52 protein-coding genes, 6 tRNA genes, 2 pseudogenes and 2 riboswitches (1 of these 62 cut by a window edge) are annotated in these 57,208 nt (G+C 41.4%); of the genes and pseudogenes, 33 read left to right on the plus strand and 27 right to left on the minus strand.

Annotated features, from left to right (window positions below):
• Positions 1-150: 150 nt before the first annotated feature.
• Together ACERCG_RS02495 and hutX are read left to right on the plus strand one after the other, a co-directional pair.
• Positions 151-2,187: pseudogene (locus ACERCG_RS02495) on the plus strand (TonB-dependent hemoglobin/transferrin/lactoferrin family receptor); the annotation flags it as partial.
• A gap of 44 nt (positions 2,188-2,231) precedes the next feature.
• Positions 2,232-2,738 (plus strand): heme utilization cystosolic carrier protein HutX, encoded by a 507-nt coding sequence (gene hutX / locus ACERCG_RS02500; protein ID WP_373610507.1) that lies wholly within the window; start codon positions 2,232-2,234, stop codon positions 2,736-2,738.
• Positions 2,739-2,808: 70 nt separating this feature from the next.
• On the opposite strand, the gene ACERCG_RS02505 is transcribed toward hutX, so the two are convergent.
• Positions 2,809-4,026 (minus strand): aromatic amino acid transport family protein, encoded by a 1,218-nt coding sequence (locus ACERCG_RS02505; RefSeq protein ID WP_373610508.1) that lies wholly within the window; start codon positions 4,024-4,026, stop codon positions 2,809-2,811.
• Between the two features lie 159 nt (positions 4,027-4,185).
• Here ACERCG_RS02505 and mfd point away from each other — a divergent pair, with 159 nt between their 5' ends.
• The 8 genes from mfd (at position 4,186) to ACERCG_RS02545 (ending at position 9,800) form a co-directional block, all read left to right on the plus strand.
• A complete protein-coding gene (mfd, locus tag ACERCG_RS02510; protein WP_373610509.1) occupies positions 4,186-7,719 on the plus strand; it encodes a transcription-repair coupling factor in 3,534 nt (1,177 codons plus the stop codon).
• 69 nt (positions 7,720-7,788) lie between these two features.
• The gene (gene pepT, locus ACERCG_RS02515; protein WP_373610510.1) at positions 7,789-9,027 is read left to right on the plus strand and encodes a peptidase T; all 1,239 of its coding nucleotides are present in this window, start codon (positions 7,789-7,791) and stop codon (positions 9,025-9,027) included.
• 164 nt (positions 9,028-9,191) lie between these two features.
• Positions 9,192-9,267 (plus strand) — tRNA-Gly (locus ACERCG_RS02520).
• 18 nt (positions 9,268-9,285) lie between these two features.
• Positions 9,286-9,372 (plus strand) — tRNA-Leu (locus tag ACERCG_RS02525).
• A gap of 25 nt (positions 9,373-9,397) precedes the next feature.
• Positions 9,398-9,473: transfer RNA gene (locus ACERCG_RS02530), tRNA-Gly, on the plus strand.
• Between the two features lie 18 nt (positions 9,474-9,491).
• A tRNA-Leu gene (locus ACERCG_RS02535) sits at positions 9,492-9,578 on the plus strand.
• A 41-nt stretch (positions 9,579-9,619) separates the two neighbouring features.
• Positions 9,620-9,706 (plus strand) — tRNA-Leu (locus tag ACERCG_RS02540).
• Between the two features lie 18 nt (positions 9,707-9,724).
• Positions 9,725-9,800 (plus strand) — tRNA-Gly (locus ACERCG_RS02545).
• Between the two features lie 111 nt (positions 9,801-9,911).
• Here ACERCG_RS02545 and ACERCG_RS02550 read toward each other — a convergent pair.
• Complete coding sequence (locus ACERCG_RS02550) at positions 9,912-10,202, minus strand: hypothetical protein (RefSeq protein ID WP_373610511.1); 291 nt, start codon at positions 10,200-10,202, stop codon at positions 9,912-9,914.
• A 185-nt stretch (positions 10,203-10,387) separates the two neighbouring features.
• On the opposite strand from ACERCG_RS02550, the gene ACERCG_RS02555 reads away from it, so the two are divergent.
• The 3 genes from ACERCG_RS02555 to ACERCG_RS02565 all read left to right on the plus strand — a co-directional run bounded on the left by ACERCG_RS02555 (position 10,388) and on the right by ACERCG_RS02565 (position 12,931).
• The gene (locus ACERCG_RS02555) at positions 10,388-11,170 is read left to right on the plus strand and encodes a GDP-L-fucose synthase (RefSeq protein ID WP_373610512.1); all 783 of its coding nucleotides are present in this window, start codon (positions 10,388-10,390) and stop codon (positions 11,168-11,170) included.
• Positions 11,171-11,253: 83 nt separating this feature from the next.
• Positions 11,254-12,129: a metal ABC transporter permease gene (locus ACERCG_RS02560; RefSeq protein ID WP_373610513.1), complete on the plus strand. Its 876-nt coding sequence runs from the start codon at positions 11,254-11,256 to the stop codon at positions 12,127-12,129.
• The gene (locus ACERCG_RS02565) at positions 12,122-12,931 is read left to right on the plus strand and encodes a metal ABC transporter permease (protein ID WP_373610514.1); all 810 of its coding nucleotides are present in this window, start codon (positions 12,122-12,124) and stop codon (positions 12,929-12,931) included. Before ACERCG_RS02560 ends, ACERCG_RS02565 begins: the two co-directional genes overlap by 8 nt.
• A 46-nt stretch (positions 12,932-12,977) precedes the next feature.
• Here ACERCG_RS02565 and ACERCG_RS02570 read toward each other — a convergent pair whose 3' ends face one another.
• A complete protein-coding gene (locus ACERCG_RS02570) occupies positions 12,978-13,721 on the minus strand; it encodes a metal ABC transporter ATP-binding protein (RefSeq protein WP_373610515.1) in 744 nt (247 codons plus the stop codon).
• Between the two features lie 11 nt (positions 13,722-13,732).
• Entirely contained in the window at positions 13,733-14,572 is an 840-nt protein-coding gene (locus ACERCG_RS02575; RefSeq protein ID WP_373610724.1) for a metal ABC transporter substrate-binding protein, read from the minus strand.
• 288 nt (positions 14,573-14,860) lie between these two features.
• On the opposite strand from ACERCG_RS02575, the gene ACERCG_RS02580 reads away from it, so the two are divergent.
• Entirely contained in the window at positions 14,861-16,021 is a 1,161-nt protein-coding gene (locus ACERCG_RS02580) for a bifunctional tRNA (adenosine(37)-C2)-methyltransferase TrmG/ribosomal RNA large subunit methyltransferase RlmN (protein WP_373610516.1), read from the plus strand.
• Positions 16,022-16,062: 41 nt separating this feature from the next.
• Here ACERCG_RS02580 and ACERCG_RS02585 read toward each other — a convergent pair whose 3' ends face one another.
• Together ACERCG_RS02585 and ACERCG_RS02590 are read right to left on the minus strand one after the other, a co-directional pair.
• A complete protein-coding gene (locus ACERCG_RS02585; RefSeq protein ID WP_373610517.1) occupies positions 16,063-16,410 on the minus strand; it encodes a helix-turn-helix domain-containing protein in 348 nt (115 codons plus the stop codon).
• The gene (locus ACERCG_RS02590) at positions 16,394-16,645 is read right to left on the minus strand and encodes a type II toxin-antitoxin system RelE/ParE family toxin (RefSeq protein WP_373610518.1); all 252 of its coding nucleotides are present in this window, start codon (positions 16,643-16,645) and stop codon (positions 16,394-16,396) included. Before ACERCG_RS02590 ends, ACERCG_RS02585 begins: the two co-directional genes overlap by 17 nt.
• Before the next feature lie 217 nt (positions 16,646-16,862).
• Here ACERCG_RS02590 and pilW point away from each other — a divergent pair, with 217 nt between their 5' ends.
• Positions 16,863-17,417 carry a type IV pilus biogenesis/stability protein PilW gene (pilW, locus tag ACERCG_RS02595; RefSeq protein WP_373610519.1) on the plus strand — a complete coding sequence of 185 codons (555 nt, stop codon included), beginning with the start codon at positions 16,863-16,865 and terminating at the stop codon, positions 17,415-17,417.
• Positions 17,414-19,750 carry a Tex family protein gene (locus tag ACERCG_RS02600; RefSeq protein ID WP_373610520.1) on the plus strand — a complete coding sequence of 779 codons (2,337 nt, stop codon included), beginning with the start codon at positions 17,414-17,416 and terminating at the stop codon, positions 19,748-19,750. The genes pilW and ACERCG_RS02600 overlap by 4 nt, the downstream gene beginning before the upstream one ends.
• A gap of 60 nt (positions 19,751-19,810) precedes the next feature.
• On the opposite strand, the gene ACERCG_RS02605 is transcribed toward ACERCG_RS02600, so the two are convergent.
• Positions 19,811-20,632, minus strand: a complete 822-nt coding sequence (locus ACERCG_RS02605; protein WP_373610521.1) for an SDR family NAD(P)-dependent oxidoreductase — start codon at positions 20,630-20,632, stop codon at positions 19,811-19,813.
• Position 20,633: 1 nt separating this feature from the next.
• Positions 20,634-21,197 carry a nitroreductase family protein gene (locus ACERCG_RS02610; RefSeq protein WP_373610522.1) on the minus strand — a complete coding sequence of 188 codons (564 nt, stop codon included), beginning with the start codon at positions 21,195-21,197 and terminating at the stop codon, positions 20,634-20,636.
• Between the two features lie 101 nt (positions 21,198-21,298).
• On the opposite strand from ACERCG_RS02610, the gene sppA reads away from it, so the two are divergent.
• Together sppA and thiE are read left to right on the plus strand one after the other, a co-directional pair.
• A complete protein-coding gene (gene sppA / locus ACERCG_RS02615; protein WP_373610523.1) occupies positions 21,299-23,155 on the plus strand; it encodes a signal peptide peptidase SppA in 1,857 nt (618 codons plus the stop codon).
• 79 nt (positions 23,156-23,234) lie between these two features.
• A riboswitch (TPP riboswitch) is annotated at positions 23,235-23,331 on the plus strand.
• 74 nt (positions 23,332-23,405) lie between these two features.
• Complete coding sequence (gene thiE, locus ACERCG_RS02620; protein WP_373610524.1) at positions 23,406-24,923, plus strand: thiamine phosphate synthase; 1,518 nt, start codon at positions 23,406-23,408, stop codon at positions 24,921-24,923.
• Between the two features lie 46 nt (positions 24,924-24,969).
• Here the strand turns inward: thiE and ACERCG_RS02625 are convergent, their stop codons facing one another.
• From ACERCG_RS02625 to ilvG, 6 genes are all read right to left on the minus strand, one after another.
• Entirely contained in the window at positions 24,970-26,286 is a 1,317-nt protein-coding gene (locus ACERCG_RS02625; RefSeq protein WP_373610525.1) for an MFS transporter, read from the minus strand.
• A complete protein-coding gene (gene thiM, locus ACERCG_RS02630) occupies positions 26,279-27,097 on the minus strand; it encodes a hydroxyethylthiazole kinase (protein WP_373610526.1) in 819 nt (272 codons plus the stop codon). Before thiM ends, ACERCG_RS02625 begins: the two co-directional genes overlap by 8 nt.
• A 57-nt stretch (positions 27,098-27,154) precedes the next feature.
• Positions 27,155-27,260: riboswitch (TPP riboswitch) on the minus strand.
• A gap of 37 nt (positions 27,261-27,297) precedes the next feature.
• Entirely contained in the window at positions 27,298-29,079 is a 1,782-nt protein-coding gene (gene nrdD, locus ACERCG_RS02635; protein WP_373610527.1) for an anaerobic ribonucleoside-triphosphate reductase, read from the minus strand.
• Positions 29,076-29,549: an anaerobic ribonucleoside-triphosphate reductase activating protein gene (nrdG, locus tag ACERCG_RS02640; protein WP_373610528.1), complete on the minus strand. Its 474-nt coding sequence runs from the start codon at positions 29,547-29,549 to the stop codon at positions 29,076-29,078. Before nrdG ends, nrdD begins: the two co-directional genes overlap by 4 nt.
• Before the next feature lie 212 nt (positions 29,550-29,761).
• Positions 29,762-29,980 (minus strand): acetolactate synthase 2 small subunit, encoded by a 219-nt coding sequence (gene ilvM / locus ACERCG_RS02645; RefSeq protein WP_373610529.1) that lies wholly within the window; start codon positions 29,978-29,980, stop codon positions 29,762-29,764.
• A 10-nt stretch (positions 29,981-29,990) separates the two neighbouring features.
• Positions 29,991-31,643, minus strand: coding sequence for an acetolactate synthase 2 catalytic subunit (ilvG, locus tag ACERCG_RS02650; protein WP_373610530.1), 1,653 nt, complete (start codon positions 31,641-31,643; stop codon positions 29,991-29,993).
• Between the two features lie 308 nt (positions 31,644-31,951).
• Between ilvG and nrfA the strand changes: the two genes are divergently transcribed.
• The 8 genes from nrfA to ACERCG_RS02690 all read left to right on the plus strand — a co-directional run bounded on the left by nrfA (position 31,952) and on the right by ACERCG_RS02690 (position 39,658).
• Entirely contained in the window at positions 31,952-33,436 is a 1,485-nt protein-coding gene (gene nrfA, locus ACERCG_RS02655; protein ID WP_373610531.1) for an ammonia-forming nitrite reductase cytochrome c552 subunit, read from the plus strand.
• 18 nt (positions 33,437-33,454) lie between these two features.
• Positions 33,455-34,111, plus strand: coding sequence for a cytochrome c nitrite reductase pentaheme subunit (nrfB, locus tag ACERCG_RS02660; protein ID WP_373610532.1), 657 nt, complete (start codon positions 33,455-33,457; stop codon positions 34,109-34,111).
• Entirely contained in the window at positions 34,111-34,788 is a 678-nt protein-coding gene (gene nrfC, locus ACERCG_RS02665; RefSeq protein ID WP_373610533.1) for a cytochrome c nitrite reductase Fe-S protein, read from the plus strand. Before nrfB ends, nrfC begins: the two co-directional genes overlap by 1 nt.
• Positions 34,788-35,756 (plus strand): cytochrome c nitrite reductase subunit NrfD, encoded by a 969-nt coding sequence (gene nrfD, locus ACERCG_RS02670; protein WP_373610534.1) that lies wholly within the window; start codon positions 34,788-34,790, stop codon positions 35,754-35,756. Before nrfC ends, nrfD begins: the two co-directional genes overlap by 1 nt.
• A 119-nt stretch (positions 35,757-35,875) precedes the next feature.
• Positions 35,876-37,780 carry a heme lyase NrfEFG subunit NrfE gene (nrfE, locus tag ACERCG_RS02675; protein WP_373610535.1) on the plus strand — a complete coding sequence of 635 codons (1,905 nt, stop codon included), beginning with the start codon at positions 35,876-35,878 and terminating at the stop codon, positions 37,778-37,780.
• Positions 37,777-38,310 carry a redoxin family protein gene (locus tag ACERCG_RS02680; protein ID WP_373610536.1) on the plus strand — a complete coding sequence of 178 codons (534 nt, stop codon included), beginning with the start codon at positions 37,777-37,779 and terminating at the stop codon, positions 38,308-38,310. The genes nrfE and ACERCG_RS02680 overlap by 4 nt, the downstream gene beginning before the upstream one ends.
• Before the next feature lie 3 nt (positions 38,311-38,313).
• Positions 38,314-38,739 carry a heme lyase NrfEFG subunit NrfF gene (nrfF, locus tag ACERCG_RS02685; protein WP_373610537.1) on the plus strand — a complete coding sequence of 142 codons (426 nt, stop codon included), beginning with the start codon at positions 38,314-38,316 and terminating at the stop codon, positions 38,737-38,739.
• A gap of 151 nt (positions 38,740-38,890) precedes the next feature.
• Positions 38,891-39,658 (plus strand): cytochrome C biogenesis protein, encoded by a 768-nt coding sequence (locus ACERCG_RS02690; protein WP_373610538.1) that lies wholly within the window; start codon positions 38,891-38,893, stop codon positions 39,656-39,658.
• A 167-nt stretch (positions 39,659-39,825) separates the two neighbouring features.
• Here the strand turns inward: ACERCG_RS02690 and ACERCG_RS02695 are convergent, their stop codons facing one another.
• From ACERCG_RS02695 to ACERCG_RS02710, 4 genes and pseudogenes are all read right to left on the minus strand, one after another.
• Positions 39,826-40,266: a MarR family winged helix-turn-helix transcriptional regulator gene (locus tag ACERCG_RS02695; RefSeq protein WP_373610539.1), complete on the minus strand. Its 441-nt coding sequence runs from the start codon at positions 40,264-40,266 to the stop codon at positions 39,826-39,828.
• A gap of 13 nt (positions 40,267-40,279) precedes the next feature.
• The gene (locus ACERCG_RS02700; RefSeq protein ID WP_373610540.1) at positions 40,280-40,708 is read right to left on the minus strand and encodes a PACE efflux transporter; all 429 of its coding nucleotides are present in this window, start codon (positions 40,706-40,708) and stop codon (positions 40,280-40,282) included.
• A 197-nt stretch (positions 40,709-40,905) separates the two neighbouring features.
• Positions 40,906-42,429, minus strand: coding sequence for a SulP family inorganic anion transporter (locus ACERCG_RS02705; RefSeq protein ID WP_373610541.1), 1,524 nt, complete (start codon positions 42,427-42,429; stop codon positions 40,906-40,908).
• Positions 42,430-42,544: 115 nt separating this feature from the next.
• Positions 42,545-43,822, minus strand: a pseudogene (locus ACERCG_RS02710) (NtaA/DmoA family FMN-dependent monooxygenase).
• 287 nt (positions 43,823-44,109) lie between these two features.
• On the opposite strand from ACERCG_RS02710, the gene aspS reads away from it, so the two are divergent.
• Entirely contained in the window at positions 44,110-45,876 is a 1,767-nt protein-coding gene (aspS, locus tag ACERCG_RS02715; protein ID WP_373610542.1) for an aspartate--tRNA ligase, read from the plus strand.
• A gap of 104 nt (positions 45,877-45,980) precedes the next feature.
• Here aspS and ACERCG_RS02720 read toward each other — a convergent pair whose 3' ends face one another.
• Positions 45,981-46,817 carry a DUF72 domain-containing protein gene (locus ACERCG_RS02720; RefSeq protein ID WP_373610543.1) on the minus strand — a complete coding sequence of 279 codons (837 nt, stop codon included), beginning with the start codon at positions 46,815-46,817 and terminating at the stop codon, positions 45,981-45,983.
• A gap of 108 nt (positions 46,818-46,925) precedes the next feature.
• On the opposite strand from ACERCG_RS02720, the gene ACERCG_RS02725 reads away from it, so the two are divergent.
• From ACERCG_RS02725 to ruvC, 5 genes are all read left to right on the plus strand, one after another.
• Positions 46,926-47,801, plus strand: coding sequence for a multidrug transporter (locus ACERCG_RS02725; protein ID WP_373610544.1), 876 nt, complete (start codon positions 46,926-46,928; stop codon positions 47,799-47,801).
• Between the two features lie 44 nt (positions 47,802-47,845).
• Positions 47,846-48,304, plus strand: coding sequence for a dihydroneopterin triphosphate diphosphatase (gene nudB, locus ACERCG_RS02730; protein ID WP_373610545.1), 459 nt, complete (start codon positions 47,846-47,848; stop codon positions 48,302-48,304).
• A 12-nt stretch (positions 48,305-48,316) separates the two neighbouring features.
• On the plus strand, positions 48,317-49,057 hold the full coding sequence (locus ACERCG_RS02735) for a YebC/PmpR family DNA-binding transcriptional regulator (RefSeq protein ID WP_025247335.1): 741 nt from the start codon (positions 48,317-48,319) through the stop codon (positions 49,055-49,057).
• Positions 49,058-49,184: 127 nt separating this feature from the next.
• Complete coding sequence (locus tag ACERCG_RS02740; protein WP_373610546.1) at positions 49,185-49,712, plus strand: hypothetical protein; 528 nt, start codon at positions 49,185-49,187, stop codon at positions 49,710-49,712.
• A 64-nt stretch (positions 49,713-49,776) separates the two neighbouring features.
• Positions 49,777-50,355, plus strand: coding sequence for a crossover junction endodeoxyribonuclease RuvC (ruvC, locus tag ACERCG_RS02745; RefSeq protein WP_373610547.1), 579 nt, complete (start codon positions 49,777-49,779; stop codon positions 50,353-50,355).
• Positions 50,356-50,413: 58 nt separating this feature from the next.
• On the opposite strand, the gene murA is transcribed toward ruvC, so the two are convergent.
• The 7 genes from murA to mlaF all read right to left on the minus strand — a co-directional run bounded on the left by murA (position 50,414) and on the right by mlaF (position 55,189).
• Entirely contained in the window at positions 50,414-51,694 is a 1,281-nt protein-coding gene (murA, locus tag ACERCG_RS02750) for a UDP-N-acetylglucosamine 1-carboxyvinyltransferase (protein WP_373610548.1), read from the minus strand.
• Between the two features lie 74 nt (positions 51,695-51,768).
• On the minus strand, positions 51,769-52,029 hold the full coding sequence (locus ACERCG_RS02755; RefSeq protein ID WP_373610549.1) for a BolA family protein: 261 nt from the start codon (positions 52,027-52,029) through the stop codon (positions 51,769-51,771).
• A gap of 28 nt (positions 52,030-52,057) precedes the next feature.
• Positions 52,058-52,381, minus strand: a complete 324-nt coding sequence (locus ACERCG_RS02760; protein WP_373610550.1) for a lipid asymmetry maintenance protein MlaB — start codon at positions 52,379-52,381, stop codon at positions 52,058-52,060.
• Positions 52,382-52,392: 11 nt separating this feature from the next.
• Positions 52,393-53,028, minus strand: coding sequence for a phospholipid-binding protein MlaC (gene mlaC, locus ACERCG_RS02765; RefSeq protein ID WP_373610551.1), 636 nt, complete (start codon positions 53,026-53,028; stop codon positions 52,393-52,395).
• A gap of 48 nt (positions 53,029-53,076) precedes the next feature.
• A complete protein-coding gene (gene mlaD, locus ACERCG_RS02770; protein ID WP_373610552.1) occupies positions 53,077-53,598 on the minus strand; it encodes an outer membrane lipid asymmetry maintenance protein MlaD in 522 nt (173 codons plus the stop codon).
• Between the two features lie 21 nt (positions 53,599-53,619).
• Complete coding sequence (gene mlaE, locus ACERCG_RS02775) at positions 53,620-54,396, minus strand: lipid asymmetry maintenance ABC transporter permease subunit MlaE (RefSeq protein WP_373610553.1); 777 nt, start codon at positions 54,394-54,396, stop codon at positions 53,620-53,622.
• Positions 54,389-55,189, minus strand: a complete 801-nt coding sequence (gene mlaF, locus ACERCG_RS02780; RefSeq protein ID WP_373610554.1) for a phospholipid ABC transporter ATP-binding protein MlaF — start codon at positions 55,187-55,189, stop codon at positions 54,389-54,391. The genes mlaE and mlaF overlap by 8 nt, the downstream gene beginning before the upstream one ends.
• Positions 55,190-55,412: 223 nt before the next feature.
• Here mlaF and ACERCG_RS02785 point away from each other — a divergent pair, with 223 nt between their 5' ends.
• Positions 55,413-56,807 carry a Do family serine endopeptidase gene (locus ACERCG_RS02785; RefSeq protein WP_373610555.1) on the plus strand — a complete coding sequence of 465 codons (1,395 nt, stop codon included), beginning with the start codon at positions 55,413-55,415 and terminating at the stop codon, positions 56,805-56,807.
• Between the two features lie 41 nt (positions 56,808-56,848).
• Here ACERCG_RS02785 and ACERCG_RS02790 read toward each other — a convergent pair whose 3' ends face one another.
• A protein-coding gene (locus ACERCG_RS02790) for a LysR family transcriptional regulator (protein WP_373610556.1) crosses the window boundary here: on the minus strand, positions 56,849-57,208 show its final stretch. The gene runs 501 nt beyond the window's last position; 360 of the gene's 861 nt are visible here — the last part of the coding sequence; its start codon lies beyond the right edge, outside the window; its stop codon occupies positions 56,849-56,851.

The raw sequence follows: 57,208 nt of genomic DNA on the forward strand, positions 1-57,208 counted from the left end.
CAATGGACGGCGGACGTAAAGGTATTACATATAACTTTGATGAAAATTCAATGATACAGCCAATTGATGAAAATAAATAAATCCTTATAAATCAATAACTTACATCATTAATTTTCGCATAATAAACGTTATGGTAATTTAAATACATCTCGTCAATCTATTGATCCTGAATTAGCTCGAACCATTGAAGTATCAAAAGGGGCTGATTCTTTCAATCAAGGTAGTGGGCATTTAGGCGGTGGTGTTAATTATCGAACACTTGAGGCTTATGATATTGTTCGTGATAGCAATAAATTCGGTGCTTTTTATCGCACAGGTTATGCTACACGCAATAATGAATGGGTAAATACACTCGGTATTGGCTATTTAGGGGAACAAGCAGAAGCCGTATTAGTTTACTCAAATCGTTATGGACACGAAATGGAAAGTGCAGGTGGTTATACAATTCCCGAAGATGCGTTACACACCCGAACTATTGGCAGCAGTAAACAAACACCAGATGATTCTACGCATAAACATCACAGTTACTTAGCAAAATTTGCTTACCGTTTTAATGATAAGCATCGCATTGGTATATCATACAGCGGCCAAAATAACAAAAATTACATTATTGAGGATTCCGCTGTTTATTTAAGCTCATATTGGCGTGAGGCAGAAGATCGTAGTAAGCGTGATACAGTGAATGCCTTTTATGAGTTTTTCCCAGAGTCTAAATGGATTGCTTTAGTAAAAACGGATCTTGATTACCAAAAGACAGAAACATCAGCTTATAACTATGAAGGAAGGCGTGCAGAGGCAGCAACTGAATGGAGTCCTGCTCAACAAAGAACATCTAGTGATACTGATATTCGTATTTTTAGTACAGAATTAAAACGCTTAAACCTTCGTTTAGATAGCCAACTTTTAGCATTAGGTAAATCAACGCATCAATTTTCCCTCAAGGCTTCAGCAGCACAAAGAAATTTTGATGTTCTACATAAAGATTCAGTTTATGTATCTGGTGCTTGGACTCATTTACCGAATTCAACAATGATGCACCCAATTAAAAGTAAGCTACATTATTTATCATTACAAGATAGTATAGACCTTACAAATAACTGGAACGCAAAAATAGGCATTCGTTATGATTGGGTGAAATATAAACAAAGAGATCTTACGGGCTTAGAATGTCGAAATTGTGTAAAAACCGAGAATGCTAAATTTAACCAAATGACTTGGGTTGCAGGTTTAGAAAAGCAAGTTACTGATATTTGGAAAGTTGCTTATAACATCGGAACAGGCTTTCGCATACCAAACGCATCAGAAATGTATTTCGATTATCGAGATAATGCCGCAGGGGCGTGGATGTCAAATCCCAACTTAAAAGCAGAACGTAGCTTAACTCAAAATTTAAGTTTGCAGGGGCAAGGCAATGCGGGGCAATTTTCTGTAAATTTACACCATACAAAATATAAAGATTTTCTATGGGAGCAAGAAACTTGGGATGTCTATCGTGCTTATGGCAAAGAATTTTGGCGGCCTGTTCAACAAATGCAAAATATTGACTCTGCGAAAATCTATGGGGTAGAGGTAACAGGAAAATGGAATTTAAATTCTGCTATATCTATTTCTGAAGGTTGGAAGCTATTTGGTTCATTAGGTTATAGCAAGGGGAATATGTCAAATGGAGCAGATTTACTTTCTATTCAGCCAATTAAAGCTGTTATTGGTTTAGATTATGAGCAACCAGAAGGCAAATGGGGAATATTTTCTCGTTTAACATTCTTAGGTGCGAAAAAGGCTAAAGAGGCAAAATATTTGAAAACGTTACCTGAAAAATGTGTGAAAGAGCAGAAAACCCTAAATCCTTATTATCCATACTGGGGAAGTGAATATGAGACTCGCTGCGCTGAATATTCTCACGAAACAGGTTTAGATGAATGGAAGCACTTAAATGCTAAAGCTTTTATTGTAGATTTATACGGTTTTTATAAGCCAACAGAAAATATCACTTTGCGTGCAGGTGTTTACAATTTGCTTAACCGTAAATATCACACTTGGGATACATTGCGTGGTTTAAATACAACAGGCGGCGTTGTAAATTCGGTGGGTGTCCGTGAAAACTATAAATATGGAGGTTATCCTGGCTTGCAACGCTACTACGAACCAGGACGAAATTTTTCAGCAAGTTTTGAGTACCATTTCTAATTATTTAGAGAGCTTCAAGGCTCTATTTTCTTAAGGAGGAATTTATGTTATCACTAGAACAACAAACCGCTCTACGCAATGAATTAAATGAAAATCCAGGACAAATTTTAGAGATGGTAGCCTCGAAATATCAATGTTCGTTGGAAGAAGTAATGCTTAGCCTACCATCGAATATGCTTAAAGTAACAAATGGGGAGCGTTTTGCTGAAATTCTGCAAGAAATTCACGAATGGGACGATGCAATTACCTTTATTTCACATACGGAAGATACCATTATTGAATTTGTTGGCAAATTACCAAGCGGTTCAATTTCTCGTGGATTTTACAATTTTGAACACAAAGAAAGTGGTGGTTTACAAGGGCATTTACATTATGAAAATTGTGCCAAAATATACTTACTTGATCGACCATTTATGGGAAAACGCACAGTTTCGTTGGTATTTATCAACAAAAAAGGCAATGCGATGTTTAAGATTTTTGTTGGTCGAGAAAAAGTAGGTAGTGCATTAAAAGAAGATCAAATCAGAGCGTTATATAAATTGATCGGCTAAATTGCAAAATTTAGCTCAAATTTAACCGCTTGTATAAAGGCTACGATTTATCGTAGCCTTTATAAGTTTATTAACCCACAGCCTGCGGTAAATAACCTAGCTGAATTAAAAATGGAATAACCATAATGCAAATACCAGCAATTAAGGCAATGACTAACGCTACATTACCACCAATTACACGATAAGGCAGATTTGGGTGTTGGCTGCGAGCTTTCCATGCTAAGCCAATAGGTAAAATCATACCGTAGAAAGCAAATAATAAACCTGCATAACCTAACGCCATAATAAAGCCATCTGGATAGAACAACGCAAATAAGAGTGGGGGTGTGAAGGTTGCAATTGTTAGCCATAAGCGGTTAGTTGGTAAATTCAAACGTTTTAATAAATCGCCTACGCCTTCAAAAATACCCATTGATACACCTAAGAAAGAAGTAATTAATGCAAGCACAGAGAATAAACGCACCATTTCGCCTAAAATTGTGCTACCTGTAATTTGGCTGGTTGCAGTAACTAAACCATTTAAGGTTGGGTCTTGAGCCAAAATAGTGGTAAATTCGTTTTGGCTTAATACACCGTGAGTCGCTAATTGCCATAATAAATAAGCTACTAACGGAATAGCTGTACCAATATAAATGGATTTACGAATTTTGCCGATATCTGCATCTAAATAACTGTTAATTGTTCCCATAATAACGTGGAAACCAAATGCCGTGAAGAAAATCGGCACAGCAGAAATGACTAATAAATTATCTAATGGAATTGCTGTTAAATTTTCTAATTTTGCTTTAGGTAACATCATTAATAATACAGCGATAAAGGCAATGATCTTACCGATAAATAGCACTCGAGTTAAGCCATCAACAGATTTCACTCCGACTACAACAAATGTTCCTAATACCGCAGTAAAGATTAAAATACTAATTTTAAGTTTCATATCAGCATCTGCAATTTCAGGCATTACACCGGCTAACAGTGAGCCACCGCCGGTAATATAAGCCGCAAGTAGGGCATAAAGTAGTACGAGCAAGCTGAAAGTGGCTAATACACGCCCGATTAAGCCAAAGTATTGTTCGGCAAGGCTTGCCACTCCAACATCTTTTTGCGGAGCGGTTTGATACACTTCCATAAATAATAAACCGGTGTAGGCTAATAAAGCCCATAATCCGACTAAGAGTAATGCCGTTGCACCGAACCCCATTCCGGCAGAGGTAAGTGGCATTGCCAGCATTCCTGCACCAATGGTAGTGCCTGCAATCATTAATGCACTTCCTAAAATTTTATTTTTCATAATATTATTCGGGTTAAAATTAAAAAGGGGATTTATTCTATCAGAAATTTTAATTAATGGATCTGAATGCTGTAATTTCTCATCTAATTTTGCACAATTCAGCCTGCTTTAGTAAACTAGAGCCAATTTGCAATTTTTTATCAAAAACAGACCGCTCGTATGTCTTTAATTTCCTTCTCTTTGCCGCAAATAGACGGCAATTTTCAAGATCATCAAACGCTTGGCAATTTGATCGGGCATTCCGATACGCTGGCGATTAGCCAAGCCGCTCAACAGTTTAACGGCTTAACTGTGGTGGTTACGCCTGATACCCGCACCGCTCTACGGTTAGAAAAATCACTGCCGCAGTTTGCCAAATTACCCGTGCAACTTTTCCCCGACTGGGAAACCTTGCCGTATGATAATTTCTCACCTCACCAAGATATTATCTCCGCCCGCCTTTCAGCCCTGTTCGAGCTACAACAAGGCAGAAAGCAGATTTTTCTTTTGCCGATCAATACCTTAATGCAGAAAGTCTGCCCACCGAGCTACCTTGCCAACAATGTGTTGCTGATTAAAAAAGGCGATCGCTTTTCGATTCAAAACTTGCGTTTACAACTGGAAAATGCCGGTTATCGAGCGGTGGATCAGGTGCTGGAATATGGCGAATATGCGGTGCGTGGCTCAATTTTAGACCTCTACCCGATGGGTGCGAACGAACCGTTCCGCTTGGATTTTTTCGATGATGAAATTGATTCTATCCGCACCTTTGATGTGGATAACCAACGCACCAAAGCCGAAATTGCCGAAATCAATTTATTGCCTGCCCACGAGTTCCCGACCGATAGCAATGGGATCGAGCATTTTCGTACCAAATTCCGTGAAACATTCGGAGAGATCCGCCGTGAGCCGGAGCATATCTATCAGCAGGTCAGCAAAGGGATTTTAAATGCGGGGATCGAATACTGGCAACCGCTGTTCTTTACCGAAATGGCGAGCCTGTTTGACTACTTTCCGCAAAATACGCTGTTTATCACTTCCGCTGAAATTCAACAAAAAGCCGAACAATTTCAACAGGATACGCAAAATCGTTATGAAAGCCGTCGAGTCGATCCAATGCGTCCACTGTTACCGCCGAGCGATCTCTGGTTTGCGATTGATGAGGTTAATCGCTGGCTGAAAGGTTATCCAAGATTGACGATAACTTCGGAGAAAATCCGTAAATCTGCAGCGAAAATGAATGCAAATGTGGCAAACTTGCCTGAACTTGCCATTCAATCGGGAGCAAAAGAGCCGTTTGCCTTGTTCCAACAGTTCCGCCAAAAATTTAAGGGTAACATTCTGTTTTCGGTGGAAAGCGAGGGGCGGCGGGAAACGCTTTTGGATCTGCTTGCCCCGATTGGGGTAAAGCCGAAGCAGGTCAATTCATTAGATGAAGCACAAGGTCTGCCATTTTCCCTGATTATTTCACCGCTTGATCAGGGTTTTGTGGTGGAAACAGGCGGGCACGGGGCCCCCCCCTACGATAATGAATTGGGCAATGAGGCTGAAAACGATAATGAAAATGTAGGAGCGGGTCCTGTGCCCGCCCGTAACCTTGCCATCATCTGCGAAACCGACCTACTCGGCGAAAAAGTCCAACAAAAACGCCACGAGAAAAACCGCAAAACGGTTAATCCCGACACGCTGATCCGCAACCTTGCCGAGCTGAAAATCGGGCAAGCGGTGGTGCATTTGGAAAACGGCGTGGGGCGTTATGGTGGTTTAACTTTACTAGATGCGGGCGGAATGAAAGCGGAATATCTAGTGTTGCATTACGCTAACGATGCCAAGCTCTATGTGCCTGTTGCCTCTTTGCATTTAATTAGCCGTTATATCGGCGGCGCGGACGAAACTGCACCGTTGCACAAATTAGGCAGCGAGGCGTGGGCGAAAACCCGCCAGAAAGCCGCAGAGAAGATCCGAGATGTGGCGGCGGAATTGCTTGATGTCTATGCGAAACGGGAGAGCCAAACCGGCTTTGCGTTCAAGTATGATAAGGCGGAGTTCGACCAATTCAGTGCCTCGTTCCCATATGAAGAAACGGACGATCAGAAAATTGCCATCAATGCGGTGATTAGCGATATGTGCCAACCGAAAGCAATGGACAGACTGGTTTGCGGCGATGTCGGCTTTGGCAAAACCGAAGTGGCAATTCGTGCCACTTTCTTGGCGGTGATGAACCACAAGCAAGTGGCGATTCTCGCCCCGACTACTCTCTTAGCTCAGCAGCATTATGAAAATTTCAAAGACCGCTTTGCCAATTATCCTGTGAATGTTGAGGTGCTTTCTCGCTTCAAAACCGCCAAAGAGCAGAAAGCGATTCTGGAAAAAGTGGAGGAAGGCAAGGTTGATATTCTGGTCGGCACGCACAAGTTGCTGCAAGATGATGTCGCCTTCCGTGATCTCGGCTTGCTGGTGATTGATGAAGAACACCGTTTCGGCGTGCGTCAAAAAGAGAAAATCAAGCAACTGCGGGCGAATGTCGATATTTTGACGCTGACCGCCACGCCAATTCCAAGAACGCTGAATATGGCACTCAACGGAATGCGGGATCTCTCAATTATCGCCAGCCCGCCGGCTCGCCGTCTGAGCATTAAAACTTTCGTTCGCCAAACAGACAAAGCGGTGATCCGTGAGGCGATCCTGCGTGAAATCTTGCGTGGCGGGCAGGTTTATTACCTGCATAATGATGTGGCAACCATTGAAAACTGTGCGGAAAAATTGGCAGAGTTAGTGCCGGAAGCTCGAGTGGTGATCGGGCACGGTCAAATGCGAGAGCGAGAACTGGAACGAGTGATGAGCGATTTCTATCACCAACGCTTTAACTTGCTGGTGTGTTCGACCATTATTGAAACAGGGATCGATGTGCCGACCGCCAATACGATTATCATTGAACGGGCGGACAAATTCGGCTTGGCACAGCTTCACCAACTGCGTGGACGGGTGGGGCGTTCGCACCATCAAGCCTATGCCTATATGCTCACCCCACCACCGAAAACGCTCACTAAAGATGCGGAACAACGCTTGGAGGCGATGAGTACCATCGACAATCTCGGGGCAGGTTTTGCCCTCGCCACCCACGATTTAGAAATTCGTGGAGCAGGCGAATTATTGGGCAGTGAGCAGAGCGGACAGATTGAGAGTATCGGCTTTTCGCTCTATATGGATTTGCTCGAAAATGCGGTGAAAGCCTTGCAAGAAGGGCGTGAACCAACCCTTGATGAAATCACCCAAAACCAAGTGGAGATTGAGCTACGAGTGCCGGCGTTAATCCCTGATGATTACTTGCCTGATGTGAATATGCGTTTATCGTTCTACAAGCGGATTGCAAGCAGTGAAAATCTGCAAGCTTTGAATGATCTCAAAGTAGAGCTGATCGACCGCTTCGGCTTGCTCCCAGAGGCAACCAAAAACCTGTTCCAAATTACGCAACTTCGTCTAGCCGCCGAACCGTTTGGCTTGAAGAAAATTGATGCGGGGATCAATGGAGGTTACTTGGAATTTAAACCGACCGCCCAGCTAGATCCGATGAAGTTTATTCAGCTTATCCAAAAACAACCTGCGGTGTATAGTTTTGAAGGGGCGGTGAAATTCCGCTTTAAGTTAGCGTTGGAAGAGAATAAAGCACGGTTGGAGTTTGTGACAGACTTAATTGATAAGCTGGTAGTCTAGCTCTCGACAAGCGGTCAATTTTCGGTAAAATTTTACCAAATTTTGACCGCTTGATATTTAGGGAAGACTATGAAACAAAAATTATTAGAGCGCCTTTTACGCTATACTCAAATCTACACCACCTCCGATCCAAAAAGCGAAAGCGTGCCGAGTTCGCCACAACAGAGGGATCTGCTTCATCTGCTGAAAGCCGAAGTGGAAACAATGGGGCTGACAGAGATTTTTCTTGATCCGAATGGCTATCTATTTGCCTCGTTGCCTGCCAATACTGAAAAATCTATTCCTGTGTTGGGATTAATTGCTCACGTTGATACTTCGCCTGATTTTAATGGTAAGAACGTTAAGCCACAGGTAATTCAAAACTATCAAGGTGGCGATATTGTGTTAAACGGCAGTGGCGATACACTCTCGCCGAACGATTTCCCGAATTTGAACAAGCTGATTGGCGATACGCTCGTGACCACAGACGGTACAAGCCTTTTAGGTGCAGACGATAAATCGGGCATTGCGATTATTCTCTCTGCGATTGAATACTTGCAAGCCAATCCGCAGATTCCGCACGGCAAAATTCGTGTCGGCTTTACCACCGATGAAGAGATCGGGCGTGGAGTGGATCATTTTGATGTGAAAACCTTTGGGGCTGATGTGGCGTTTACGCTGGACGGCGGTCCGTTGGGCGAGTTGCAGTATGAGAATTTCAATGCCGATGCCGCTGTAGTTACTTTTTTCGGGCGTAGTGTTCACCCCGGCACGGCAAAAGGCAAGATGATCAACGCCTTAGAGCGTGCGTGTGAGTTCCAGCACCGCTTGCCGCCACATTTAACACCAGCAACCAGCGAACATCGTGAAGGTTTTATTATGTTGCACGATATTGAGGGAAGCATTGATCACGCTGAGGTGCGTTACATTCTCCGCAGTTTTGATCGTGATGAGTTGGCAACATTCGGCAAAATGCTGACCGAGACAATGGCGGAAATACAGAAAATTTACGGCGAACATTGTGGTAAAGTGGAGATTATTGAACAGTATCGCAATATGCGTGAGGTGCTAAACGACTATCCGTACTTAATTGAGATTGCTGAAAAAGTAATGCGAGAGCAGGGCATTGAGCCAAACTTAGAGCCAATTCGGGGTGGTACGGACGGTTCTCGCCTGTCATTTATGGGCTTACCTTGTCCGAATTTATTCACGGGTGGCGAAAATTTTCACGGGCGTTTTGAATTTATCTCGGTAGATACAATGGAAAAAGCGGCGAAAGTGGTTATCGGAATTAGTAACAAATTTGCAGAGTACGATTTCAGTAAATAAAGGATTACAAGCGGTTAAATTTCGCAAAAAATTTGCAAAAAGCGTTATTTTTCGCCAGTTAAACCATTTTTTAAAGATTTCCTGTAAATTTATTTGACATTAAATCTGAAATCCATAGAATATGGACCTGTTGAGACGCTACGAAGTTCGTAGCGTTTTTAAATGCGGGAATAGCTCAGTTGGTAGAGCACGACCTTGCCAAGGTCGGGGTCGCGAGTTCGAGCCTCGTTTCCCGCTCCAATTTTTCTATATCGTGTTGCCCGAGTGGCGGAATCGGTAGACGCAAGGGATTTAAAATCCCTCGCCTTTCGGGGCGTGCCAGTTCAAGTCTGGCCTCGGGCACCATTTAGAAAATCAACAATTTAAATTTGCGGGAATAGCTCAGTTGGTAGAGCACGACCTTGCCAAGGTCGGGGTCGCGAGTTCGAGCCTCGTTTCCCGCTCCAATTTTTCTATATCGTGTTGCCCGAGTGGCGGAATCGGTAGACGCAAGGGATTTAAAATCCCTCGCCTTTCGAGGCGTGCCAGTTCAAGTCTGGCCTCGGGCACCATTTAGAAGAATTAAATTTTAACAAAATAGATAGTTATCGAAGCCCGAGTGGCGGAATCGGTAGACGCAAGGGATTTAAAATCCCTCGCCTTTCGGGGCGTGCCAGTTCAAGTCTGGCCTCGGGCACCATTTCGATAATAACTCAATGCGGGAATAGCTCAGTTGGTAGAGCACGACCTTGCCAAGGTCGGGGTCGCGAGTTCGAGCCTCGTTTCCCGCTCCATTATAAAGAAAAGAGATAGCACCATAAGGTGCTTTTTTTATACCGAAATTTTGCTTTACTTATTCTGAACAGTAAAAAATCCATACCGCAGTATGGACTTTATCTCAACTATTATTTCTTCTGAGCTTTTAATGCTTCGATAACTTGTTTTTGTTGCTCAATTCCTGCTTTACAGCCTGCAATGGCAGATTTTTTATCTGCATCACTCATTGTTTTCCAAGCATCTTCAGACACTTTAATCATCTCTTCTTTGGTCATACCTAGTTGAGCTTTCACTTCTGGTGAGTATTTCGCCGCTTCAAAAGTTAAATCAATTAATTCTCTACATTCAGCTGGGTATTCGCTTGCTTGTGCTGATAGCGCAAAACCTGAAATAAAGAGTGCGAGTGCTAATTTCTTCATAAAAAATCCTCATATTAATTTGTAAAATTAAGCAAAATAGCCGATGATTGGCTTATAGCTTATAGAATAACTTCATTTTTAAGCTACAGGGGCATTATACACAATTGTTTTTTTTTTGAACAATTTCGGAGTGCTAAATAACTGGTCTTACCTGTTTGAGTTTCAAATAAATAAGTGAAAATAAAATGAAAAAATTGACTATTCTTGGCTTAGGCTGGCTTGGATTACCATTAGCAGTGCAGATGAAAAAAGAGGGTTGGCGGGTTGTTGGCTCGAAACGAATGGTATCTGATATGCCGATTGAATGTTATCCGCTGGATTTGAACAATCTGATTATTAACGATGAGCTTGAGACTTTATTAGCTGCTGACACAATGGTAATTGCCTTGCCACCGTCAAAAACAACGCCAGAAAACTATCTTTTAGGCATTCAACAGCTGGTTTCTTCTGCGATAGAAAAAGGCTTAAAACATATTATTTTCACAAGCTCGACCTCTGTTTTGCCGATGGAATCGGGCGTTTTTGATGAAATTGCAGAAATCGATCCAACCTCTCTTTTAGCAAAAGTGGAAAATTGGTTGCTCAATTTGCCGATTCATTGCGATATTGTGCGTTTAGCGGGGCTTGTGGGCAAAAAACGCCACCCTGTTTTTTATTTAGCAGGCAAGCAAAATTTAACGGGGGCAGAGCAGCCTGTGAATTTAGTTCATTTGGAGGATTGCATTGCGGCAATTTCCCTGCTTTTAGCCAAACCAAACGGGCAACGTATTTTCCATTTATGTGCTGAGCAGCACCCTACTCGTAAAGCGTATTATAGTGAAATGGCAAAACGTTTTGGCTTGAGCGATTTGCAATTTTCTGAAGAAAATCGACCGCTTGTAAGGATAGTCAAAGCTGAAAAAATCCGCACAGAATTAGGTTTTGTTTACCGTTATCCAAATCCTTATGATTTTGTGTTGGATATTTAGCAAAATACAGGTTTAATCCCTACATTCAACGTGGTTTATATGTTAGTATATGCGAACTATTATCAACAACTTGTTAGGATTTTATGTTTGATGTTTTATTAGAACCGTTTGCCTACAACTATATGCAAAAAGCGATTTTTGTGAGTATGGGCGTAGGCTTGGTTTGTGCATTTCTCTCCGCCTTTTTGATGTTAAAAGGCTGGTCTTTGATTGGCGATGCCTTATCCCACGCAGTTGTGCCAGGCGTTGCCATTGCTTATGCGTTGAAATTACCTTACGCCGTTGGAGCATTTTTTTCAGGTGTTTTGGCAGCATTATCAATTCTTTGGGTAAAAAGTCTGACGAAAATTAAAGAAGATGCGGTTATCGGCTTTATTTTTACTACCTTTTTCGCCTTAGGTATGTTTATTGTTTCGCTCAATCCCACCTCAGTTGATGTCAATTCCATCGTGATGGGCAATATTTTAGGCATTGCCGATGACGATTTGTGGCAAGTTATGCTGATTATCGCTATTTCGTTACTCGGTTTGATCCTATTTTGGAAAGATCTGTTGCTTGTCTTTTTTGACGAACACCACGCTCTTTCAGTCGGAATTTCTCCGCTACGCTATAAAGTGATTTTCTTTACGCTGGTAAGTGCCTGTGTGGTGGTGGCGTTACAAACCGTTGGGGCGATTTTAGTGATTGCAATGGTGGTTACACCGGGAGCAACGGCGTATTTATTATCAGATCGCTTCTCTAAAGTCGTGATGATTGCAATGCTTATCGGCACACTGACATCTGGGCTAGGAGCGTATTTAAGCTACTTTTTAGATGGGGCAACAGGGGCGGTAATTGTGTGTCTGCAAACCTTGATTTTTCTCGCTGCATTTTGTTTCGCCCCTAAATATGGTTTAGTGTCGCAAAAACGCCAATCTGTAAAAGAGTTAGCACGAGAAGGGGAGGAGCAAAATGCTTGATTGGATTTTAGAACCTCTACAGTTTGAGTTTATGCAAACCGCCCTCATCACCGCTATTTTAGTGGCGAGCGTGAGTGCCGTTCTCTCTTGCTATTTGGTGTTAAAAGGTTGGTCGTTAATGGGCGATGCGATTTCACACGCTGTATTGCCGGGAGTGGTTATTTCTTCGCTATTAGGTTTACCGCTTGCGATAGGGGCATTTTCTTCGGGCTTGTTTTGTGCCTTATCGGTTGGTTATCTAAAAGAGAATAGCCGTTTAAAAGAAGATACCATTATGGGGATTGTATTTTCGGGAATGTTCGCTTTTGGTATTCTGCTATTTACCGCATTCAATACGGGCGAGCATTTAACTCATATCTTGTTTGGGAATTTATTGGGAGTAACGAAAAGTGATTTAATTCAAACAGTAGTAGTGAGCCTTTTTACTTTTGTAGTGGTATTGTTTAAACGCAAAGATTTCTTGCTCTATTGTTTTGATATGAATCAAGCCAAAGTGGTTGGTTTGCCTGTGAAATTATTGCATTACGGTTTGTTATCGCTGCTTGCTTTAACCATTATTAGTGCAATGCAAGTTGTGGGGGTGATTTTAGTAGTGGCGATGTTGATTACCCCGGGTATTACCGCTTATTTACTCACAAAGCGATTTGATAAAATGCTTGCCATTGCGTTAGCAATTTCAGGCGGTTCATCTGTGTTTGGCACTCTATTAAGCTACCATATTGACGCAGCCACAGGCCCAACAATCATTCTTGTACAAGCAGTTATTTTTTTCTTAAGTTTTGCATATTCTAAAATTCGCTAACCCAAATAAAATAGGGAGTGCGTTTGCCTCCCTATTTGATTAAACATTATTTTTGATAATGCAATAAACCGCCGAATACTTTTTCTAAGTTTTGATTATTAAAGGTTTCTTCCGTTTTTCCTGAAGCGAGTAATGTTCGATTGATCATTAACACCTGATCGCAAAAACTGGGGACGCTGGCAAGGTTGTGAGTAGAAACCAAAATCAAATGCCCCTCCTCTTTGAGTTGCTTGAGCAATTCCACAATCGCATTTTCGGTTTTTACATCAACGCCTGTAAAAGGCTCATCTAACAAAATGATCTTACTTTCTTGAGCTAAGGCACGGGCGAGAAAAACTCGCTTTTTTTGCCCGCCAGAAAGTTCGCCGATTTGTCGTTCTTTCAGATGTAAAACGCCAACGCGTTCCATTGCTTGTTCTGCTTTTTGCTTGTCAATTTCACGAGGAATACGCAAGAAATTCATATAGCCGTATCGCCCCATCATCACCACATCATAAACAGATACTGGGAATTGCCAGTCCACCTCTTCACTTTGTGGTACATAAGAGACTAAATTTTGCTTTAAGGCTTTAGAAATGGGTAGTTGGCTGAGTTTAACCGAGCCGGTAAGTGGTTTTACCAGCCCCATTAAACTCTTAAAAAGAGTAGATTTACCGCCTCCATTTACCCCGATTAATGCACAGATTGTGCCATTTTCAAGATGAAATGAAACATCGTGCAAGGCTATATGCCCGTTGTTGTAACGGACAGATAATTTTTCGACAGAAATGGAGGTTGAATGTGTTGTCATTTTAACTCTGGTTATTTTTTACTACGCTCGAAACCTTCAACAATGGTGCTGATGGTTACGTTGAGCAAATCTAAATAAGTTGGCACAGGTCCATCTTTTTCTGACAGTGAATCTACATAAATCACACCGCCATATAACGCCCCCGTTTCTTTAGCCACTTGTTTAGCAGGTTTGTCTGAAACGGTACTTTCGCTAAAGACAACAGGGATTTTATTCGCTTTCACGCCATCAATCACTTTTTTCACTTGTTTTGGCGAACCTTGTTCTTCGGCATTAATTGCCCATAAATAAAGCTCTTTTAAGTTGTAGTCTTTCGCAAGATAGCTAAATGCCCCTTCGCTGGTTACTAACCAACGTTGTTGTTCGGGAATGAACGCTAAACGCTGACGAAGTGGTTTGGCAATACCTTTTACTTTTTCAGCATAGGCTTTGGCATTTGCATTGTAGGTTTCGGCATTTTTAGGGTCATATTTTACTAAAGCTGCACGAATGTTTTCAATGTAAATTAATGCATTGTCGGTGGACATCCAAGCGTGTGGATTTGGCAGATTTTTATATTCGCCTTCGGTAATTGGCATTGGCGTAATACCTTCGGTTACAACAACAGCAGGTTTACCTTTTACATTTTCAAAGAAACGCTCAAACCAACGCTCTAGGTTCATACCGTTCCACAATACTAAATCCGCTTTTTGGGCTTTCACAATATCTTTTGGCGTAGGTTGATAATCGTGAATTTCCGCACCGGGTTTAGTGATTGATTCAACAACCGCTTTATCACCCGCCACATTTTGTGCAATATCCTGAATAACGGTAAAGGTGGTTACAACTTTAAACGGTTCAGCCATCGCCATTGCAGAGCCTAAACCAAAGGTTAATACTAATGCTTTTTTAATTGTTGATAGTTTCATTTTCAGCCTCCTTGATATTATTGAGAATGAGAATTATCGAAGGCTATTCTATAGATCATTAAGATTAATGTAAATAGTCTTATATTTTGTAAGGAAATTATTTGTCCAAAAAACACTAGCCTTGCAACAAAAGAACCAGTAAAATTGCACGCTTTAAAAATACCGCAAAACAAGGGCAAACTCGCCCCAATCTTTTGCCACAAACCGTGTAATAACGAGGCTTTCTAATTTATGTCAGAACTGATTACCAATGCAGGCTGTGGGTCTGCTGAACAACCAAAAGAAAAAATCAATTTATTAAACCTCAATCGTCAAGAAATGCGTGAGCTGTTTGCAGAAATGGGCGAAAAGCCGTTTCGTGCTGATCAGCTAATGAAATGGATTTACCATTTCGGCGAAGATAATTTCGACAATATGAGCAATATCAACAAAGTATTGCGTGAAAAATTAAAACGTATTGCTGAAATTAAAGCCCCAGAAGTGGCGGTAGAACAACGCTCAGCAGATGGCACTATTAAATGGGCAATGCAAGTAGGCGATCAACAAATTGAAACGGTTTATATCCCTGAAGATGACCGTGCGACCCTTTGTGTGTCCTCGCAAGTGGGCTGCGCATTGGCTTGTACTTTCTGCTCAACCGCACAACAGGGTTTTAACCGTAACTTAACTGTGTCTGAAATTATCGGGCAGGTGTGGCGAGCTTCTAAAATTATCGGCAACTTTGGCGTAACAGGCGTTCGCCCGATTACCAATGTGGTAATGATGGGAATGGGTGAGCCATTGCTCAATATGAATAATGTGATTCCCGCAATGGAAATTATGTTAGATGATTTTGCCTACGGTTTATCAAAACGCCGTGTAACCCTTTCAACTTCAGGGGTTGTGCCTGCATTAGATAAAATGCGTGAGCAAATTGATGTGGCGTTAGCAATTTCTCTCCACGCACCAAATGATGAATTGCGTGATGTATTAGTGCCAATCAATAAAAAATATAACATTAAGATGTTAATGGAATCGGTGAATAAATACCTTGAGGTGTCAAACGCAAATCACGGTAAAGTAACCATTGAATATGTAATGCTAGATCACGTTAATGACAGCACAGACCACGCTCATCAGCTTGCGGAAGTGCTGAAAAATACGCCGTGTAAAGTTAATTTAATTCCTTGGAACCCATTCCCGGAAGCTCCTTATGGTAAGAGTTCAAATTCTCGTGTGGATCGCTTCCAAAAAGTATTAATGGAATATGGATTTACCGTAACCGTGCGTAAAACACGAGGCGATGATATTGATGCAGCGTGCGGACAGCTTGCCGGCGATGTGATTGACCGAACTAAACGTACCCTTGAAAAACGTAAGTTCGGGCAAGGGATCGACGTAAAAACCCATTAATTTGTATGAAATGAAAGGCAGGTATTCCTGCCTTTTGTTTATCAGAAATCTAGCTGCTCCTCATTTAACCCGAGTGCATTTGCAATTTTGATGCGTGTTGTTTTTCGCAAGGTTTTTGCATTTTCGTGCTGGCTATAAGCTGATTGTGAAATGCCTAACCGTTTAGCTACCTCTTCTTGAGTTAATCCCAAATATTCTCGCCAAGCTCGTAGGGCTGAATAATCATTATCTAATGCAATTCCTGCCACTTCAGAGGGAATTCCTGTTTCTACGGCAGTTTTGATATTTGCTTTCTGTTTTAGCCATTCAAGAGTAGCAATAGGGAGAACCGCAAAAGTAAGATTACCTTCAGTGTCTTTTAAATATTGAATATCAGTAAGTTCTTTCATCGCGTTTTTTAACCTCTTCAATAGATACAATGTTCATCGTTTCGCCTTCAATATTAAAAAAGATACGATAATTTCCCACCCGAAAACGATATTCATATTTGTGATTTACTAATGTTTTGATATTCGCACAGTAAGGAAAGTGAGCTAAATCATCGCATTTTCGGCGAATTTCTGCACCAGTTGGGATTTTTCGTAATTGCTTTAAGGCTTTACGTTGGAATACCACTATTTTCATTTTTGCCTCTATTTTATAAGTTTTATAAGTTTTTTTCAATGAATTTACTTATATGCTAAATAGAGTGTATAAAACGAAAAGAACAAGCAACCCTCAATTCCTATTTTTGCGATCTGCGTCGAAAAAATCACATTAAAATTTCTCTCTTTGCGTAAAAATCGCTAGTCTTAGCTTCTGTAGAACAGTAAAATTAACCCCTTTGTTGTAGGAGAGCACTATGTTTGCAAAATTTTTCTTAAAAATGACCGCTTGTATTACGCTGTTTTTATTAGCAGCTTGTTCTTCTCCCCCCTCTTCCTCCGAAGTCGAATTTAACCGCTCGGAAGCGGTAAAAGCCCGCATTAATCTAGCGTTGGCTTATTTGGAGCAAAATGATTTCCCAAAGGCGAAGCAGAATATCGACAAAGCCCTTGCTCACGATGAAAAAGATTACCTCCCTTACTCGGTATTAGCCTACTATTATCAACAAACTGGCGATATTGAAAACGCTGAGAAATCCTATCAAACCGCCTTAAATTTAAGTAAAAATCGCCCTGATGTATTGAATAATTACGGCACTTTTTTATGCAAACAAGGTCAATTTCAGCAGGCTTATCAACAATTTGAAAAGGCAGTCGAAAGCGAAATGCCTTACTATCATCAAGCGGATAGCTTAGAAAACATTATTTTATGTGCGAAAAAAGAGCCAAATCCAGCTAAAATCACGGAAACTTTAACAAAGCTCGAAAAATTGGATAAACCTCGAGCCACTTTATTGAAGGAAAGTAAATGACCCAAGCAACCAATGAGCTAAACATTCAAATTAGTCATATTATTGCCAGCGAACTGAACGTTGGCTCTCACCAAATTCTTGCTGCTATCGGCTTATTAGATGAAGGAAATACCATTCCTTTTATTGCTCGTTATCGTAAAGAGGTAACAGGCGGACTAGACGACACCCAACTTCGCCATTTTGAAACTCGTTTAATCTATTTGCGTGAAATGGACGACCGCCGCCAAACTATTCTGAAATCGATTGAAGAGCAAGGCAAATTAACCGATGAGCTGAAAGCAAAAATTCTAAGCTGCGAAAGCAAAACTGAGTTAGAAGATCTTTACTTACCTTATAAACCAAAACGCAGAACGCGTGGTCAAATTGCGATTGAAGCAGGCTTAGAACCTTTGGCGGAAACGCTTTGGAATGATCCGAAACAAGATCCTGAAACCTTAGCAGCAAACTTTGTAGATAGTGAAAAAGGTGTGGCTGATACTAAGGTAGCCCTAGACGGTGCAAGATATATCTTAATGGAGCGTTTTGCGGAAGATGCCGAGCTACTTGCAAAACTTCGCCAATATTTGACCGCTTACGCCACACTTGAATCGAAAGTCATCGAAGGCAAAGAGGAAGAAGGCGAGAAATTCCGTGATTATTTTGCTCACAGCGAGCCGTTTAAAACCGTACCTTCTCACCGTACATTAGCAATGTTTCGTGGGCGAAATGAGGGCGTGTTATCCCTTGCCTTAAATGCCGATCCTGATGCTGAAGAAGGATCAAAAAATAGCCATTGTGAAACTATTATCCGCGAGCATTTAGGTGTGATTTTCAACAATCAACCGGCAGATAAATGGCGTGAACAAGTGATTGCGTGGACGTGGAAAATCAAAGCTGCCCTTCACTTAGAAACTGAATTGATGGGCACACTGCGTGAAAAAGCTGAAGAAGAGGCGATTGATGTGTTTGCTCGCAATCTTTCTGCTCTCTTGATGGCAGCACCTGCTGGGGCAAGAAACACAATGGGCTTAGACCCGGGCTTGCGTACAGGGGTAAAAGTGGCGGTTGTGGATAACACAGGGAAATTGTTAGATACAGCGACAATTTATCCACATACAGGTAGACAAGCAGAAGCACAGCTGGCTATTTTTACCTTGGTTAAAAAGCACAATGTGGAGCTGATTGCGATCGGTAACGGCACGGCTTCGCGTGAAACAGAGCGTTTTGCCAAAGAAGTGATTAAGGAAATTAAAGAAAACCGCCCACAAACCGTTGTGGTCAGTGAAGCTGGGGCATCTGTTTATTCAGCTTCTGAGTTTGCGGCAAATGAGTTCCCGAATTTAGATGTTTCTCTGCGTGGGGCGGTGTCGATTGCCCGCCGTTTACAAGACCCATTAGCAGAGCTAGTGAAGATTGAGCCGAAAGCGATTGGCGTGGGGCAGTATCAGCACGATGTAAACCAATCTCAGCTTGCTCGCAAACTTGATGCGGTAGTAGAAGATTGTGTAAATGCCGTAGGGGTAGATTTAAATACCGCTTCTGCTCCGTTACTTGCTCGTGTTGCAGGTATGACGAAAACACTCGCCCAGAACATTGTGGCATTCCGTGATGAAAACGGGCGTTTTAATAGCCGTTCTGATCTGAAAAAAGTACCTCGTTTAGGGCCTAAAGCCTTTGAACAATGTGCTGGTTTTATGCGAATTATTGGCGGAAAAAATGCCTTAGATGCCTCAAGCGTTCACCCTGAAGCCTACCCGATTGTGGAAAAAATCTTGCAAGCTACCACTTCAACTTTGGCGGAATTAATGGGTAACAGCACCAAAATTCACTCGCTAAATGCCAAAGATTTTGTGGACGAGCAGTTTGGTTTACCAACCGTAAACGATATTTTCAAAGAGTTAGAAAAGCCGGGGCGAGACCCTCGTGGAGAGTTCAAAACCGCCGTGTTTATGGACGGCGTGGAAGAAATTACCGACCTCAAAGCCGGTATGATTTTGGAAGGTACAGTGACTAATGTGGCAAACTTTGGGGCTTTTGTCGATATTGGTGTACACCAAGACGGCTTGGTGCATATTTCAATGCTTTCAAATTCTTTTGTGGAAGATCCGCATTCTGTGGTAAAAGCAGGCGATGTGGTAAAAGTGAAAGTGCTTGAAGTGGACGCTGCCCGTAAACGTATTGCCTTAACAATGCGTTTAGATGACAAACCGACTGATAAAAAAGAGCCAACAAGCGGTCGAAATTCCGCAGAAATTCGCAAAAATCCGCAAAAAAATGACCGCTTGCGAAATGATAACCACAATGCATTCGGTAATAATGCTTTTGCAGATGCGTTGAAAGGGTGGAAGAAATAAATTGGTAGGGGCGAAAATTTTTCGCCCCTATATTTATAGCCTGTTACTATTTTAAAATCATTACCCACCAAATTTCCGATTCATATAATCAAACGCCGTTGTCGGTAAAATTCGCCGTAGCCACCAAAACAATTTGGTAGGAAAGGTGACTTGATAGCGTGCTTTGGGCTTTTTATCATTTAAGGCTTTTAAGCACGCTTTCGCACAAGCTGAGGCAGGTAAAGTAAAGGGATTAGCATTGCCTTTAGTGGTTAAGCGTTGGTATTGCGTTTTATTTAGCTCTTTATGATAGGAATTTTCCAAATCAATATATTGCTCTAATTTTGCCACAGAGTTTGGGCGAAAATTACTTTGAATAGGACCGGGTTCAATCAATGAAACATAAATATTTGAGCCGTGTAGCTCGCAACGTAAAGTATCCGCCATTCCTTCCAACGCAAATTTAGTGGCATTATAAGCTCCTCGATAGTGCATTGCGGCAAAGCCTAAAATGCTACTGTTAATCAAAATTCTACCGTGATTTTGCGTTCGGAAAATCTTCATTGCGTGATGAATGACTTCCCAAGCTCCAAACACATTGGTTTCAAAAATTTCTTGCAAAGCAGCTTTGGGCACATCTTCCACACAGCCGGGCTGCCCGTAGCCAGCATTGCAAAAAATGGCATCTAATTGACCGCTTGTTTGAATATATTCAAAGGCATTTTGGATATGCTCTGAATTGGTTACATCAAGCAACAGACATTCAAAGCCTTCTGATTCCAACCGTTCAACATCTTGCTCTTTTCGGCAGCTCGCTATCACTCGCCAGCCAGCCTCTCTGAGATGATGTGCAGTCGCATATCCAATGCCAGAAGAGCAACCTGTGATTAAAATTGTACTCATTTTATCTAATATAACTTACAAAACCGTCTAAACTCTCACTTTCTGGGGCAAGAGCAATTTTCCCTTCGTCCTCAGGCGAGCCAATCATAATTAAGGCGATCACTTGATCTTGCTCTTTGCAACCAAAAGCGGAACGTAGTGCCAAGCCGTTTACCCATTTATTCGTAATCCAAACTGTATCAAAGCCGAGCGAGTTTGCGGCGAGTTGAATAGCATAGCCACTACAACCAGCGGTTATCATTTGTTCCCAAGCAGGTACTTTAGCAATACTATGATCTAACTTCGCAATTACCCCAATGATCGTTGGGGCTTGATTAGCTAATTTCTTCGCCTTTTTTAAACGCTCTTCGCCCATTTCAAATTCTTCAACCGCAGCTTTAAAAAGCTCGCAGAGTTGCGGCATTCCGCTTTTTTCAATCACAACAAAATGATAAGGTTTTAAATGCCCGTGATCAGGCACGCGTAAGCCTGCTTTTAAAATTTGCTCGAGTTGCTCTGGGGTTGGGGCTTTATCGCCAAATTTTTTGTTAGAACGGCGATGATGTAATAAATCTAATATTTGCATAAAGATAACCTTTGAAAAATTTTTGCCAAAGAATAGCATATTTTCTTCATTCCGTGATTGCTTTATACTGTGCCAACTGTTTTATTTTTTAGGAATTTCAGATGTTAAATATGCTAAAAGCGATTTATAAAATGTTTCGCTGTATTAGAGAGTGTGTGATTAACCTCTTTTTTATCTTATTTATTCTACTCTTAGTGCCTGTGGTTGGGTTTATTGCCTCTTCACAAAGCTCGCAAAAACCTGTGTTTACACAAGGAGCATTGCGCTTAAATTTAGATGGTTATTTAGCGGATAATCGTGAAGAATTTGCTGATTTCTACCGCTTGATCCAATCAGAATTAGGTAGCTCTGAACCCTTTAAAATCTCAACCTTTGATGTGGTGCAAGCGATTAGTAAAGCGAAAAATGATCCACAAATTACAGGGCTAGTGCTGGATTTACACCATTTGCAAAATGCGGATTTCTCTTCTTTAGACTTGGTGGGTAATGAAATCAACAACTTCAAAGAATCAGGCAAGCCCGTTATTGCCATTGGCGAGCAATATTCGCAAAAGCAATATTATCTTGCCTCATTTGCTGATGAAATTTATTTGAACAAAGTAGGCTCTGTAGAGCTTCAAGGCTTAAGCTATTCGAACACCTATTTCAAAACGTTGTTAGACAAAATTGAAGCTGAGCCACATATTTTCCGTGTAGGGACTTACAAATCAGCGGTTGAGCCTTTTATGCGTGATGATATGTCTGAAGAGGCGAAACAAAATGCACGAAGCTGGCTCAATGGAACTTGGCAGCAAACGGTAGAAACGATAGCTCAAAATCGCAAAATATCTCCAACAGACATTAATTTATCTGCTGAAACCTATATTGAAAAGTATAAGGCAGCAAAAGGTGATGATGCTCAGCTCGCCTTAAATCAAAAGTGGGTAACTAATCTCGCTTCTAACCAAGAAATTAGATCAAAATTGATTGAACAATTTGGTGAAAATAGCGAAGGAGAGTATAACCACATTGAATTTTCCGACTACGAACTTGAACTGAATGATCGTTTTGCTGACATTAATGCTCCTAAAATTGCAGTTGTGAATGTAGAAGGAGCAATTATGACAGGCGAGAGTGATGAAACAGGCGTAGGCAGTGATACGGTGGTGAAATTACTGCAAGAAGCAAGAGCCGATAAAAATGTAGAAGGCTTGATTTTACGCATTAATAGCCCGGGCGGTAGTGCGGTGGCATCGGAGCTTATTCGCCAAGAAGTAGAAGAATTTCAAAAAGAAGGTAAGCCCGTTGTGGCTTCTATGGGTGGAATGGCGGCATCGGGCGGTTATTGGATTGCAGCAACTAGCGATAAAATCATCGCTAGCCCAAACACGGTTACAGGTTCAATCGGTATTTTTGGTTTAGCAGTAACTTTTGAAAAAACAGCGAAAAACTTAGGGATAAGTGAAGATGGCATTGCTACTTCTGCTTTAGCTGAACCAATCGGCTTAAAAAGCCTACCAAAAGAACAAGGAGAAGTACTACAAATTGGCATTGAAAATGGCTATGACCGCTTTTTAGCGCTGGTTTCACAAGGCAGAAAAATGTCAAAAGAGGCGGTAGATAAAGTGGCACAAGGGCAAGTTTGGTTAGGCTCTGATGCACTAAAACACGGTTTAGTTGATGAATTAGGTAATTTTAATGTGGCGTTTGCCTCCTTATCTGATTTAATCAACCAAAAACGTGAAGCAGAGAGCAAAGCGAAAGTTGAGCAATTCGGTTTGCAATGGTTTGCAGAGCAAGACGACAGTTTGTTCGGCACGCTCGCCCGAGATTTTAAAACCCAGCTACAAGTTAATCTGACTAACTGGCTTGATTTACCTGTGCTGAAGCAATCACAAAAACAAATGGAAATGCTTTCACGTTTTAACGACCAGAAACAGATGTATCTCTATTGTTTAAATTGTGGAACAGTCAATTAATTGAGGATAACAAGCGGTTTATTTTACTGAAAATTTTGCAAATTTTTTGTGAAAAATAATCGCTTGTAAGCTATACTAAAAACGCTTGTCGGAGTGCCATAAGGCTGAGATTGCAACTGCAAGATCCGTCGAACCTGTAGGTTAGTACCTGTGTAGGGAACAAGTTTTACCAAAATTCAGATTATCTATAAATTTTGGCTCATCAACACTTCTGATAAGCAAACCCTTCAACTTTTATGAGGATTTTGCTATGTCTAATTATTCAAACTCTCAACACCAACCTAACGTTATTTGGACTGTCGCAGGCTCAGATTCCTGTGCCGGAGCTGGATTACAAACCGATTTACACACCTTTCACGATTTCAATTTGGTCGGTTGTTCGGTGGTTACTTCTGTAACGGCTCAACATCCACACGGTGTGCTTTGTGTAACGCCTGTTGATGATCATACTTTCCGCCAGCAGTTCGAGGCATTACTGATTCAAGGCTATCCAAATGCAATCAAAATTGGCTTACTTTGCTCACAGGCACAAGTCGAAATTTTATGCGAATATATCCAAAAAATTCGCTCAGAAAGTGAAAATTATTGCTTTGTGGTTTACGATCCTGTTGCGGTAGCAAGTAGCGGACAAGCCCTTTCAGACAGCATTTTATTGCCTGTAGTACAAGAAAAACTTTATCCGTTAGTGGATTTAATTACCCCAAATGGCACGGAATTAGCTTTACTGACTGAAACCGAAATAAGTACATTTGATGATGTAAAAACGGCTGCTCAAAAGCTGATAGCACAAGGTGTGAAAGCCGTTTTAGCGAAAGGCGGACATTTTGAGTGGCAAGGCGGAAGCGTGTGTGATTACTTAATTACCGCCCAAGAGATTTTCTCTTTTACCCATCAAAGAGTGCAAAGTGTTAATACACACGGCACAGGTTGCACCTACGCTTCAGCAGTTGGCTCAATGTTGGCAACCGGCTTTGATTTAGCTGATGCCGTTACAGTTGCGACCGCTTATTTGCAAAAAGGCTTATCGGAAAAACAAGGCAGAGGGCAAACTGCTTTAAGTTCACTTTGCCATACCGGCTACCCTGATGATATTACGTTCTTCCCGCAAACCGAGCTGATTTCTGCTCCCTTTAAATTGCCGACAGCCCCTTTTACTCCAACAGAATATCAACTTGGGCTTTACCCTGTGGTCGATAGTGTTGAATGGATTGAACGCTTAATTTTGAGAGGGGTAAAAACCTTGCAAATTAGAATCAAAAATCGACCGCTTGCAGAGATCGAGCAAGAAATTGCCCACTCGGTCGCACTAGCGAAACAGCACAATGTGCGTTTGTTTGTAAATGATTATTGGCAGTTAGCTGTAAAGTATCAGGCTTACGGTGTGCATTTAGGGCAAGAAGATTTAGCCACTGCCGATTTAAATGCAATTCAACAAGCAGGGCTACGCTTAGGCGTTTCCACACACGGCTATTTTGAAATTATGCGAGCATTAGCAATTCAGCCCTCTTATATCGCATTCGGACACGTTTTCCCAACACAAACGAAAGAAATGCCATCGCAACCGCAAGGTTTAACCAATTTAGCAAAATATGTTGAACTTGTTAATCCACTTCATATTCCAACGGTCGCGATTGGCGGAATTAGTGAAGAAAGAATTGAGCAAGTGATGAAATGTGGCGTAGGCAGTGCAGCGGTGGTAGGTGCCGTTACCCAAGCAAAAGATTGGCAACAAGCGGTTGAAAATCTGGAAAAATTTGCAAATGTGTAGTTAAGGCTAATTTAGGCGGACGTAAGCTCCGCCTAATTTGTTTCAGTTAAATCTCCGCCAATTCCAAATCTTTGGTTTCGTGCACTTGCCATAACGCCCAGAAGCTGAGTAGTGAGGCAGCTGATAAATACCCTCCAACGCCAAATAAGCCAAAGTTTTCGTTAATTTTAACGGCGATGATGGTAAACACACTTGCCCCTAAAATGCCTGCTGCGGTATAGGCAAGAGAAGCCCCAGTATAACGTACTTCCGTTGGGAAGAGTTCGGGTAGAATAACCGCCATCGGGCCGAAACTTAAGCCGATTAAAATCATTCCAATGGTTAAGAAAATGAATATTGAAGTTGGTGTGCCGTTTTCGAGGAAAAACGGCATTGTTAAGCCGTAAATGACAGTTGCTCCTGTGGCGATTAGTAGCAATAAACGGCGTCCGATTTTGTCGGAATATAAACCAGAGAAGAAGATCGCAATGCCAAAAATTACAGAGGTAATCAGTAAGTATTGGGTGTACATATTCGCTGGTAGTCCTAAACCTGTAGCGTAACCTGCTTCAGATACCGCAACTGGGCTTTTCACAAAAATCGGGGTGAAGGCAACTAAAATATAGAATAGCACATAGCCTGCGGTAGCAATGAACACGCCAATCATAAACGGCTTGAAATGCTTGGTAAAGAGTGTTTTAAGTGGGGTGTGGCGGTTTTTACCTTGCTGTTCTGCTTTGAGGAAAATCGGGCTTTCGCTGATTTTAATGCGGATATATAAGCCGATAAAAATCATAACAATAGAAGCCACGAAGGGAATTCGCCACGCCCAATCTAAAAAGGCTTGCTCACCATAAATTAGGTTTACGAGGTAGAACGCTCCGTTTGCCAATAGTAAGCCGATGGGAGCTCCCATTTGTGGAAAAATACCATAAAACGCCCGCTTGTGTTTTGGGGCGTGTTCGGTTGCTACTAATGCCGCTCCGCCCCATTCGCCGCCCAAGCCTAAACCTTGTCCAATTCGGCATAAGCAGAGTAGCACCGTTGCCCAAATGCCAATGGCGGCATAGTTCGGCAGTAAACCAATCGCGACTGTAGATAAGCCCATCAATAGTAGCGAGGCAATCAGCGTTTGTTTACGTCCATATTTATCGCCAAAATGCCCGAAAATAATCGACCCCATCGGGCGAGTGAAAAAAGCAAGGGCAAGAACAGAAAGCGACATTAATTGGTTAGAAACAGGGTCATCGCTATTAAAAAACTGCACATTAAATACCAGCACCGCCGCCATTGTATAGATATAGTTATCAAAATATTCAATGGCTGTACCAACCATTGAGGCAACGGCAACTTTGGTTGGGCTTGATTGTGTTGGTTTAGACATATTCTACCTCCGCATATTGCTCAACTGTTTCTGGCGTTAAAGCACCTAACTCATCTAACAGATTAACGGCAAATTGCCCGTATTGAGTAGGTTTAAGCGATTTTGCAGCTATTTCGCCTGCAATCGTATAGGCAGTACAAGCCTCAACAACGGCGTTGAAATAGTGTTCTTTCTCGGCAACCGCTAAAAATGCACCGCAAATGGCACTCAATAAACAGCCTGAAGCGGTAATTTGTGGGAACATTGGGCTGCCGTTTTTCAGCAATGCTGTGCGTAAGCCATCGCTTACCACATCGGTTTCGCCACTAATAGCTACTAAGGTTTTATAACGTTTCGCAACCTGTTGTGCGATTTCTACAACGCTGTGCGAGCCTTCCCCAGCATCAACCCCTTTGGCTTGCCAGTTTACGCCTGCGAGAGTGGCAAATTCCCCAGCATTGCCTCGAATAGCGGTAAATTGGATTTCATTCAATAAGGTTTCAACGGTTTGACGGCGAAAAGGCGTTGCCCCCACACCAACGGGGTCAAGCAGCACAGGGATGCCTAAACGGTTGGCTGTTTTTCCTGCCAGCACCATTGCTTCAACCTCTTTGCCAATGAGTGTGCCGATATTAATTACTACTGCTTTGCTTAAGGCTGGCACGGTTTCCATTTCCTCAATGGCAGCTGCCATAATCGGCGAAGCTCCGAGAGCTAATAAGCCGTTGGCGGAAAAGTTAGCGGCAACAATGTTGGTAATATTGTGAACAAGCGGTCGATTTTGCCGAATTTTTTGCAAATAGATAGATTGAAATGGGGTAGATGTGGTCATCGTTTATTCCTCATTGTATTGAAAAAAACAATGCACCAACACAAACGGGAATAGAACGGTTTTAAGCCTTTAGTTTCCTACGTCAGTGCTAACTGCATCAGGTTCAACGGGTATTTCTCAGCTTGCTTTATGAGATATAAAACAAGCACCCCGACTAAATGAGAGCTCAATATAAAACTTTAGAAAATAGTTGTAAAGATTTAAGCCGCTTCTCGATGATAAAACCGCAAACTATGCTCTTTTTGGCGGGCGGAGCTAAAGGCGGAAACCCGTTTTAAGTAACCGATAACACGAGTGCCATAGTCAATGTTTTTAGAGCCGCATTTGGAGCAACTATGCAGAGTACGTTTGTCTATATGGTTGCATTCATTGCAAATGGTAATTTTAACGTTAATGCAGAAATAGTTGCAGCCTGTTTTGGCAGCGGTGTCTAATAATGAACGGTAGCCATTGGCGGTTAAGGCTTCATCAAGGTTTAAATGCAGAGCGGATCCGCCATCTAGCCATTCAATTAGTTCTTTACCGTGTAGCAAGAATTTATCAAGGGCATTAATTTCTTCATCTTCAACCACATAGAAATAAGAGTTGTAGCAATCACGAGGCACGAAGTAGCCGTCTGTTTTATCCCATTTTGCATTTTTTACCCCTAAATTTTCGGCAGGGACAAATTCGGTGTTGAATTTCACGCCATATTGCTGGCTGGCAGCTTGATTTGCCTCAAAAATAGTTTTTAAGCGAGATTGTACAAAGTCAATATATTCGGGGTTATAACCCACTTTTAAGCCTTGCGATTCAGCCGCTTCCGCCATTCCGTTAATACCAATGGTAAGGAATTGTTTATCGAGTGAAATAAAGCCAGCCTCATAAACAGGGAGCATTCCGTTGGCTAAATATTCTTCCATTAATTTTCGGTAAGCGTATTGATATTTATGGATCTTGCTGACTTCTTGGCTCAAATCACGCTTATCTTGCACTAAACGGTTCATATTAATTGTAATTACATTTATTGAGCCTGTTGCAACACCGCCTGCACCGAGCGAGTAAGAGAAAGTGTGATCGCTAATTTCATTGCGTAAACGGCAGCAAGAGGCGAGCGAATCAGGGTTATCTGACTGATAAATAAAAAAGGAATTACCTTGTGCCAATTCATTTGCCATTTGGTTGGCAAATTCATCATCTTTGCATTTGCCTTGCTCAGTTAGCATTGCGGCGGTTACAACTGGGAAGGTAAGAATGGCTTTGCTGCGTTCTTTGTTAAACCATTGCATAAAGAAAAGCTGCAATTTAGCGGTGGTTTCCCAGTTTGGTTTTTCAAAATCAGGGAACACAAAGTTGCCGAACATTGCCTCGAAATAGAATTTATCGTAAACCGAAATATTCCAAAACACGCTTTGATAGCCCCGTGCCGCCGCAGGTTGGTTGATACTGTAAACGACTTGTTGAAGGTGGTTTTCAATGTCTGAGCGGTGCGTTTCTAAATAGTTATCGCCATAATCTTTACGGGCAAAGTAGTCAAAGTAGGTTAGAAATTCAACGGTTGCAACTGCCCCTGCAAATTGTGAGCTGATGGCAAAAACAAAATTAATAAAAGAGCCACAGAAAGAAGCGAGATGTTTTGGAGCTTTGGATTCACCCCCCAGTTTGGTTAAGCCATCTCGTAAAAACGGATACATCGTAACAGATACACAGTAAGGCTTGAGGCTGGTTTCATCGTGAACGTAAATTTCGTGTGCTTCAATTTGGCGGAGGTATTCACAAGCGGTCTCTTTTCCAAAAAGTTTTGCAATTTTTTCGCTGACTTTTGCTCGATTAATTTGTACAAAAAAATCTTTCATCAGTTCGTTTTCCATTGTGGCAATATTTTTTTGTGTTACGTTAGCGTTAGCATCCATTTTTGAGCCATCAGCGGCATTTTTAGCTTGAATGTAATGATCGATAAATTTTAATTTGCGTGATAGTTGTTCCTCTTCTAATCGAATCATAGCGTTGCTCCTTTGATAAATAAGTGGTTTAGATTTTCGTTAGTGCGTAAATCAATAAAACGTTGGTTAGTGGTTAGGCTGTTTAATCCGCCTCGTTCGGCAATCCAACGACCTGTTTTTAAGTAAGTTAATTCAGCCAGTAAATAAGGAGGTACGTCGTGCCGTTCCAAGCCTGTGTAGAGGCAAGTTTGTAGCCCTTGTTGTCGGCAAAGTTTTAGTAAAGAGAGTAATGTTTCCGCCTGCCATTCTCCGCCCATAAAAAGCACACAACTAATTAAACCCTGATAGCGTGTGAGGCGTTCAGCGAGATAATCAATCGTCAGTTCTTTTCCTTTGCTAGCTTTCCAGCTTTCTACACTATGGCAGCCTTTACAGCCAAGCGGGCAGCCTGTAATCAGAAAAGCGAGTGAGGTTTCATTCGGCACTTCTTGCCAAACAATTTGCTCTGAGCTGAATCGAAGATTTTCCATTTTTACTTTATTAACACAATATATTGTGTTTTTTAATAATTTTTAACACCATATATAGTATGTTAGATCTGTTAGGCTGAGAAAGTAAAGAGCAAAAAATATGAAAAATCAGTTGAAATTTGAAGATGTGAATAAAATCAAAAAGATAGTGAATTGTAAATTTCTGGCGAAAAAAAGACCGTGTAAAAAATACACGGTCTTGAAAAGTTTGATTAATTGATCTCAATAACATCAAACAGTTTTTCTAATTGATGGGTTAAAAGTGAAAGCTGGCGGTTGCTCACTAAAATTAATTTTAGTTCAAATGTCGCATCATTTGCTTCCACGTTCAAACTTTTTACCTCAAAACCACGATGGCGGATTACTCTTAAAATACGCTCTAAGGTTTCAGGGCGTTTGTTCGCTTTAATGCTTAATTGATACTGTTCCATCCGCGTTCTCCTATACATCGTCATCTAGCATATCGGCATTGCAAGCACCCGGTGGAACAAGCGGCCATACGTTATCTTCTTGTGGAATGCAAACGTGGAGTAGGTAAGCTCCTTTTGCATTGAGGAAACGATCAATCGCAGCAGAAACATCGCTTGCTTTTTCAATGCGTTCGCCTTCGATATCAAAGGCTTTTGCCAGCATTACAAAGTCTGGGTTATCGTCTAAAATTGTATGGCTGTAGCGACCGTGAAAGAATAGCGATTGCCATTGACGAACCATTCCTAAGCGTTGGTTATCGAGCAATAAAATTTTAACAGGCAAATTTGCTCGTTTGATTGTGCCAAGCTCTTGAATATTCATTAGAATTGAGCCATCGCCTGTAATCAAAATCACTTGATCGTCAGGGCGAGCCACTTGAGCCCCGATTGCCGCAGGTAAGCCAAAGCCCATTGAACCAAAACCTGCTGAGGTAATGTAATTTTTCGGGTCAAAATAGCTTAAATGTTGTGCCGACCACATCTGGTGTTGCCCAACATCGGTGGTTACCACGCTATTTTTCGCTTTACGGTTAGATAAGGTATGCAAGAGAGCTACCGCATCAATATCGCCATTGCCGCTATTTTCTTGATATTGGAAGTCAAATTGCTGTTTTAAATTACGCACATCTTCACGCCAAGCCTCAATATTGAGCGGTTGAGCTAAGTAATCCACAGCTTCAATGAGACTGCCTTTTAATGCCACTTGAGCTTGGCGAAGTTTGTTGATTTCCGCGTTATCAATATCAATATGAATCACTTTTGCGTGAGGGGCAAAGGTGTCTAATTTGCCTGTTACACGGTCATCAAAACGAGCTCCACAGGCAATCAGTAAATCGCACTCCTGTACCGCATAGTTAGCCGCTTTTGTACCGTGCATACCGATCATACCCATATAAAGCGGATCGGTTGGATCGATAGTGCCTAACCCTTTTAAGGTGGAAATAGACGGAATATTTGCAATTTTTACAAAATTTCTGACCGCTTGCACACCGTTTGCCATTCCTACACCACCGCCGACATAAAGCACCGGTCGTTTAGCTTTCGCTAATAATTGCTTCGCTTGTGCTAATTTTTCTGCATTTTGGGCAGGAGCTTCTTCTTTAGCATAAACAATAGGTTGGGCATTAGTCAGTGCTAATTGTACATCTCGTGGGATATCAACCAGCACAGGGCCCGGTCTGCCACTTTGGGCAATTTGGAATGCAAGAGCTAAAATTTCAGGTAATTCTTCAATATTTTGCACGATAAAACTGTGCTTAGTACAAGCTAAAGATAAACCCAGTACATCTGCTTCTTGGAATGCGTCCGTTCCGATTAAATGGCTGGTAACTTGCCCTGTAATAGCAACTACAGGAATGGAATCTAGGGCTGCATCCCCTAAGCCGGTTATTAAATTGGTTGCACCCGGGCCGGAAGTTGCGATACAAACACCTACTTTGCCTGTTGAGCGGGCATAGCCAATAGCCGCCATTGCCGCCCCCTGTTCGTTACGGCAGAGAAGATGATCTAAGCCCGAATCGTAAATGGCATCATAGGTTGGCATTATTGCACCACCCGGGTAGCCGAAAATAGTGGTTACGCCTTGAGCTTTAAGGCTCTCGGTAACTAATCTTGCCCCATTCATTAATGTTGTGTCCTTGATATTTTTATTATGCAAAAAGAAGCTGTATAAATACCATAAATTCAGTCTTTTTTAAACTTTATTTTAGCTAAATAAAAGTCGTTTTTATTTAACCAAAATAGCCTTTTACCTCTTAAGAGGTATTTTTCTTAATTTTATTGATTTAATTCAATAAATCTTCACTTTGAGATAGTCGATTTGATTTAAATTGCATATTCTCCTTAATGAATTATTAGGATTATCTTATTAATTTAATAGGAAAAATTCTTATTTAGATTGAATGATTTTTTTACCTGAGTGGGAGAACCAAAATGAAATTTCTAGCAAAAAGCCTCGTAATGGCGACAATTTCAATATTGGGGTGTTTACAACCAGCTTTAGCTGAAGAAGCAAAAAAAGAATCTTTAACAGATAAAGCGCTTAAACACGAAAAATTAGGGGTAACGGTTGAATCAGCCAACCATTTATTTGAAGAAAAATACCCTCTGCAATACAAATCTTGGAAAGCAACGTCTGAATCGACAGATCGTGGTAGTGCGTTAGAAGCAGATCCACGTTATGTGATTTTATGGGCGGGTTATGCATTCTCTAAAGATTATAACAAACCTCGTGGTCACTATTATGCGGTTACCGATGTGAGAGATATTTTGCGTACCGGTGCACCTAAAGATGAAAATGATGGTCCACAACCAATGGCGTGCTGGACTTGTAAAGGTCCAGATGTTGCCCGTTTAATAGAAGAAAAAGGCGAACGTGGTTATTTTGACCCTAAATGGGCGAAATATGGTTCAGAAATTGTGAATTCTATCGGTTGTGCAGACTGTCATGACACTACTTCAGAAGAGTTTAAAGAAGGTAAACCTGCATTGCGTGTTGCTCGTCCTCACGTTCTTCGTGCATTAAATACTATCGGCTGGAAGTTTGAAGATTTAGACAAACATGGTCAGCGTCCTGCAGTTTGTGCAAACTGCCACGTTGAATACTACTTCAAAAATAAAACAGACGTTACCTTCCCTTGGAAAAATGGTGTTGATGTTGATAGTATCGAAAAATATTACGATGAAATCAAATTTACAGACTGGACTCACGGTTTATCTAAAGCGCCTATGTTAAAAGCACAGCACCCTGACTTTGAAGTATGGTCTCAAGGTACTCACGGTAAAAATGGTGTAACTTGTATAGATTGCCATATGCCGAAAGTGAGAGATAAAGATGGCAAAGTGTATACTGATCATAAAATTGGTAATCCGTTTGATAACTTTGATGTAACTTGTAAAACGTGTCACGAGCAAAGTAAAGAAAGTTTACAAAAACGTGTGAAACAATATAAACACGATGTAAAAGAAGCAATGATTCGTTTAGAAGATCAATTAGTAAAAGCACACTTTGAAGCGAAAGCAGCTTGGGACGCTGGTGCAACGGAAGAAGAGATGAAAAACATCTTAACAGCTATCCGTCACGCTCAATGGCGTTGGGATTATTCTGCAGCAGGACATGGTAACCACTTTCACGCACCGGATGTAATGTTACGCACTATTGCAACTGGTATTGATCGTGCAGCAGATGCTCGTGCAGAGTTAGGTGTTGTATTGACGAAACACGGTGTTGCAACGCCTATCGCAATTCCTGATATCTCAACTAAAGAGAATGCACAAAAAGCAATCGGTTTAGATATTCCTAAAGATCAAGCTGCGAAAGATGAATTCTTAAAAACAGTAGTTCCTCAATGGGAAAAAGAAGCGCGTGCTAAAGGCTTATTGCCGGCAGAAGAAGCACCAAAAGCAGATGCAAAATAATGTAGCTTGAGGTGGATTATGAAAAATGTAATATTAAAAACAGGGCGAGGAATCGCCCTCCTACAAGCGGTGATATTTGCAGTTTTTTTTGCAATATCAAACGCTAATGCAGTAATGCCTGAGCAGCCAAAACCTCTTTGGCAATCAGAAAAAGCAGATGATGCGCAAATTATTCAAGATGCACGTCGTGATCCAAACAAATATTGCACCCAGTGCCACGAATCAGCAAATGCAACGGGCAAACCTTTCCATCACGCAGGAAAACATTTCCAAAAAGATGTGAAAAGCCCGAACACAGGTGAGCAACTTACTTGTGTGAGCTGTCACGGCAATATCTCTGAAAGCCACCGTAAAGGGGTGAAAGATGTAATGCGTTTTAACCCGCACGGTAAAGCAAGTAACCCAGATCTTGAGCGTTCGATTAATGAGCAAAACCAAGTTTGTGTTGCTTGCCATACTCCGGAGAAATTGCGTGAAACATTCTGGGCTCACGACACGCACGCAACAAAAATTACTTGTACGAACTGTCACGAGATTCACCCGGAAAAAGATCCGATGAAAGACATTCCTGAAAAAGATCGCATCAAACTTTGTACGGATTGTCATACCAAAATTCACTCAGGCGAATTTAAAAACTCTGAAATGAAAGCCACAGAAGCAAAAGGAACAAAATAATGTCTTGCACCCGTAGAGATTTCGTCTCAGGGGCAGGTGCTATCGCAGTAGTGGCAAGTACAGGTCTTGCCACCTCTATCACTCTTGCTACTGAGAAAGAAAAAAAGAAAATCCGCTATGCGATGGTACACGATGAAACAGCTTGTATTGGTTGTACAGCTTGTATGGATGCTTGCCGTACTACCAATAAAGTACCTGAAGGTGTTTCTCGTTTAGAAATTATCCGTAGTGAGCCGTTTGGCGAATTCCCAAATGTACAATATGAATTCTTCCGTCAATCTTGCCAACATTGTACTAATGCCCCTTGTGTGAGTGTTTGCCCAACAGGTGCTTCATTCATTGACCCTGAAACAGGCATTGTTGATGTAAATGCGGATTTATGTGTGGGTTGCCAATATTGTATTGCGGTTTGTCCGTACCGTGTTCGTTTCATTCACCCTGAGAAAAAATCAGCAGATAAATGTAATTTCTGCCGTGATACGAATCTTGCAGAGGGTAAACAACCTGCCTGTGTTGAGGCTTGCCCGACTAAAGCATTAACTTTCGGGGATATGAACGATCCAACCAGCGATATTTTCCACAAAGTGAGAAATAATCCAGTTTATCGTACCAAAACCTCATTAGGAACAGAGCCGAATTTATATCACATTCCATTTGGTAAAGGAGAACATAGATAATGAATGAATATGTACCTTTCCAAACCCCAAACCTTGTTTGGGACGGCACAATCGCCATTTACTTATTCCTACTTGGTATTTCATCAGGTGCGGTACAGTTAGCGATTGCTTACCGTAATAGTGGCGTAAAAATTGAAAAGCCAAGCCAAAACTGGATTATTCGTAGTGCGGCTATTCTCGGCACTGTGCCGACATTAATCGGTTTAACGCTACTTATCTTCCACTTAACAAAACCGTGGACGTTCTGGAAGTTAATGTTTAACTACAGTGGCACATCGGTGATGTCGATGGGGGTAATGCTATTCCAACTTTATATGGCAGTATTGGTTGTTTGGATTGCCATTATGTTTAAAGATTGGGTTGCCCTGCTGATTAACCGCTATCTGCCAGCATTAAAATTCCTATTAGGCTGGATTGATGCGATTGAGGCAAAACTGATTAAGCCGATTGAGTTTATCTTATTCGTGTTAGCAGCAGTGCTAGGGGCTTATACAGGTTTCTTACTTTCAGCGTTAGTGAGTTACCCAATGTTGAATAACCCTGTATTACCAGCGTTATTCTTAGCCTCTGGTGCTTCATCAGGTATTGCTGCAACCTTCCTAATGGTATTGCTTGCAGGTAAGCTATCAGGTGAAAGCAATGAAGTTCACTTTATGCACAAATTTGAAGTACCGATTATGGTTACTGAATTAGGCTTAATTGTGGCATTCTTTGTTGGTTTACACTTCGGTGGAGCAGATAAACAACTTGCTTTAAGTAATGCCCTTTCAGGATTCTGGGGAACGGTGTTCTGGATAGGAGTAATGCTTATCGGTATTGCAATTCCACTTATTGCCAATATTTTTGGTAGCCACCGCTTGAAACATAATGTGAAATTTATTATCTTAATTTCCATTTTCGACTTAATTGGTGTACTCTGCTTACGATACTTTATCCTTTACGCAGGACAACTTACGATTGCGAGTTAAAGTAAGTCTGATAAATATGTAGGGGAGGGTCCTGTGCCCTCCCTCATATTTTTGCATTGCGGACAGGCACAGGAGCTGTCCCTACATTCCCTAAACGCAGTCATCTTTGGGATTTTTTTATGCTATCGGAAATAGGCTATTTTTCACTTTTATTGGCTGCTATTGCAGCGATTTTTCAAGTTGGTTTTGCAATATGGGGAGAGATCCGCAAGCAATACCATTGGCTAGCGTTATCGCCGCTATTTACCTATTTACAAGCTGCTTTTACCACCATTTCCTTTTCTGCGTTAGTCTATGCTTTCTTAACGGACGATTTCTCCGTTATCTATGTCGCAGTTCATTCCAACAGCCAACTCCCCGATTTCTTTAAATTTGCTGCATCTTGGGGCGGTCACGAAGGCTCAATGCTGTTTTGGCTCACGGCTCTTGTGCTTTGGTCTGCGGTATTTTGTAAATTTTCTAGAAATCTCGACCGATTGTTTGCTAATCGAACGCTCGTAATGTTGGGGTTGATTTCACTTGGTTTCCTACTTTTTATTTTATTAGTTTCTAGTCCATTTGAGCGAGGCTTTCCACCGCCACCAGAAGGACGAGATCTCAATCCAATGTTGCAAGATATTGGGTTGATCTTCCACCCTCCATTACTTTATTTAGGCTATGTTGGCTTTGCGGTTAGCTTTGCAATGATTGTAGCAGCTCTTATTTCAGGGGGAATGGACGCAGCTGTAATGCGTTGGATTCGTCCTTGGACGATGATTTCTTGGGGCTTTCTCACCGCTGGTATTATTTTAGGGGCGTGGTGGGCATATTATGAACTCGGCTGGGGCGGCTGGTGGTTCTGGGATCCTGTTGAAAACGCCTCCTTAATGCCTTGGCTATTAGGCACAGCCTTAGTGCATAGTTTGATTGTAAGCCAACAACGTGGCGTATTTTATTACTGGACAATTCTACTTGCGATCTTCGCTTTCGCCCTCAGTTTATTAGGCACATTTATTGTTCGCTCCGGGGTTTTAACCTCCGTTCACGCTTTTGCGGTTGATCCTGATAGGGGAATGGCAATTCTTATCCTCTTTTTCAGCCTCAGTTTTATTGCTTTAGCCCTTTTCGCCTTTAGAGCTAATTTATGGCAAGGCAACATTCGTTTTGATTTGCTTTCTAAAGAAACGGCTTTTCTAATGATTAATGGCTTATTCAGTGTAGCGGCTTGCGTGGTATTACTTGGTACGTTTTACCCAATGATTTTTACCATCATGAATTGGGGATCAATTTCCGTTGGTGCTCCTTATTTCAATAGTGTATTTGCTCCTCTCACATTATTACTAATGGTTATTATGGGGTTTGCAGTAGTGCTACGCTGGAAACAGATCCCAATCAAACAGATTTTGGTGAAATTATGGTTATTCCCTGTGGCGGTAACCTTAGCTCTTGGCATAATTTATCTCTCTATTTCACAAAGAGAGCATTTTGATTTCGTTTTACTGCCAATCGTATTTATCAGTTTTGCGGTGTGGATTATTTTAACTCATATCCCTTATTTGCCATTTATGTTTAAAATAAAACCGCTTGCAATGCGACTGGCTCACATTGGCTTTGCGATCTGTGTGATTGGGGCGATGATGAACAGCTATTATGGAGATGAAATTGGCGTGCGTTTAAAGCCTAATGAACAGGCAGAATTAGCGGGCTTTACCTTCAAATATCAAGATTATAAGGATCTCATTGGCCCAAATTACACCGCAGAACAAGCCGTGTTCTCCATTAGTAAAGATGAAAAAGTATTGGCAACCGTAATGCCAGAAAGACGCTATTATGATGTTCGTACGATGACAATAGCAGAAGTGGGGCTATACCACCACTACTTAGATGATGTTTATATTGTAATGGGTGATAAGTTTGGCAATTTAGAATATGCTTTCCGTATCCATTACAAGCCTTATGTGCAAGCCCTGTGGTTGGGGGGTATTATTATGATTATTGCCTCTATTTTGGCACTATTCGGTTACCGTAGAGAACATAAAAAATGAAAAAAGTACTGTTACTTATTCCTATTCTGATACTTGTAATGATTGTGGGCTTTCTTGCCGTGCCGTTAATGAATAAAGATGCACTTTCCCCAACCGAAGATTGGCAGGGCAAGCCTTTCCCTGAATTTGTGGGCAAGAACTTACTTGATAGCAATGCTCACTTAAACAATAACAGCTTGCCGCAAGAGCCTTATATTCTCAATGTGTGGGCGAGTTGGTGTACTTGGTGTATTAAAGAATTTCCGATTTTATTAGAACTCAAGCAACAAGGCGTACCGATTGTGGGCTTAACTTACAGCGACCGCCCGAATGATGCCCTTAAAGCATTGGAAAACTGGGGAAATCCGTTTAGCTTGATTATTGATGACTATGAAAAAGGCTATTTAATTCAAACACTTAAAGTATCATCAGCACCATCAAGCTATTTGGTTGACCGACACGGCGTAGTGAGATACCAACAAAAAGGCTACAACCCCGATTTTGCCCAAGATTTTATGCCACGATTAGAGGCACTTAGAAAGGAAAAATAGCGAATGATAAATAACCTATTTTCACTTTTGCAAAAAATTGCCAAAATTTTACCGCTTGTATTTGCGATGAGTGTTTTTATTAATACCGCTCAAGCAGATATGGTGGATACATTCCAATTTAAAAATGAAGTAGACCGAGTCAGAGCGATTTCACTTGCTCGTTCCTTGCGTTGCCTACAATGCCAAAACCAAAACTTGGTGGAATCAAACGCAACCGCCGCCTACAATATGCGGATTGAAGTGTATGAAATGGTCAATGCAGGCAAAAGTAATGAGGAAATTATCCGCATTATGACAGATCGTTTCGGGCATTTTGTCAATTATAAACCACCACTTACCCCACAAACGTGGGTGCTGTGGGGCTTACCGCTAGGGTTGTTTGGCGTATTGTTTATCGCTATTTTATGGCGAACTAAAAAGAAGAAATAGTATACTCTCGACTACAGGGATAGAGGACGAGTTCTATGTCAATATTCGTAGGGACAGGTCCTGTGCCTGTCTGAAAACAATATTAATTTACGGACGGGCACAGGACTCGCCCTACTCATAAAGAGTAAACTGACTAAGAAAGATACAGAAAATGGAAACTCGTGATCAATTAAGCAGAGAAAATTATCAACAAGCGGTCAAATTTGCCCAACATTTTGCAGATGATGTGAGGCAAGAATATGAGCGTGAAGCAGAACAGCGTTACCAATTCGAGAAGGCTCAATTTGAACAAAATGAGTTGCAAAATAACGCTAAAAATCGACCGCTTGCTAAAATGGCAACACTTTCAGTTGTTGCAATTTTATTGTTAGGAATTGCTTACTATGCTTTTTCAGGACGTTACCACGTTGTACAAGAAGGCTTGAAAGTTCATAAAAATTTCCAGCAACAAGTCAGCGAAGCTCACGGCACATCAAAAAATGAACGCTACATTATCAGCCTACAAAATCAGCTAAGAGAAAACCCGAATAATGGCGATCTCTGGTATGAACTAGGGCAGGCTTATGTATTAAGCAACGATTTCGACTCCGCCTTAGTTTGTTATGATAATGCCCAAAAACTACTCGGCAAAAAAGCCGCCATTTTAGGTGCAGTAGCCACCGCTCGTTATTACGACAACGGGCAGAAAATGACTGCAGAAATTAATGCAATTATTGATGAAGCCTTAAGTTTAGATAAAAATGAAAGTGCTAGTTTGCTACTACGAGCCTCAGACGGCTTTCTAAATAATAACTACCAACAAGCCCTTGATTACTGGCGAAAAGTGCTAGATAGCAACAATGATGCCATTAACCGCCGAGCAATTATTCAAAGTATGGAAATGGCGAGACAGATGTTGGAAGGGCAGCAGAGAAAATAAATTTAAGCAATGTTTAAAAACACCGCCCAATTTTCATTAAGCGGTGTTTGGCATTAGATTGATTGTGATTGGGTATATGTGGTTAAAATTAAATTAGCTATTATAGCAGATTTTAGGGGCTTTTTTTGTTTGGGTTAGCCAAATTACCATAAAACATCGTTTAAAAATCAGTCGGCAATATTCATCACTTGCGACAAAATTTGGTTATACGCTTGCAAATTCTGTAAAGTTTGAGCCAATCGCTGATTGCCAAACTGCTTTGTGGTGACAAGCTCCAAGACATCAAGCTCATCAATCAACGGATAGGCAAGCGTTTTGCCTTGTTCGGTTAGGGTCAAGACTTTTTCCCGCTTGTCGTTTTCGCTTGGCAAATAGTCAATCAAGCCGTCTGCGTGCAGTTTTTGGCACGCCATTGAAATGGTCTGTTTGGGCAATGCCCACAAAGTGCCAATCTGTTTTTGGGTGCAGGTATGCAGGCGAACCAAAGTATGCAAAATCGCCAAATAATTGTAATTTAAGCCCTTTTTCTTTGCCCACGCATTATAAAGATTAAATAAATGGCTGACCGATTGCCCCAGTTTGTCCGCTTGGGTCATTGTGTCATTCATAGCAAACTCCTGATTAAATCACTTTTAGGCGAAGGTGGTCATAAAGGTAGTTAAAAATCAAGGCATACACGGTGATGACAATCGTCAAGCCGACATCTGCCAAAAATGCGTGCCACAACGACAGCCCAAGCAAATAGGCAAGCACAGGAATGGTAAATACCAACAGCCCCGCTTCAAAACTGATGGTATGAAACACACGCAGTCCCAAGCCCCGTGTTTCTCGTGGGGCGGTAAACGCCTTGTCAAAACCAAAATTAAACACAAAATTCCACACCATCGCCATCATTGCCATCACAATGCCCACTCCAATGGCAGAACTGGTGTCGGTATTTGAAAACAGCTTCACCAGAATGGTGGCAACCGTAATCGCCCCCATTTCAAAAAACACCGAATGAAACAGGCGTTCGTTTAGGCTCATTGGGGCTGAAAAGACATTACTCATCGTTTCTCCAAACTAAAAAAGTCCAAATACTGACTAATTTGGGGTGTTGTAGTCAGTATTTGGACTAATTAAAAGCGTGGGTTTGTAAAGAAGTGTAATTTTAGGCTGGCTGAAAAGGTGTTTTGCAAAATTCCAATAAAAAAACACCGCTTGCCCCTTTTAAATATAAGGCAAACGGTGTTTGTATTTTTTAACCATCAATGCGTATTTAAAATATCCACATTGTCTTTGTCTGATTTGCCAAAATTATCCACCAAAGTTTTGCTGGCTTCGTTTAAACCAAACACTTGCACGCTTGCCCCTTGTTTTTTGTAGCGTGCCACCACTTTATCCAAAGCACTGACCGCCGAAATGTCCCAAAAATGGGCGTGGCTGACATCAATGCTCACCGTTTTGACGGCTTTGTTATCAAAATCAAAACTGGCGATAAAATCATCGGTTGATGCAAAAAACATCTGACCTGTTACCCCATACGCTAAAGCGCTTTCGTCTGCGGTGGGCAGGTGTAGCACCTTCATATAACGCCCGATTTTATTGGCAAAAAACAACGCCGATAACAACACCCCAAAAAACACACCTAGTGCCAGATTATGACTGTACACCACAATGGCAACGGTGGTTATCATCACCACATTAAAGCCCAACGGGTGCGTTTTGAGTTCTTTGACAGACTGCCATTTAAAAGTGCTAAGAGCCACCATAATCATAATAGCAACCAGAGCAGGCATTGGAATGATTTTAATCCAATCGCCCAAAAACACCACCAAAATCAACAAAAACACGCCTGCCACCAGCGTAGAGAGCCGTGTGCGTCCGCCTGATTTGATGTTAATCACCGACTGCCCAATCATTGCACAGCCTGCCATACCACCAAACAGACCGCTGACAATGTTGGCAATGCCTTGCCCTTGACATTCTTGATTTTTGTTGCTGTCGCTTTCGGTCATCTCGTCAAGCAAATTGGCAGTCAATAACGATTCAAGCAAGCCGACCGCCGCAAGGCTTAGCGAATAAGGCAAAATAATCCACAAGGTTTCTAAATTAAACGGTACATCAGGCAACAAAAACGCAGGCAAACTGTCAGGCAACTGCCCCATATCGCCCACCGTGCGAACATCAAAGCCAAGCACCACCGCCACCAAAGTAACCAGCACCACCGTTGCTAAAGGCGATGGTATGACTTTGCCAATTTTGGGCAAATAACCAAAGCCATACACCACCAAAAGCCCTAAAGTGGTTAGGGCATAAGTTTGCCAAGACACGCCTGCCAAATTGGGATTTAATTCGGGCAACTGTGCCAAAAAAATCAAAATCGCCAACGCATTGATAAAACCAATCATCACCGCCTGTGAAATAAACCGCATCAAACTGCCCAGTTTCAGCCAGCCTGCGATAATCTGAATCACACCCGTCAAAAGCGTGGCGGCAAGCATATAATCCATGCCGTGATTTTTGACCAAACTTGCGAGTACCAACGCCATTGCCCCTGTGGCGGCACTAATCATTGCAGGACGACCGCCAAAAAAAGCAATCACAATGGCAATACAAAAAGACGCATACAAGCCCACCTGTGGTGAGACCCCAGCAATGATAGAAAAAGCGATGGCTTCTGGAATCAATGCCAACGCCACCGAAAGCCCTGATAAAATATCGGCTCGTGGATTGGCAAGCCAGTTTTGGGAGAAATGTTTAGCAGAAAAAGCAGAAAATAATGCGGTCAAAATAATTATCCAGACTGTCAAAAATCGGCAATTATAACATAGCTTTTGGGTTGATTTAAATGATAAAACACCGCTTGGCTGTTTTAATCACAATCCAAGCGGTGTTTTTCTTTCCTTAATTTTTAAGCCCATACTGATATGGCACGCCCATTTGACTGTCAGGAGCCAGCGAAAAGCCGTCTGTCGCCCCTGCTTTAAACCATTCTTCCATAAAATCCGCCACATCGTGAGCGGTGCCAACCACCACAGGGTGATAGTTAATCACGCCATTTGCCAAGACTTCTTTGGGCGACATTCCTTTTTTAATCAGCTCCACCGCTCTTGGCGAACGGGGGGCGTGTGGGTGCGGTGTCGCCTGATTTTGTAGGGCGATTGGCAAGGGTTCATTCAAATTCAAACCGTGCAAATTGACCCCAATCATCGCCGATAAATAGCGAATTTGCCCATAAAATTCATCATCACTCATAAAGTCAATGAGCTTCATTCTGCAAGCGAGTGCGTCTTCATAAGTGTCGCCAATGGTAAACATAAATCCTGAAAACATATTAATCTCATCAGGGTTTCTACCGTGAGCGATGGCACTTTGTTTTAACACACTCCGATAATTTCTTGCCTCGTCAATGCTAAACGGATTGGCATACACGCCACTGGCAAAACGCCCAGCCAGCTCAATGCCTTCTGGACTTGGACCTGCCTGAAAAATCGGCGGTTGTCCTTACGGTGTGGCAGGAATGGGCAACGCCCCTTTGACTTGATAATGTTTGCCTTTGTAATTGGCTTGCTTTATTTGGCTCATATCGGCAAATTGCCCTGTCGCTTTGTCGGTAATGTAGGCGTTTTCGCCAAATGTTCCCCAAAGGGTCTGCACCGCCTCCATCATTTCGTGTGCCATTTCATAGCGTGTGGCGGTGTCGGGTAGGGGCTTGTCGCCAAAATTATAAGCCACTTCTCTTGTGCCTGTGGTAACGGCATTCCAACCAATACGCCCACCACTGATGATGTCCAGTGTTTTTAGTTGGCGAGCCAAATTGTAGGGCAAGTTATAGGTTGTAGAATAAGTCGCCATCAAGCCAATTTTTTTGGTATGTGTGGCAACGGCTGAAAAAATCGTCATCGGCTCTAACACAAACATTGGGGATTTGTGGGCAAAATCGCCACTCACGCCCGCCCCAATCATTGCAGAGGTGTCGGCAATAAATAGGGTGTGAATTTTGCCTTGTTCGGCAATTTGAGCCAGTTTGATGTAATTGTCAATGTCGGTATAGGCTTTCTCGTTGCTCTCGGCAAGTCGCCACGCATAAGATTCGTTGCCATAGCCTGTTACAAACATCATTGCCCGTTTCATTTGTTTGTTTGAATTGTCAAGATAATCGGTCATTTTAGGTTCTCCCATTAAAAAGTATGGGGATATTATAGGATTTTATTATTGATAATTGAATGGTTAAAAAATGGGAGGTTGATTTTTAAAAATGAAAAGATGATTGTAAAAATAGGCTTTTGGGCTACCTGAAAGTTTATTTGCAAAATTTTCGTAACTTGGTTTCCTAAGTGCATTTTTTCTGCAAAAAATGACCGCTTGTTTGTTTTTATTTATCCATTTCTAGCTAAATTTCCGCTATAATCTTCAAGTTTATCCCGATATTCGGGCAACCATTTTCAAAATTCAAAAGGAAATTTTATATGATGCGTTCTCACTACTGCGGTCAGTTAAACCGCTCACACGTTGGACAAGCAGTTACCTTAAGCGGTTGGGTTCATCGTGTTCGTAACCTTGGTCGTTTTATTTTTATGCAAATTCGTGATCGTGAAGGCATTGTGCAGGTGTTTTTCGATGAGAAAGATGAAGCACTTTTTAAACAAGCATCTGCCTTACGTTCTGAAGCTTGTGTACAGATTCAAGGTGAAGTGATCGCTCGTGATGAATCGCAAATCAATAAAGAGATGACAACAGGCGAAATCGAAGTGTTAGTGAAAAATTTAGTGGTGTACAACAACGCTGAAGTGCTACCACTGGATTTCAACCAAACGAACTCTGAAGAGCAACGTTTAAAATATCGCTATTTAGATTTACGTCGCCCAGAAATGGCGGAGAAGCTCAAAACTCGTGCCAAAATCACCAGTTTCGTGCGTCGTTTTATGGACGACAACGGTTTCTTAGATATCGAAACCCCAATGCTAACCAAAGCAACCCCTGAGGGTGCGAGAGACTACCTTGTGCCAAGTCGTGTACATAAAGGCAAATTCTATGCTCTGCCGCAATCGCCACAGCTTTTCAAGCAGTTGTTGATGATGTCTGGTTTTGACCGCTATTATCAAATTGTAAAATGCTTCCGTGATGAAGATTTGCGTGCCGACCGCCAGCCGGAATTTACCCAAATCGATGTGGAAACCAGCTTTATGACCGCCGAAGAAGTGCGTGCCTTAATGGAAGAGATGATTCACGGCTTATGGAAAGAGACCTTAGGCGTTGATCTCGGCAAATTCCCGATGATGACGTGGAATGAAGCAATGACCCGTTTCGGTTCAGACAAACCGGATTTGCGTAACCCGTTAGAAATGGTGGACGTGGCGGATATTTTAAAATCGGTTGATTTCAAAGTATTTAGCGGCCCAGCGAATGATCCAAAAGGACGTGTAGTGGCTCTGCGTGTACCAAATGGGACGTCTTTAACCCGTAAAAATATTGATGATTACACGCAATTTGTCGGGATTTACGGTGCAAAAGGCTTAGCGTGGTTAAAAGTGAATGATGTGAACGCAGGCTTAGAAGGCATTCAAAGCCCAATTGCAAAATTCTTAAATGAAGAGGTACTAAAAGCCTTAGTTGAACGCTTAAACTTACAAAAAGATGATATCGTGTTCTTTGGGGCAGACAACTGGCACGTTGCAACCAATGCTATCGGTGCGTTACGCTTAAAAGTAGGTAACGATTTAGGCTTAACCGACACTACAGCGTGGAAACCGTTATGGGTGGTTGATTTCCCTATGTTTGAACGTGATGATGAAGGCAACTTATCAGCAATGCACCACCCGTTCACTTCACCGAAAGATTTAAGCCCAGAAGAGTTAGTGAAAGATCCTGAAAATGCGGTGGCAAATGCGTATGATATGGTTATTAACGGCTATGAAGTGGGTGGTGGCTCAGTACGTATTTTCAGCCAACATATGCAACAAACCGTGTTCAGCATTTTAGGTATTAACGAAGAAGAGCAAAAAGAGAAATTCGGTTTCTTATTAGATGCGTTAAAATTTGGCACACCACCACACGCAGGCTTAGCGTTCGGTTTAGACCGCTTAACAATGCTGATTACTGGTACAGATAACATTCGTGATGTAATTGCCTTCCCGAAAACCACCGCAGCAGCGTGCTTGATGACAGAAGCACCAAGCTATGCAAATCCAAAAGCGTTGGAAGAGTTAGCGATTAAAACGATTGTACAAGAATAATACTGTAGGGGCGAAAAAATTTTCGCCCTTTTATATTAACAAGCGGTTGAAAATACCAAATAATTTACAAATTTAAAATGAACGCTTGCACTATCTTGTCGTTATCAAAACAAACTCTGCTGTCCTAGTAACATTTCTGGTATAGGTTTTATCTGAAATCCTTTCTCTGCCAAAAAGCCTTTGAGCGTTTCAATATTATAAAATGCGTGGCTGTTGGTGGTGTTTTCAAAGTAGAGATAAAGCCTGTCAAATTCTGAGCTTCGGTTAAACAGCAATTCGGCTAATCCTTTTAATTCCTCGTCTGAATAGCGGTAATCGTGGCGTTCTGCTGCACTCTGCCCTTTCCACCAATTCTGGTTGCGACCGTGTAAGCGTAAATAAGCAGTGCGTTGGTTGGCAAAAAAGTGAAATGCCGGCAAACCGATATTTTGTGGGTAATCCACATTACACCAAATCAAATTAGAGCTTTTCGCAAAGGTGTCGAACACTGCCGGAATATGCCAGCTCGGGTGGCGAAATTCAATCGCTAACGGATAATCCGCAAACCATTGGCACAACTCGGCAAGGTAACGGCGGTTAAGTGGCGTACGTTCAAATTGAGTTGGGAACTGAACAAATAAATTTGCCAATAACCCTTCAGAGGTGAACGGAGCTAACGCATTAAGAAATAATTGTGCTTGATCTAAAGTCGCCGTGCGTTGATGGCTGAAATCTTGATGCAGTTTTACCGAAAAATTCAGACGCCCTTCCGCCTTTTGCACCATTCCTTCAAAGGCTTTCTGCCCGATAGGTGCGTGGAAAGTGCTGTTGATTTCCAGCGTGTCGTAATGTTGGCTATATACAAAGAGAAAATCCTCTTTGGCTGTGCCGAAAGGGTAAAGTGTGCCGATTAGATCGGTGTCGGCATAGCCACCTGTGCCGATGTAAATATGAGGGAGCATTGTGTTATTCGTCAAAAAATTTTTGCAAATTTTAATAGTTTTTTAACCGCTTGCAAACTGCCAATAAAAGAGTAATATTTCGTTACTTTTTCTTATTTCATCATCACTATGTGGATTTGGTTTACCTTATTAGCTGCTGTTGCTCAGGCAGGTCGTAATGCCTTCCAAAAACAGTTAAGCGTAAATGTGCCTGTGCTAGGCGTAACGCTTGCCCGCTTTTTCTATGCCGTGCCGCTGGCAAGTGGCTATTTGTATTTTTTGTATCAATATGATGAAACACTAAATATCTCTCACTTTCCGCCATTATTTTTTGTCTATGCGATTGGGGCAGGATTGGCTCAAATTATGGCAACATCGCTGATGGTTCAGCTCTTTCATTTAAAGAATTATGCAATCGGCGTGGGGCTCGCAAAAAGCGAGGCTGTATGGGCAGCATTACTTGGTGTGATGTTCTTCGGCGTAACTATTAGCGGCATTGGCTGGCTTGGTGTAATACTCGGTGGTGTAGCGATCTTTTTAATGACAGGCAGTGGCAATCTCCGACAAGTTTCGTGGAAAACGTTATTTCTCGGCATTGGCAGCGGCTTATGCTTTGCCCTAACTTCCCTTTGGGTACGAGAAGCGAGCTTACAACTCAATAGCCATTATTTACTTTCCGCCGCTTGGGGACTATTTGCAGTGATTACTTTTGAGGCGGTTGTGCTAGTGGTCTATTTAGCCCTGTTCCAACGAGCAACGCTTACAAAATTTTTCCGTTTTCCGAAATTGGGAATGCTGACGAGCTTGTTCTCTTTTCTCGGCTCATTCGGCTGGTTTAATGCAATGAGTTTAAACCACGTTGCCTTTGTAAAAACGCTCGGGCAGGTTGAGATCTTCTTTATTCTTGGTATATCCTATTTTATCTTTAAAGAACGGTTGAAAATTCAAGATTTTGTGGGGTTAATTTTGGTCGTAATCGCAGCCGTTTTAGTTGTGCTTGGCTAAAGCCACAAGCGGTCAAAATAATCAAATATTTTGCAAATAAAAAGATGAACTATAAAAACCCGAATAGCGTATTGGTGGTTATTTATGCTAAAGATACCAACCGAGTATTAATGCTGCAACGCAAAGACGATCCCGATTTTTGGCAATCGGTAACCGGCTCTCTGGAGATTGGTGAGAAACCGATTGAAGCAGCCGAACGCGAAGTATTGGAGGAAATTGGTTTATCCATTTCTAATTTGCAAATTTCAGGGGAAAAACAACTGCTTGTTGATTGCCAAAAGCAGATAGAATTTGAAATTTTTCCACATTTTCGGTATAAATACGCACCTAATATCACACATTGTGTCGAGCATTGGTTTTTGTTACCACTTGAGAGTGAACAAGAGCCGATTTTAACCGAACATTTAGCGTATCGTTGGGTTGAGCCTACAGAGGCAATCCAAATGACTAAATCGCCAAATAACGCACAAGCAATCAAACAATATTTAATAACTTCAAAATAAGGAAACTACAGAATGGCAGGCCATAGTAAGTGGGCAAATATTAAACACCGTAAAGCAGCACAAGATGCACAACGCGGTAAAATTTTCACAAAATTAATTCGTGAGTTAGTTACAGCAGCAAAATTAGGTGGTGGCGATGTAAGTGCAAACCCACGCTTACGTTCAGCTGTTGATAAAGCATTATCCAGCAATATGACGCGTGATACCATTAACCGTGCGATAGAGCGTGGTGTGGGCGGTGGCGATGACACCAATATGGAAACCAAAATCTACGAAGGTTATGGTCCGGGTGGCACGGCGGTAATGGTAGAGTGTTTAAGCGATAACGCTAACCGTACAATTTCACAAGTTCGCCCAAGTTTCACAAAATGTGGTGGTAACTTAGGAACGGAAGGCTCTGTAGGTTATTTATTCAGTAAAAAAGGCTTAATTTTAATTGCTTCTGGCGATGAAGATGCTTTAACCGAAGCGGCAATTGAAGCAGGTGCTGATGACATTCAATCACAAGAAGACGGTTCATTTGAAATCTACACCGCTTGGGAAGATCTAGGCGATGTCAGAGATGGTATTGAGCAAGCAGGCTTTAAAATTGAATCTGCGGAAGTCACAATGATTCCATCAACTACTGTTGAACTTGATGCAGAAACCGCACCAAAATTACTTGATTTAATCAACCGCCTTGAAGATTGTGATGACGTGCAAAATGTTTATCACAACGGCGAAATTAGTGATGAAGTAGCAGCTCTTCTTTAAATAACATCAAGAAAAATAAGCATAATTTCGGTTATGCTTATTTTTATGAACTTTTTCAACATAGTACGTTCTAAGCATACAGGAGCAATTGCTTCTAAATTCTATGAAATTACTTAAGGAGAAAACTATGAAATTAGTAAAATTCGTTCCAGCTTTAGCAGCAACCGTAGTATTAGCCGCTTGTTCTAATGCAAATAACCAGCCGGCCCCTCAACCAACAGTAGATCCTGTAGCGAAAGCAGCCGATCAGGCAGCCCAACAAGTAAACGAGATTGCAGGCAAGGCTGTTCGTGGTGCAGGTGCAGTAAAAGTAGAGAAAGCAACCGATGGTTCAAAATCTATCGTATATCGCTGCCAAAGCGGTAAATTAGTAACTGCAAACTATGTATTCCAAGGCGAAGAGCCTAAAGCAGTAAACATCGTGTTACAAAACGGTAAAAAAACACAAAAAATCCCAACATTAGCTATCGATCCTTCAGATAAGGATTCAACAGTATTTAAATCGAAAAAATATTCTTGGGAATTAGAAAGCGGCTTTAACTTAGCTTCAACCGAAAAATCAGGTATGCTTTTCAAACACGAAGCGAAGGTAAGCAATATCTTAGCGAAAACCTGTGATGTAGATAAAGCATTAACATCACGTTTAAATAAATAATCCCTTGATTTAAAACATAATAAGCGAGAAGATATCCGTCTTCTCGCTTATTTTATTGTCAAAAATGTCTATTATTTTAGGAATTGACCCCGGCTCAAGAGTAACAGGCTATGGTGTAATACGCCAAAACGGGCGACATTTGGAATATCTTGGCAGTGGTGCTATCCGTACTACTGCTGATGATTTGCCAACTCGCCTAAAACGCATTTACGCGGGTGTGAGTGAAATTATCACTCAATTTCAGCCAACTATGTTTGCAATTGAACAAGTCTTTATGGCGAAAAACCCTGATTCAGCATTAAAACTTGGGCAAGCACGAGGAACTGCTATTGTCGCCGCAGTTAATCACGATTTACCCATATTTGAATATGCTGCTCGATTAGTTAAACAAACCGTTACAGGCATTGGCTCGGCAGATAAAGTACAAGTGCAAGATATGGTTACCCGCATGCTCAACCTTTCCGCCAAGCCCCAAGCCGATGCAGCTGATGCCTTAGCTATTGCTATTACTCACGCTCATTCTATGCAACATTCTTTAATTGTAGTAAAACAGAGCCAACAGAGCGTAAGTAGTGAGAAAGAGCAGATTTTAGCCCTGATGAAAACCAGATATAGTCGAGGACGATTTAGGTTGAAAGGATAATAAAAAAACCGCTTGATAGCTTTCTAACAAGCGGTTACTTTTGTAGAAAATTTTGCAATTACTCGCCTTCAAATGGAGCTGAAAAACGTTCAATTCTCGCTCCAATACCACGTAATTTTTCTTCGATGTGTTCGTAACCACGATCGATATGATAAATACGATCAACGATAGTTTCGCCGCTTGCAATACAGCCTGCTAATACTAAGCTAATTGAAGCACGGAGATCCGTTGCCATCACTTCTGCTGATTTTAAGCGTTTTACGCCGTAGCAAATTGCGGTATTTCCTTCAATTTCAGCCTTAGCCCCCATACGAATTAACTCTGGAATGTGCATAAAGCGGTTTTCAAAAATGGTTTCCGTAATGCGGCTCGTACCGTCTGCAACGGCATTTAACAAGGTAAATTGAGCTTGCATATCCGTTGGGAAGCCGGGGTGAGGCATTGTACGAATATTTACCGCTTTCGGGCGGCGACCAAGTGAATCTAAGGTAATGGTATCTTCCGTCACATCAACTTGCATACCTGCTTCACGCAATTTTTCAATAACTGCATCAAGTGTATCTGCTTTGGTGTTACGACAGGTAATACGACCACCAGAAATAGCAGCAGCGACTAAGAATGTTCCTGTTTCGATACGATCTGGCACAACACTATGCTCACAGCCACCTAAGTTTTCAACCCCTTCGATAGTGATCATATCTGTACCGGCTCCTGAAATTTTAGCTCCCATTGCATTTAAGAAATCTGCGGTATCCACAATTTCAGGTTCACGAGCTGCGTTTTCAATAACGGTAGTCCCTTTTGCCAATGTTCCAGCCATCATTACCGATAAAGTTGCACCCACGCTCACTTTATCCATATAGATTCTTGCACCGTTTAGACGACCTTGAGAAGTCGATTTTACATAGCCTTCATCTAACTCAATTCTAGAACCCATTTTCTCTAAACCGGAAATGTGCATATCTACCGGTCTAGCACCGATAGTGCAGCCACCCGGTAATGAAACTTGACCAACTTGGAAACGTGCCACTAATGGTGCTAATGCCCAAATAGAAGCTCTCATTGTCTTAACTAATTCGTATGGTGCAACGTAATTATTGATGTTGCTTGCATCAATATGTACAACACCTTTTTCCTCTGCCTTTTCAACCACTACACCTAATTGACGTAAAATTTTAAAGGTTGTGTCAACATCTTTCAAATCAGGCACATTTTTTAATGTAACCGGCTTTTCTGCTAAAATAGAGGCAAATAAAATAGGCAGGGCGGCATTTTTTGCACCTGAAATATCAACGGTTCCGTTCAAAGAGAAAGGACCGTATACGCGGAATTTTTCCATTTGGGAGATCCTAAAATTAAGAATTATAATTTTGTTTCAATTTTTGTAGGGGCGAAATATTTTTCGCCCATCTATTAACCAACCATATTCAATAAACGCTCAGTTTTCCATTTTTCTGTACTGAACACTTTAATGGTTAATGCGTGAATTTCATTTGTAGTGAAATAGTCTGCTAGTGGTGCGTAAACCGCTTGTTGCTGTTTTACTTTTGAAAGTGCAGCAATGCTATCACTCACTACAATTACCCCAAAATGGGCATTTTCGCCTTGTGCGTGAACTTCGACTACATCGGTTAGGCTTTGTTTTAAGATGTCTTCAATTTGTGCTGGGGTCATTATAAATCCTAATGCTTTGCTAATTTTTTTAAATAATAAATTGCTCAAACCAACCGTCTAAATCATAGAGTTCTGATAATGCCTTAACAGAATCCGGCGTATTAATTAAACTGCTTGGTGTGATTTTATGGTAATGATTTAATAATTCAGCAAGTAATGTAAAACCGGCAGAATCTACACGAGTGATATCTTTTAAATCCCAATATAGCTTTTGATTACCTTTCGGAGATAAAAAAGAAGCACGTTGCTTCCATAATGGAAGCAACGTGTCACGAGTTAATTCGCCTGACAGTTTCACAAAAAGACTTTCATTGTTTTGCTGAATGTCCCATTTTAATGTTTTTTGAGGCATAACTAAACTATTTATTTTAAGGTAATTGGTTGTTTTGCTGATTGAGCAACTTGTGCGGTTAGTACATCAATACCTTTTTGACGGATTACACCAGCCCACTCATTTTGCTTAGTTGCAACCATACTTACACCTTCAGCAGCCATATCGTATGCTTGCCATTCTCCTGTTCTCCTGTTTTTACGCCATTTAAAGTCTAATTTAATTGGCTGTGCAGCACCTTTACCAGATACATTTACACGAATGCTTACAATCGATTTACCCTCAACGGATTTCGGGCTTTCAATTTGGAATGTTTGATCTTGGTATTGGGTTAATACTTGTGAGTAAGATTGTTCTACAAACTGCCCGAATGCGTTAAAAAACGCTTCTTTTTGTGCATCTGTAGCAGAAGATAAGTTTTTACCTAATACTAACTGACCTGCATATTTAACGTGAACGTGCGGCATTAAGTCGTTACGCACAATGGTACGCAAGTATTCAGGGTTTGATTTAATTTTGCTTTGATTTGCTTTGATATTGCCAAATAATTTATCTGCTGTTTGTTGCATTAATACATAAGGGCTAGTTTCAGCAAATGCCGTCGTTGAGAATAATGCAGAAACTGCGACTAAACCAGTTACGATAATTTTTTTAATGTTTTTTAACATTATTACTAATCTCCAAAAACTCTAAATTAGAGGTTATTGTTAAGTTGATTATTCTGCGATGGGGGCAGAATCAATCGCTTTTTCATCTTCAGTTTTATCTGGCTTTTTATCACCATATAAGAACTGACCAATCAAATCTTCTAATACCATTGCAGAGTTTGTATCTACAAAAGTATCGCCTTCTTTCATTATTGCGGTTTCGCCTTCAATCATAAAGCCGACATTTAACGCAACATATTGTTCACCTAATAAGCCAGAGGTTTTAATTGAAAGTGAGCTGGTGTCCGGAATTTTGTTAAAACTTTCATTCACAGCTAAGGCTACTTTTGGCGTGTAGGTTTTGTTATCGAGTGAAATATCAGCTACTCGACCTACTACTACACCTCCAACTTTAATAGGTGCACGAACCTTTAGTCCACCGATATTGTCAAAAGTTGCATAAAGCGTGTAAGTTTTCTCACTTGAGAATCCTTGTACATTTGCCACTCTTAAGCCTAAAAAGACAAGAGCTGCTAACCCTAGTAGTACAAATAATCCTACCCAGAATTCATATTTAATTGATTGACGCATTGTCTGTTCCTTTTACTAAAATCAACCGCCGAACATAATCGCAGTTAAAATAAAATCTAATCCTAAAATCACAAGTGAAGCATTTACCACTGTCTTTGTTGTTGATTGGCTAATACCTTCTGAAGTTGGTACACAATCATAGCCGTTAAATAATGCAATCCAAACTACAGCAAAAGCGAAAATCACACTTTTAATAAAGCCGTTGATTAAATCACTAGCATTAACCGAGTTTTGCATTACCGACCAGAAACTACCGCCATCAACGCCTTTCCAATCTACGCCAACAAGTGAGCCGCCCCAAATACCAATCGCCGTAAAAATGGCTGCTAAAATCGGCATTGAGATCACACCTGCCCAAAAGCGTGGTGCGATAATTCGTCTTAAGGGATCAACTGCCATCATCTCAAGGCTAGAAAGTTGTTCTGTTGCTTTCATTAAGCCAATTTCTGCGGTTAATGCCGAACCTGCACGCCCTGCAAATAACAATGCAGTAACCACTGGCCCAAGTTCTCGCAATAACGATAGGGAAACCAACGTACCTAAGCTACTTTCCGCTGCAAAATCAACTAATACTACATAGCCTTGCAAGCCTAATACCATACCAATAAATAAGCCTGAGAGCATAATAATTAAAAGTGATTGCACTCCTAGCACATAAAGTTGTTTAATCAGCAATGGAGTATGTTTTCTAAATTCAGGCTTACCGATTAATGCTCCCCACAACATAAAGGCTGAACGCCCGAGTGTACGGATAAAATTAATCACAAAAGCCCCAATAGAGCTAATAAAATTAACCATTAAATAGCTCCTCCGTGTAATCTTTTGCAGGATAGTGGAAACGTACCGGCCCGTCTGCTTTACCCGATAAGAATTGTACCACTTGCGGATCTTGGCTTTCTAACAACATTTCTGGTGTACCTTCCGCAATAATACGTTTATCCGCCACAATATAGGCATAATCAGCAATACTTAACACCTCTTTCACATCGTGAGATACCACAATAGAGGTGAGATTTAAGGCTTGATTTAGTTCTTTGATCAATTCCACGATCACGCCCATACTGATCGGATCTTGCCCAGTGAAAGGCTCATCATACATAATCAAATCAGGATCAAGTGCAATCGCACGAGCAAGTGCCGCACGACGTGCCATACCACCAGATAATTCAGATGGCATTAAATTTGCTGCACCTCGAAGCCCTACTGCTTCAAGTTTCAGCAACACTAATTTTCTAACAAGTTCTTCGGGTAAACGGGTATGCTCTCGAATCGGGAAAGCCACATTGTCAAAAGTAGAAAGATCGGTAAACAACGCCCCAGATTGGAACAACATTCCCATTCGCTGACGAATTTCGTAAAGTTCTTTGTTGTTCGCTTTACAAATATCTCTACCATCAAACAAGATCTCACCCGATTCAGGTAAAATTTGCCCGCCAATCAAACGTAACAAGGTGGTTTTACCGATTCCAGACGGCCCCATAATGGCAGTTACTTTGCCTTTTTGCACTTGCAAATTGAGATTGTCATAAATCACTCTCTCCCCTCGTTTGAAGGTTAAGTGCTTTACTTCAACCAAATTTTCTCTAGACATCAAATATAGGACTCATATTAATAAAAGTAATGTATGGTCTATCAAATTTCAGCGAATGTCAAAAAACTTTTAATAAGATGACAAAACTTTGCTTTGCTAGCGGTATGATTTTAGAAAAATTTTGCAAATTGATGAACTGACAAAAAAAGGGCTTGTCTTAGTAAACACGAGCGACTTCACTCGTAGATTATAAAAAACATAGGATATGAGGAATATACACAATATGAATAAAACACTCAAAAAATCATTTTTAACCGCATTAGTTTTAGGCTCAAGTATTGCAGCAATGCCAATGATTGCACAAGCTGCATTACCAACAGCAGTTGATGGTCAAGCCGTGCCTAGTCTTGCCCCAATGTTAGAAAAAGTACAACCTGCGGTAGTCAGCATTGCCGTTGAAGGTAAAACAAAAGGCAATTCTCGCCGCACCCGTGATATTCCACCTGAATTTGAATTTTTCTTCGGTCCGAATGCCGATTTCTTCGGTGATCGTCAATCAGCCCCTCGCAACTTTCGTGGCGTAGGTTCAGGTGTAATCATTAATGCAGAAAAAGGCTATATCATCACCAATAACCACGTTATTGATAATGCAGACAAGATGACGGTAAAACTGGAAGATGGACGTGAATTTAACGCAAAATTAGTTGGAAGCGATCCGCTTTCAGATGTTGCATTAATCCAAGTTGAAAATCCGAAAAACTTAACTGAAATTAAATTTGCAGATTCAGACAAACTACAAGTGGGCGATTTTACCGTCGCTATCGGTAATCCGTTCGGTTTAGGGCAAACTGTAACCTCTGGTATTGTTTCTGCGTTAGGTCGTTCAACAGGTAAATCAGATGAAGGCTATGAAAACTATATCCAAACTGATGCTGCGGTAAATCAGGGTAATTCAGGCGGCCCATTAATTAACTTAAAAGGGGAATTAATCGGTATCAATACTGCAATCATTTCCCCTAGTGGTGGCAATGCAGGTATCGCTTTTGCCATTCCAAGTAATATGGCAAACAGCCTTGTAATTCAAATTATTGAATTTGGCGAAGTAAAACGTGGAATGCTAGGCATTAAAGGCGGTGAGCTAAATGCAAATCTTGCCAAAGAGTTTAACATTTCAACCCAACAAGGGGCTTTCATTAGTGAAGTATTACCAGATTCTGCCGCTGCTAAAGCAGGCTTTAAAGCAGGCGATGTGATTACTGAAATCAACGGTCAAAAAATCCGCAGTTTCAGTGAATTAAGAGCGAAAGTGGCTACTTCTGGTGTGGGTAAAGAGATTGAATTAACCTACTTGCGTGATGGCAAAGAAGACAAAGCGAAAGTGACGTTACAATCCGATTCGGAAGCTAAAACTACCGCTTCAAACATTATTCCTGCATTAAAAGGAGCAGAATTCAATAACTACAATGCGAAAGGCATTAAAGGCGTTGAAATTTCTAATATCGAAAAAGGCTCAATAGCAGAAATGAGAAGCCTCAAAAAAGGCGATATCATCATTGGCGTAAACCGCCACTCGGTAGAAAATATTGCTGATTTACGCAAAATTTTAGATTCAAAACCATCTGTAGTTGCACTCAACATTGTGCGTGATGGCGCGAATTTCTATGTAATTTTGCAATAAATTATGACAAAAAATAAGGTGGGTTTATCCCACCTTATTTTTTAGAATTTAGTACTAACAAAATCCAAAAACGCCCGCATTAAAGCCGACTGATGGCGGTGTTTAACATAGAGTAAATGCACGGTAAAATCAGGCTTTGTCGTATCCGCCAAAATCTCAACCAAGCCATACTCCTCAATCAAGCGATTTGCCATTGTGTGCGAAAGCATTCCAATCCCCCGACCATTTTTTATCGCATTTTGTATCGCATAAACATCATTGCTGGCAAAAGTGTATGGCAGTTCCAGTGTTTTTTTGCCATTGGGAATGCGTAACAATTTTTGGTCGGATTTGGCATAGCCGACAAGGGGAAACTTGGCTAAATCCGCCAAAGTCTTGGGCGTGCCAAATTGCGCCAAAAG

It is taken from the genome of Mannheimia sp. E30BD (genome assembly GCF_041807785.1).
Taxonomy (GTDB): domain Bacteria; phylum Pseudomonadota; class Gammaproteobacteria; order Enterobacterales; family Pasteurellaceae; genus Mannheimia.

What these genes read in the sequence shown, in the direction of transcription:
- hutX (WP_373610507.1), top strand. Translation starts at nt 2,232, where the DNA reads ATGTTATCACTAGAACAACAAACCGCTCTACGCAATGAATTAAATGAA.
- ACERCG_RS02505 (WP_373610508.1), bottom strand. Translation starts at nt 4,026, where the DNA reads ATGAAAAATAAAATTTTAGGAAGTGCATTAATGATTGCAGGCACTACC.
- mfd (WP_373610509.1), top strand. Translation starts at nt 4,186, where the DNA reads ATGTCTTTAATTTCCTTCTCTTTGCCGCAAATAGACGGCAATTTTCAA.
- pepT (WP_373610510.1), top strand. Translation starts at nt 7,789, where the DNA reads ATGAAACAAAAATTATTAGAGCGCCTTTTACGCTATACTCAAATCTAC.
- ACERCG_RS02550 (WP_373610511.1), bottom strand. Translation starts at nt 10,202, where the DNA reads ATGAAGAAATTAGCACTCGCACTCTTTATTTCAGGTTTTGCGCTATCA.
- ACERCG_RS02555 (WP_373610512.1), top strand. Translation starts at nt 10,388, where the DNA reads ATGAAAAAATTGACTATTCTTGGCTTAGGCTGGCTTGGATTACCATTA.
- ACERCG_RS02560 (WP_373610513.1), top strand. Translation starts at nt 11,254, where the DNA reads ATGTTTGATGTTTTATTAGAACCGTTTGCCTACAACTATATGCAAAAA.
- ACERCG_RS02565 (WP_373610514.1), top strand. Translation starts at nt 12,122, where the DNA reads ATGCTTGATTGGATTTTAGAACCTCTACAGTTTGAGTTTATGCAAACC.
- ACERCG_RS02570 (WP_373610515.1), bottom strand. Translation starts at nt 13,721, where the DNA reads ATGACAACACATTCAACCTCCATTTCTGTCGAAAAATTATCTGTCCGT.
- ACERCG_RS02575 (WP_373610724.1), bottom strand. Translation starts at nt 14,572, where the DNA reads ATGGCGATGGCTGAACCGTTTAAAGTTGTAACCACCTTTACCGTTATT.
- ACERCG_RS02580 (WP_373610516.1), top strand. Translation starts at nt 14,861, where the DNA reads ATGTCAGAACTGATTACCAATGCAGGCTGTGGGTCTGCTGAACAACCA.
- ACERCG_RS02585 (WP_373610517.1), bottom strand. Translation starts at nt 16,410, where the DNA reads ATGAAAGAACTTACTGATATTCAATATTTAAAAGACACTGAAGGTAAT.
- ACERCG_RS02590 (WP_373610518.1), bottom strand. Translation starts at nt 16,645, where the DNA reads ATGAAAATAGTGGTATTCCAACGTAAAGCCTTAAAGCAATTACGAAAA.
- pilW (WP_373610519.1), top strand. Translation starts at nt 16,863, where the DNA reads ATGTTTGCAAAATTTTTCTTAAAAATGACCGCTTGTATTACGCTGTTT.
- ACERCG_RS02600 (WP_373610520.1), top strand. Translation starts at nt 17,414, where the DNA reads ATGACCCAAGCAACCAATGAGCTAAACATTCAAATTAGTCATATTATT.
- ACERCG_RS02605 (WP_373610521.1), bottom strand. Translation starts at nt 20,632, where the DNA reads ATGAGTACAATTTTAATCACAGGTTGCTCTTCTGGCATTGGATATGCG.
- ACERCG_RS02610 (WP_373610522.1), bottom strand. Translation starts at nt 21,197, where the DNA reads ATGCAAATATTAGATTTATTACATCATCGCCGTTCTAACAAAAAATTT.
- sppA (WP_373610523.1), top strand. Translation starts at nt 21,299, where the DNA reads ATGTTAAATATGCTAAAAGCGATTTATAAAATGTTTCGCTGTATTAGA.
- thiE (WP_373610524.1), top strand. Translation starts at nt 23,406, where the DNA reads ATGTCTAATTATTCAAACTCTCAACACCAACCTAACGTTATTTGGACT.
- ACERCG_RS02625 (WP_373610525.1), bottom strand. Translation starts at nt 26,286, where the DNA reads ATGTCTAAACCAACACAATCAAGCCCAACCAAAGTTGCCGTTGCCTCA.
- thiM (WP_373610526.1), bottom strand. Translation starts at nt 27,097, where the DNA reads ATGACCACATCTACCCCATTTCAATCTATCTATTTGCAAAAAATTCGG.
- nrdD (WP_373610527.1), bottom strand. Translation starts at nt 29,079, where the DNA reads ATGATTCGATTAGAAGAGGAACAACTATCACGCAAATTAAAATTTATC.
- nrdG (WP_373610528.1), bottom strand. Translation starts at nt 29,549, where the DNA reads ATGGAAAATCTTCGATTCAGCTCAGAGCAAATTGTTTGGCAAGAAGTG.
- ilvM (WP_373610529.1), bottom strand. Translation starts at nt 29,980, where the DNA reads ATGGAACAGTATCAATTAAGCATTAAAGCGAACAAACGCCCTGAAACC.
- ilvG (WP_373610530.1), bottom strand. Translation starts at nt 31,643, where the DNA reads ATGAATGGGGCAAGATTAGTTACCGAGAGCCTTAAAGCTCAAGGCGTA.
- nrfA (WP_373610531.1), top strand. Translation starts at nt 31,952, where the DNA reads ATGAAATTTCTAGCAAAAAGCCTCGTAATGGCGACAATTTCAATATTG.
- nrfB (WP_373610532.1), top strand. Translation starts at nt 33,455, where the DNA reads ATGAAAAATGTAATATTAAAAACAGGGCGAGGAATCGCCCTCCTACAA.
- nrfC (WP_373610533.1), top strand. Translation starts at nt 34,111, where the DNA reads ATGTCTTGCACCCGTAGAGATTTCGTCTCAGGGGCAGGTGCTATCGCA.
- nrfD (WP_373610534.1), top strand. Translation starts at nt 34,788, where the DNA reads ATGAATGAATATGTACCTTTCCAAACCCCAAACCTTGTTTGGGACGGC.
- nrfE (WP_373610535.1), top strand. Translation starts at nt 35,876, where the DNA reads ATGCTATCGGAAATAGGCTATTTTTCACTTTTATTGGCTGCTATTGCA.
- ACERCG_RS02680 (WP_373610536.1), top strand. Translation starts at nt 37,777, where the DNA reads ATGAAAAAAGTACTGTTACTTATTCCTATTCTGATACTTGTAATGATT.
- nrfF (WP_373610537.1), top strand. Translation starts at nt 38,314, where the DNA reads ATGATAAATAACCTATTTTCACTTTTGCAAAAAATTGCCAAAATTTTA.
- ACERCG_RS02690 (WP_373610538.1), top strand. Translation starts at nt 38,891, where the DNA reads ATGGAAACTCGTGATCAATTAAGCAGAGAAAATTATCAACAAGCGGTC.
- ACERCG_RS02695 (WP_373610539.1), bottom strand. Translation starts at nt 40,266, where the DNA reads ATGAATGACACAATGACCCAAGCGGACAAACTGGGGCAATCGGTCAGC.
- ACERCG_RS02700 (WP_373610540.1), bottom strand. Translation starts at nt 40,708, where the DNA reads ATGAGTAATGTCTTTTCAGCCCCAATGAGCCTAAACGAACGCCTGTTT.
- aspS (WP_373610542.1), top strand. Translation starts at nt 44,110, where the DNA reads ATGATGCGTTCTCACTACTGCGGTCAGTTAAACCGCTCACACGTTGGA.
- ACERCG_RS02720 (WP_373610543.1), bottom strand. Translation starts at nt 46,817, where the DNA reads ATGCTCCCTCATATTTACATCGGCACAGGTGGCTATGCCGACACCGAT.
- ACERCG_RS02725 (WP_373610544.1), top strand. Translation starts at nt 46,926, where the DNA reads ATGTGGATTTGGTTTACCTTATTAGCTGCTGTTGCTCAGGCAGGTCGT.
- nudB (WP_373610545.1), top strand. Translation starts at nt 47,846, where the DNA reads ATGAACTATAAAAACCCGAATAGCGTATTGGTGGTTATTTATGCTAAA.
- ACERCG_RS02735 (WP_025247335.1), top strand. Translation starts at nt 48,317, where the DNA reads ATGGCAGGCCATAGTAAGTGGGCAAATATTAAACACCGTAAAGCAGCA.
- ACERCG_RS02740 (WP_373610546.1), top strand. Translation starts at nt 49,185, where the DNA reads ATGAAATTAGTAAAATTCGTTCCAGCTTTAGCAGCAACCGTAGTATTA.
- ruvC (WP_373610547.1), top strand. Translation starts at nt 49,777, where the DNA reads ATGTCTATTATTTTAGGAATTGACCCCGGCTCAAGAGTAACAGGCTAT.
- murA (WP_373610548.1), bottom strand. Translation starts at nt 51,694, where the DNA reads ATGGAAAAATTCCGCGTATACGGTCCTTTCTCTTTGAACGGAACCGTT.
- ACERCG_RS02755 (WP_373610549.1), bottom strand. Translation starts at nt 52,029, where the DNA reads ATGACCCCAGCACAAATTGAAGACATCTTAAAACAAAGCCTAACCGAT.
- ACERCG_RS02760 (WP_373610550.1), bottom strand. Translation starts at nt 52,381, where the DNA reads ATGCCTCAAAAAACATTAAAATGGGACATTCAGCAAAACAATGAAAGT.
- mlaC (WP_373610551.1), bottom strand. Translation starts at nt 53,028, where the DNA reads ATGTTAAAAAACATTAAAAAAATTATCGTAACTGGTTTAGTCGCAGTT.
- mlaD (WP_373610552.1), bottom strand. Translation starts at nt 53,598, where the DNA reads ATGCGTCAATCAATTAAATATGAATTCTGGGTAGGATTATTTGTACTA.
- mlaE (WP_373610553.1), bottom strand. Translation starts at nt 54,396, where the DNA reads ATGGTTAATTTTATTAGCTCTATTGGGGCTTTTGTGATTAATTTTATC.
- mlaF (WP_373610554.1), bottom strand. Translation starts at nt 55,189, where the DNA reads ATGTCTAGAGAAAATTTGGTTGAAGTAAAGCACTTAACCTTCAAACGA.
- ACERCG_RS02785 (WP_373610555.1), top strand. Translation starts at nt 55,413, where the DNA reads ATGAATAAAACACTCAAAAAATCATTTTTAACCGCATTAGTTTTAGGC.